General features: G+C 67.3%; 49 protein-coding genes and 1 pseudogene. 30 read left to right on the top strand and 20 right to left on the bottom strand.

Annotation, left to right across the window (positions count from 1 at the left end; all coding sequences use genetic code 11):
- The 4 genes and pseudogenes from FV217_RS08990 to FV217_RS08975 form a co-directional block, all read left to right on the top strand.
- Positions 1 to 452, top strand: a pseudogene (locus tag FV217_RS08990) (DNA polymerase III subunit gamma/tau); the annotation flags it as partial.
- A 39-nt stretch (positions 453 to 491) separates the two neighbouring features.
- Entirely contained in the window at positions 492 to 719 is a 228-nt protein-coding gene (locus FV217_RS08985; protein WP_147816853.1) for a hypothetical protein, read from the top strand.
- Positions 716 to 994 (top strand): type II toxin-antitoxin system RelE/ParE family toxin, encoded by a 279-nt coding sequence (locus FV217_RS08980; RefSeq protein WP_147816852.1) that lies wholly within the window; start codon positions 716 to 718, stop codon positions 992 to 994. The genes FV217_RS08985 and FV217_RS08980 overlap by 4 nt, the downstream gene beginning before the upstream one ends.
- Positions 995 to 1,103: 109 nt before the next feature.
- Positions 1,104 to 1,427, top strand: a complete 324-nt coding sequence (locus FV217_RS08975; RefSeq protein ID WP_147816851.1) for a YbaB/EbfC family nucleoid-associated protein — start codon at positions 1,104 to 1,106, stop codon at positions 1,425 to 1,427.
- Positions 1,428 to 1,439: 12 nt separating this feature from the next.
- On the opposite strand, the gene FV217_RS08970 is transcribed toward FV217_RS08975, so the two are convergent.
- Positions 1,440 to 3,611, bottom strand: coding sequence for a peptidase domain-containing ABC transporter (locus FV217_RS08970; RefSeq protein WP_147816850.1), 2,172 nt, complete (start codon positions 3,609 to 3,611; stop codon positions 1,440 to 1,442).
- A 211-nt stretch (positions 3,612 to 3,822) separates the two neighbouring features.
- Complete coding sequence (locus FV217_RS08965; protein WP_147816849.1) at positions 3,823 to 5,127, bottom strand: HlyD family efflux transporter periplasmic adaptor subunit; 1,305 nt, start codon at positions 5,125 to 5,127, stop codon at positions 3,823 to 3,825.
- 560 nt (positions 5,128 to 5,687) lie between these two features.
- On the opposite strand from FV217_RS08965, the gene FV217_RS08960 reads away from it, so the two are divergent.
- Together FV217_RS08960 and FV217_RS08955 are read left to right on the top strand one after the other, a co-directional pair.
- Positions 5,688 to 6,002: a hypothetical protein gene (locus FV217_RS08960; RefSeq protein ID WP_348641956.1), complete on the top strand. Its 315-nt coding sequence runs from the start codon at positions 5,688 to 5,690 to the stop codon at positions 6,000 to 6,002.
- Positions 6,003 to 6,642: 640 nt separating this feature from the next.
- Complete coding sequence (locus FV217_RS08955) at positions 6,643 to 6,876, top strand: hypothetical protein (protein ID WP_147816848.1); 234 nt, start codon at positions 6,643 to 6,645, stop codon at positions 6,874 to 6,876.
- A 131-nt stretch (positions 6,877 to 7,007) separates the two neighbouring features.
- On the opposite strand, the gene FV217_RS08950 is transcribed toward FV217_RS08955, so the two are convergent.
- The gene (locus tag FV217_RS08950) at positions 7,008 to 8,624 is read right to left on the bottom strand and encodes a phosphoenolpyruvate carboxykinase (protein ID WP_147816847.1); all 1,617 of its coding nucleotides are present in this window, start codon (positions 8,622 to 8,624) and stop codon (positions 7,008 to 7,010) included.
- 359 nt (positions 8,625 to 8,983) lie between these two features.
- On the opposite strand from FV217_RS08950, the gene recR reads away from it, so the two are divergent.
- Positions 8,984 to 9,589 (top strand): recombination mediator RecR, encoded by a 606-nt coding sequence (gene recR / locus FV217_RS08945; protein ID WP_147816846.1) that lies wholly within the window; start codon positions 8,984 to 8,986, stop codon positions 9,587 to 9,589.
- 273 nt (positions 9,590 to 9,862) lie between these two features.
- Complete coding sequence (locus FV217_RS23655; protein WP_187272491.1) at positions 9,863 to 13,114, top strand: autotransporter domain-containing protein; 3,252 nt, start codon at positions 9,863 to 9,865, stop codon at positions 13,112 to 13,114.
- A 67-nt stretch (positions 13,115 to 13,181) separates the two neighbouring features.
- Here the strand turns inward: FV217_RS23655 and FV217_RS08935 are convergent, their stop codons facing one another.
- Together FV217_RS08935 and FV217_RS08930 are read right to left on the bottom strand one after the other, a co-directional pair.
- Positions 13,182 to 13,451, bottom strand: a complete 270-nt coding sequence (locus FV217_RS08935) for a hypothetical protein (protein ID WP_147816844.1) — start codon at positions 13,449 to 13,451, stop codon at positions 13,182 to 13,184.
- A 107-nt stretch (positions 13,452 to 13,558) separates the two neighbouring features.
- Complete coding sequence (locus FV217_RS08930; RefSeq protein WP_147816843.1) at positions 13,559 to 14,716, bottom strand: alpha/beta hydrolase; 1,158 nt, start codon at positions 14,714 to 14,716, stop codon at positions 13,559 to 13,561.
- Between the two features lie 194 nt (positions 14,717 to 14,910).
- Between FV217_RS08930 and FV217_RS08925 the strand changes: the two genes are divergently transcribed.
- Together FV217_RS08925 and FV217_RS08920 are read left to right on the top strand one after the other, a co-directional pair.
- A complete protein-coding gene (locus FV217_RS08925) occupies positions 14,911 to 15,225 on the top strand; it encodes a type II toxin-antitoxin system RelE/ParE family toxin (RefSeq protein WP_238230566.1) in 315 nt (104 codons plus the stop codon).
- Positions 15,222 to 15,548 carry a transcriptional regulator gene (locus tag FV217_RS08920; protein ID WP_147816841.1) on the top strand — a complete coding sequence of 109 codons (327 nt, stop codon included), beginning with the start codon at positions 15,222 to 15,224 and terminating at the stop codon, positions 15,546 to 15,548. The genes FV217_RS08925 and FV217_RS08920 overlap by 4 nt, the downstream gene beginning before the upstream one ends.
- A gap of 15 nt (positions 15,549 to 15,563) precedes the next feature.
- On the opposite strand, the gene FV217_RS08915 is transcribed toward FV217_RS08920, so the two are convergent.
- A complete protein-coding gene (locus FV217_RS08915; RefSeq protein WP_147816854.1) occupies positions 15,564 to 15,884 on the bottom strand; it encodes a putative addiction module antidote protein in 321 nt (106 codons plus the stop codon).
- 260 nt (positions 15,885 to 16,144) lie between these two features.
- Here FV217_RS08915 and FV217_RS08910 point away from each other — a divergent pair, with 260 nt between their 5' ends.
- From FV217_RS08910 to truA, 4 genes are all read left to right on the top strand, one after another.
- Entirely contained in the window at positions 16,145 to 16,393 is a 249-nt protein-coding gene (locus tag FV217_RS08910; RefSeq protein ID WP_147816840.1) for a hypothetical protein, read from the top strand.
- 149 nt (positions 16,394 to 16,542) lie between these two features.
- On the top strand, positions 16,543 to 17,058 hold the full coding sequence (locus tag FV217_RS08905; protein ID WP_147816839.1) for a peptide deformylase: 516 nt from the start codon (positions 16,543 to 16,545) through the stop codon (positions 17,056 to 17,058).
- A 17-nt stretch (positions 17,059 to 17,075) separates the two neighbouring features.
- Entirely contained in the window at positions 17,076 to 18,005 is a 930-nt protein-coding gene (gene fmt / locus FV217_RS08900) for a methionyl-tRNA formyltransferase (RefSeq protein ID WP_147816838.1), read from the top strand.
- On the top strand, positions 18,005 to 18,772 hold the full coding sequence (truA, locus tag FV217_RS08895) for a tRNA pseudouridine(38-40) synthase TruA (RefSeq protein ID WP_147816837.1): 768 nt from the start codon (positions 18,005 to 18,007) through the stop codon (positions 18,770 to 18,772). The genes fmt and truA overlap by 1 nt, the downstream gene beginning before the upstream one ends.
- On the opposite strand, the gene dapE is transcribed toward truA, so the two are convergent.
- Positions 18,748 to 19,923 carry a succinyl-diaminopimelate desuccinylase gene (gene dapE, locus FV217_RS08890; protein ID WP_147816836.1) on the bottom strand — a complete coding sequence of 392 codons (1,176 nt, stop codon included), beginning with the start codon at positions 19,921 to 19,923 and terminating at the stop codon, positions 18,748 to 18,750. The genes truA and dapE overlap by 25 nt on opposite strands.
- 183 nt (positions 19,924 to 20,106) lie before the next feature.
- On the opposite strand from dapE, the gene FV217_RS08885 reads away from it, so the two are divergent.
- Positions 20,107 to 20,397 carry a PilZ domain-containing protein gene (locus tag FV217_RS08885; RefSeq protein ID WP_187272490.1) on the top strand — a complete coding sequence of 97 codons (291 nt, stop codon included), beginning with the start codon at positions 20,107 to 20,109 and terminating at the stop codon, positions 20,395 to 20,397.
- 49 nt (positions 20,398 to 20,446) lie between these two features.
- The gene (moeB, locus tag FV217_RS08880; RefSeq protein ID WP_187272489.1) at positions 20,447 to 21,241 is read left to right on the top strand and encodes a molybdopterin-synthase adenylyltransferase MoeB; all 795 of its coding nucleotides are present in this window, start codon (positions 20,447 to 20,449) and stop codon (positions 21,239 to 21,241) included.
- Here the strand turns inward: moeB and FV217_RS08875 are convergent.
- From FV217_RS08875 to rpmI, 5 genes are all read right to left on the bottom strand, one after another.
- Positions 21,204 to 22,079 carry a DUF1186 domain-containing protein gene (locus FV217_RS08875; RefSeq protein WP_147816833.1) on the bottom strand — a complete coding sequence of 292 codons (876 nt, stop codon included), beginning with the start codon at positions 22,077 to 22,079 and terminating at the stop codon, positions 21,204 to 21,206. The two genes, moeB and FV217_RS08875, sit on opposite strands and share 38 nt — an antisense overlap.
- An 11-nt stretch (positions 22,080 to 22,090) precedes the next feature.
- Positions 22,091 to 24,511, bottom strand: a complete 2,421-nt coding sequence (gene pheT / locus FV217_RS08870) for a phenylalanine--tRNA ligase subunit beta (protein WP_147816832.1) — start codon at positions 24,509 to 24,511, stop codon at positions 22,091 to 22,093.
- Between the two features lie 70 nt (positions 24,512 to 24,581).
- The gene (pheS, locus tag FV217_RS08865) at positions 24,582 to 25,664 is read right to left on the bottom strand and encodes a phenylalanine--tRNA ligase subunit alpha (protein WP_147816831.1); all 1,083 of its coding nucleotides are present in this window, start codon (positions 25,662 to 25,664) and stop codon (positions 24,582 to 24,584) included.
- A gap of 130 nt (positions 25,665 to 25,794) precedes the next feature.
- Positions 25,795 to 26,172: a 50S ribosomal protein L20 gene (rplT, locus tag FV217_RS08860; protein WP_147816830.1), complete on the bottom strand. Its 378-nt coding sequence runs from the start codon at positions 26,170 to 26,172 to the stop codon at positions 25,795 to 25,797.
- A 51-nt stretch (positions 26,173 to 26,223) separates the two neighbouring features.
- Entirely contained in the window at positions 26,224 to 26,427 is a 204-nt protein-coding gene (rpmI, locus tag FV217_RS08855; RefSeq protein WP_018044555.1) for a 50S ribosomal protein L35, read from the bottom strand.
- Positions 26,428 to 26,869: 442 nt separating this feature from the next.
- Between rpmI and FV217_RS08850 the strand changes: the two genes are divergently transcribed.
- Together FV217_RS08850 and FV217_RS08845 are read left to right on the top strand one after the other, a co-directional pair.
- Entirely contained in the window at positions 26,870 to 28,003 is a 1,134-nt protein-coding gene (locus FV217_RS08850) for a glycosyltransferase family 4 protein (RefSeq protein ID WP_147816829.1), read from the top strand.
- A 157-nt stretch (positions 28,004 to 28,160) separates the two neighbouring features.
- The gene (locus FV217_RS08845; protein WP_147816828.1) at positions 28,161 to 30,500 is read left to right on the top strand and encodes an amylo-alpha-1,6-glucosidase; all 2,340 of its coding nucleotides are present in this window, start codon (positions 28,161 to 28,163) and stop codon (positions 30,498 to 30,500) included.
- 188 nt (positions 30,501 to 30,688) lie between these two features.
- Here the strand turns inward: FV217_RS08845 and infC are convergent, their stop codons facing one another.
- Together infC and FV217_RS08835 are read right to left on the bottom strand one after the other, a co-directional pair.
- A complete protein-coding gene (gene infC, locus FV217_RS08840) occupies positions 30,689 to 31,210 on the bottom strand; it encodes a translation initiation factor IF-3 (RefSeq protein WP_238180310.1) in 522 nt (173 codons plus the stop codon).
- A gap of 203 nt (positions 31,211 to 31,413) precedes the next feature.
- Positions 31,414 to 32,634: a glycosyltransferase family 4 protein gene (locus FV217_RS08835; RefSeq protein WP_147816827.1), complete on the bottom strand. Its 1,221-nt coding sequence runs from the start codon at positions 32,632 to 32,634 to the stop codon at positions 31,414 to 31,416.
- 200 nt (positions 32,635 to 32,834) lie between these two features.
- Between FV217_RS08835 and FV217_RS08830 the strand changes: the two genes are divergently transcribed.
- Positions 32,835 to 33,632 (top strand): alpha/beta hydrolase, encoded by a 798-nt coding sequence (locus FV217_RS08830; protein ID WP_147816826.1) that lies wholly within the window; start codon positions 32,835 to 32,837, stop codon positions 33,630 to 33,632.
- A gap of 39 nt (positions 33,633 to 33,671) precedes the next feature.
- Here FV217_RS08830 and FV217_RS08825 read toward each other — a convergent pair whose 3' ends face one another.
- On the bottom strand, positions 33,672 to 33,941 hold the full coding sequence (locus FV217_RS08825) for a DUF1150 domain-containing protein (protein ID WP_147816825.1): 270 nt from the start codon (positions 33,939 to 33,941) through the stop codon (positions 33,672 to 33,674).
- 118 nt (positions 33,942 to 34,059) lie between these two features.
- The gene (locus tag FV217_RS08820; protein ID WP_147816824.1) at positions 34,060 to 34,491 is read right to left on the bottom strand and encodes an Hsp20 family protein; all 432 of its coding nucleotides are present in this window, start codon (positions 34,489 to 34,491) and stop codon (positions 34,060 to 34,062) included.
- Positions 34,492 to 34,556: 65 nt separating this feature from the next.
- Here FV217_RS08820 and FV217_RS08815 point away from each other — a divergent pair, with 65 nt between their 5' ends.
- From FV217_RS08815 to FV217_RS08770, 10 genes are all read left to right on the top strand, one after another.
- Positions 34,557 to 34,748 (top strand): hypothetical protein, encoded by a 192-nt coding sequence (locus tag FV217_RS08815; RefSeq protein WP_147816823.1) that lies wholly within the window; start codon positions 34,557 to 34,559, stop codon positions 34,746 to 34,748.
- A 159-nt stretch (positions 34,749 to 34,907) separates the two neighbouring features.
- Complete coding sequence (locus tag FV217_RS08810; RefSeq protein WP_147816822.1) at positions 34,908 to 35,081, top strand: Flp family type IVb pilin; 174 nt, start codon at positions 34,908 to 34,910, stop codon at positions 35,079 to 35,081.
- A 129-nt stretch (positions 35,082 to 35,210) separates the two neighbouring features.
- Positions 35,211 to 35,717 (top strand): prepilin peptidase, encoded by a 507-nt coding sequence (locus FV217_RS08805; protein WP_147816821.1) that lies wholly within the window; start codon positions 35,211 to 35,213, stop codon positions 35,715 to 35,717.
- A 283-nt stretch (positions 35,718 to 36,000) separates the two neighbouring features.
- On the top strand, positions 36,001 to 36,798 hold the full coding sequence (gene cpaB, locus FV217_RS08800; RefSeq protein ID WP_147816820.1) for a Flp pilus assembly protein CpaB: 798 nt from the start codon (positions 36,001 to 36,003) through the stop codon (positions 36,796 to 36,798).
- Positions 36,799 to 36,806: 8 nt separating this feature from the next.
- Positions 36,807 to 38,276: a type II and III secretion system protein family protein gene (locus tag FV217_RS08795; protein WP_147816819.1), complete on the top strand. Its 1,470-nt coding sequence runs from the start codon at positions 36,807 to 36,809 to the stop codon at positions 38,274 to 38,276.
- A gap of 66 nt (positions 38,277 to 38,342) precedes the next feature.
- The gene (locus FV217_RS08790; protein WP_147816818.1) at positions 38,343 to 39,089 is read left to right on the top strand and encodes a CpaD family pilus assembly protein; all 747 of its coding nucleotides are present in this window, start codon (positions 38,343 to 38,345) and stop codon (positions 39,087 to 39,089) included.
- 81 nt (positions 39,090 to 39,170) lie between these two features.
- On the top strand, positions 39,171 to 40,424 hold the full coding sequence (locus FV217_RS08785) for an AAA family ATPase (protein WP_147816817.1): 1,254 nt from the start codon (positions 39,171 to 39,173) through the stop codon (positions 40,422 to 40,424).
- 131 nt (positions 40,425 to 40,555) lie between these two features.
- Entirely contained in the window at positions 40,556 to 42,010 is a 1,455-nt protein-coding gene (locus tag FV217_RS08780; RefSeq protein ID WP_147816816.1) for a CpaF family protein, read from the top strand.
- Positions 42,007 to 42,975: a type II secretion system F family protein gene (locus FV217_RS08775; protein WP_147816815.1), complete on the top strand. Its 969-nt coding sequence runs from the start codon at positions 42,007 to 42,009 to the stop codon at positions 42,973 to 42,975. The genes FV217_RS08780 and FV217_RS08775 overlap by 4 nt, the downstream gene beginning before the upstream one ends.
- Positions 42,976 to 43,012: 37 nt before the next feature.
- On the top strand, positions 43,013 to 43,981 hold the full coding sequence (locus FV217_RS08770; protein WP_147816814.1) for a type II secretion system F family protein: 969 nt from the start codon (positions 43,013 to 43,015) through the stop codon (positions 43,979 to 43,981).
- A gap of 50 nt (positions 43,982 to 44,031) precedes the next feature.
- Here the strand turns inward: FV217_RS08770 and FV217_RS08765 are convergent, their stop codons facing one another.
- Positions 44,032 to 44,829, bottom strand: coding sequence for a hypothetical protein (locus tag FV217_RS08765; protein ID WP_147816813.1), 798 nt, complete (start codon positions 44,827 to 44,829; stop codon positions 44,032 to 44,034).
- 117 nt (positions 44,830 to 44,946) lie between these two features.
- Here FV217_RS08765 and FV217_RS08760 point away from each other — a divergent pair, with 117 nt between their 5' ends.
- Entirely contained in the window at positions 44,947 to 46,341 is a 1,395-nt protein-coding gene (locus FV217_RS08760; protein WP_147816812.1) for a leucyl aminopeptidase family protein, read from the top strand.
- A gap of 6 nt (positions 46,342 to 46,347) precedes the next feature.
- Here FV217_RS08760 and FV217_RS08755 read toward each other — a convergent pair whose 3' ends face one another.
- From FV217_RS08755 to mutS, 3 genes are all read right to left on the bottom strand, one after another.
- A complete protein-coding gene (locus FV217_RS08755; protein ID WP_147816811.1) occupies positions 46,348 to 47,268 on the bottom strand; it encodes an EcsC family protein in 921 nt (306 codons plus the stop codon).
- A complete protein-coding gene (locus FV217_RS08750) occupies positions 47,265 to 48,683 on the bottom strand; it encodes an MFS transporter (protein ID WP_147816810.1) in 1,419 nt (472 codons plus the stop codon). Before FV217_RS08750 ends, FV217_RS08755 begins: the two co-directional genes overlap by 4 nt.
- 88 nt (positions 48,684 to 48,771) lie before the next feature.
- Positions 48,772 to 50,324, bottom strand: a 1,553-nt coding sequence (gene mutS, locus FV217_RS08745; RefSeq protein ID WP_147816809.1) for a DNA mismatch repair protein MutS, incomplete at its 5' end; no start/stop codon positions are given.

Below are 50,324 nucleotides of genomic sequence, written 5' to 3'. Positions count from 1 at the left end.
GGCCCCGGCTCGGCCGCCTCGAAGACCTTGTCGCCCTTGCCGACGAGCGCCGCGACATCACCCTCAAGATGGCGCTCGAACGCGACGTGCATCTCGTCCGTTTCGAAGAGGGCCGCCTCGAATTCCGCCTCGCCGAGGGCGGACGCACGACCCTCGCCACCGACCTCTCCCGCGCGCTCGAAGCCTGGACCGGCCGCCGCTGGCTCGTCGCACTCTCGAAGGATCCCGGCGCGCCGACGCTCGCCGCCGCGGCGATCGAGACCAAGGAAAACCGCCACCGGGACGCCGCAAGCCATCCGCTCGTGCGCGAGGTGCTGGCGCGATTTCCGGGTGCGCAGATCATAGGCGTGCGGGACAAGACGGCGGAGGTCGGCGCTGACGTCGCGGCTGTTGAAAGCCTGACGCCCCCGGACGCGGCGGGTGTCGGGGAGGATGAGGATGCGGAGGGGTAGACCTCTTCCGTTCGTCCGTACCCTGTGCAGAATGCTCCCATGACCGACCTGCTCGAAAAAGCGATGACGACTGCGCGGAGTTTGTCCCCGGAGATGCAGGACGAGATCGCCCGGATGGTCCTCGCCTTCATGGGCGACGACACGTCCGTCTATCAATTCACGTCCGAGGAAGAGGCTGAGCAGGACGAGGCCGATGCTGCCGAAGCGCGTAGCGATTACGCGACGGACGAGGAGGTGCGTGCCATCTGGGCGAAATATGGCCTGTGAGGCTGCGTCTCACACGTCCGGCCACGCGCCAGCTCGATCGGGCGCTGTCCTATGTGGAGCAGTATAATCCTCAGGGCGCGCGAAAAGTGCAGCAGTGCCTGCAAGACGTGATGCGCATGTTGCTGCAGCACCCGTTCGCCGGGCGAGCGACCGATCGGCCTGGCATCAGGCGCATCGTGGCCTCTCCGTATCCATACGTTCTGACGTATCGCGTCAGCGACGCCGAGATCATCATCCGTAGCGTGCGTCACACCTCGCGACGATCCATTTCCTAAGCGTCCTGTCGGCAGCGTCACGCCTTGGTGCTCCTCATGTCCCTTGGACTGACACCCGGCATAGGACATAGACCACAGCCGCCGCTCCAAACGTCAGGAAATTCCCCGCATGCGCGACCTCATGGGCATCATGAAGCAGGCTCAGGCCATGCAGGAGAAGATGAGTTCGCTGCAGGGCGAGCTCGACCATGTCGAGGTGACGGGCGCTTCCGGCGGCGGCTCGGTGAGCGTGGTGATGACGGCCAAGGGCCAGCTCAAGGGTGTGACCCTCGATCCCTCGCTGATGGTGCCGGACGAGCGCGAGATTCTCGAAGACCTGATCGTCGCCGCCGTCAACGACGCGCGGGGCAAGGCCGAAGCCCTGGCGCAGGAGAAGATGGCCGAGCTGACCAAGGGCCTGCCCCTGCCGCCCGGCATGAAGCTGCCGTTCTAGCAGGAGGAGAAGTCAGACGACGGGCTCGGCCGCCTGCGTCGATCGCACCGGGCCCGCCATCTCCGACAGCCGCTCGAATTCCAGCACGTGGTCCGCATGCGCGATCGTCGCCGGGCGGTGGGCGACGATGACGCGGGTCATCTTGAACTCGCGGAGGGCCTGGGCGATCGCGGCCTCGGTGGGCTCGTCGAGCGCGCTCGTCGCCTCGTCGAGAAAGAGGATCTCCGGGCGCTGATAGAGGGCGCGGGCGAGGATCACCCGCTGCTTCTGGCCGCCCGAGAGCGTCGAACCCATGTCGCCGACAAGCGTTTCGAAGCCCATCGGCGTCTTGCGGATGTCGTTGAGGATCGCGGCGTGGGCAGCGCATTCCTCGATCCAGGCCGGGTCGGGGTGCTCGTCGAAGCAGGCGATATTCTCGGCGATGGAACCCGCGAACAGTCCATCGCTCTGCATCACGCCGGCGATGCGCTTGCGGTAGGCGGCCGCGCCCACCGTCTTGATGTCGCGCCCGTCGATGAGGACGTTGCCCTCGGAGGCCGAGAGCAGCCCCATCAGGATCTTCATCACCGAGCTCTTGCCGCAGCCCGAGGGGCCGGTGATGGCGAAACACGTGCCCGGCGCGACCTGGAAGCCGAGGTTGCGGAACACCCAGGGCTCGTCGGCGCCGTAGCGCAGCGACAGGCCGCTGGCGACGATGGAGCCGCGTGGCGCGCCGTCGGTGATGACGGCCGGCGCTGCGACGGGCACCGCCCCGGCCGGCTCCTCCGGGTCGGTCATGACGATGTCGGAGAGCCGGTCGGTCTGCACGTTGAGCATGCGCAGTTGGAAGCCCGAATTGATCAGGTTGCCGATCCGGGTCGAGAACTGGTCGCGGTAGGTCAGGAAGGCGACGAGCATCCCGAGCGACATCGACTGGTCGATCACCGCACGCGCCCCGAGCACCAGCAGGATCAGCCGGTCGGCCCCGAACAGCAGGTCGTTGGCGCGGCCGAAGACGAGGTCGAGGCGCTGCAGGCGCAGCCGCGCGTTCAGCGCCGTGACGAACTGGTTCATCCAGGTACCGCGGCGGCGCTCGCGCAGGCCCAGCAGCTTGACGCTCGCCATGCCGCGCACGGTCTCGATGAAGTGGGTCTGCTGCCGCGCCTCGGCGACGATCGCCTCCTCGGTGCCCTCCTTGTAGGCGTTGTAGGCGGCGATGCGCAGGGCGGCGGCGATGGCGGTGGAGAGCAGCGCCACCAGTGCCAGCCAGCCGCCGTAGAGGAACAGCATGATCAGCATGCCGACCGACATCACGCCGTCGAGCACGGCCTGGACGAGATCCGTGGTCAGGCCCTTCTGGATCGTACCGAGCGACCCGAAGCGCGAGATCACGTCGCCCACATGCCGCTTCTCGAAGTAATCGAGGGGCAGGCGCGAGAGGTGGTCGAACAGGCTTCCCGACCACTGGTAGTTCAGCTTGGTCCCGGTCAGCATGATCGCCCAGGTCCGGGCGACGCCGAGCGCCAGCTGAATCAGCAGCAGCAGCGCCAGCCCGATGGCGACGACGAGCAGCAGGTCGAGGTCGGCGTTGACGATGACCTCGTCGATGACGATCTGCGAGGCGATCGGCATCAGGATGTTGACGAGCTCGATGCCGACCGAGAGCGCCAGGATCGACATCATCGCCGGCCGGATACCGCGCAGGTTGCGGAACAGGTCGCCGAGCCTGAGGCCCTTGACGGTCTTCTCGCGCACGAAGCCCTGGTTCGGCGTCACCTCCATCGCGACGCCGGTGAACTCGCGTGACGCCTCCTCCAGCGTCAGTGTGCGCCGGCCGCGGGCGGGATCGTGGATGACGATGCCCTTGCGGCCGATGGAGGCCAGCACGACGAAGTGGTTCAGGCCCCAGTGCAGGACGCAGGGCAGCTTCAGCCGGGCGAGGTCCTTCAGCTCGATCCGCAGCGCGCGGGTCGAGAGGCCCATCGAGCCCGACAGGTCGATGAGGTTCCGCAGCGTCATGCCCTTGAGCGACAGGGCGTGGTGGCGGCGCATGGCGCCGAGATCGGTCTCGCGGCCGTGGAAGCCCAACACCATGGCGAGGCAGGCCATGCCGCATTCCGCGGCCTCCGCCTGCAGGATCACGGGCAGGCGCCGGCCGAAGCCGAACTGCAGCCCGCCCTGGCTGATGCCGTCGAGGATTTTCATAGCCAGGAGCCTTGATGCTGACGCCTCAAGGGCCGGTTGGTGGTGGTCGCGACATGCGGGTCTCTCCTCCCCCTTGTGGGGAGGAGTTGGAGGTGGGGGTGGTTCTGTCGGGCTCCGACACAGGCAAGCGGAACCACCCCCATCCCTGACCCCTCCCCACAGGGGAGAGGGGAAAAGGGCTCGGCGCAGATGTCGATGGTGACGAGAGACGTCACTTCGCCAGTCCCCGCGAGACGGGCACCGGCGCCCCATCCGTCACGAGGTCGACGCTGCGCTTCACGTGGTAGAGCGGGTCGAGCAGCCAGCGGTAGAGGGCGCGCTGTTCGAGCGCGATGTCGGCCTCGACGCGCATGCCGGCTTCGAGACGCCGCTTCTCGCCATAGGCCATCACGCCGTCCTCGTCGGGCTTGACCACGATGCGGTAGATGCCGCCGCCGGCCGTCTTACGCTTCATCTCATCGGGGGCGTCCTCGCCCTCCAGCGGCGCGCGGGTCACCTCGGTGACGACGCCGCGATAGAGGCCGAAGCGCTGGAACGGAAAGGCGGCGTAGCGCAGCATCACGCTGGCGCCGGTCTCGACGAAGCCGATCGCCGAGGAATCCACGAACAGGTTCGCCTGCAGACGGCCCTCGCTCGGCAGCAGGGTCAGCAGCGTGGCGCCGGCCGCCACGCTCTGGCCGGCCTGGGCACGGATCGAGGTCAGGATGCCGCTCTCGGGCGCGCGGATCTCGAGAGCGCGCTTGGCCTCGCTCTCGGCCTTCTGCTGCTCGAGCTGCGCGGCGGTACGGTCCATCTCGGCGAGATCCTTGGCGAGCTTCTCGTCGAACGAGGCCAATTGCGCCTTCAGGTCTCCGAGCCTGCCATCGATCTGCAGGGCGGTCTGCCGGAACTGCGAGAGTTGCGAACTCGACTGCATGTAGAGGTAGTTCTGGCTCTGCAGGTCTGCGGAGCGGGCGTAACCGCGCGAGACGGCGTTCGCCAGTTCGTCCGCCCGCGCCTTGAGCGGCGGCACAAGCTGCTCCTGCAGCGAGATCTGCTGCCGGATCTGTTCGGACTGGGAGTCGAGATTGGCGATCTGATCCTGGAGCGCCTGCTTCTCCGTGCCGGCCATGGAGGCGCGCAACGTCCGCTGCGTCTCCATGCTCTCCTTCTGGCGGCCGAGCTGCGCGATGACGCGCTCCTGCGTCGGCCCGCTGGCGGAGACCGCGTCGACATCCACCGTGTAGAGGAGCCGGCCCTGCTCGACCCGGTCGCCTTCCTTCACCCCCGAGGCGCTGACCCGGCCAGCCACCGGGCTTGCCACGGTGATCAACCCGACATCCGGCGCCAGCAGCCCCTGGGCATGGACGCGGCGGGTGTAGCTGCCGAACACGGCATAACAGAGGGTCGCGACGACCAGGGCGATGCAGACCCAGGCGACGAGGCGGATCGGCAACGGCTGCACGATCTGCGCTTCGCCGAGCCACGCGTTGCGGCGCGCCTCTGCGACCTCCTTGCGGAACAACGGCGTAGACATGGACACCCGTGATGCCGCGTCGGACGGAGCCGGCGCTTCCTTGCCCGCTTGTCACAGGCGCCCATGCCACGCAATCCGAGTGGCATGGTGTCTTGCGGAATGCTCGGATCGCTGCGGGAATCGGAGCCGGCTGGGCGAGACGACGGCCCGCGCCTGGAGGCCCGACAACGGAACGGTCTTTCCGCCGTCCGAAGCTCGGCAGAGCGTTGTTTCCACGGCCGTCGTCGAGTCCCGATTATCTGAAAAAGCCTTCTCCCGTACTGGCACATTTTGCTCCATGCGCCCGATCGAAGGATGCGGCGTCCTGCCGCATATGTTCGAGAGAGCGTTTTGATTTCAAGGCTTTGGCTGATGACGCCGCTGGTCCTGTCTCGAATTAGGTCGGCCTCGCCGTTGCCCGCTCCCGACGCCCCCGATGCCGCTGGACGCCCGCGCCCGGCACAAGGTGACGGCTGCCGGAAGAGACGGTTTTTCTCTAAAATTCACGGGTTCGTGAGCTGAGAAAGCTAAGTTCCGAATAAATATCGGCGTCGTTGCAGATAAAGTCGGATCGTGTTCGAATGATTTTAGAAGAAGACAGGGCAGCGCTTCTTCCGCAGCTGAGAGTGATCTTCGCTGCATTTGGATCGAACCGGAGAATATTTATGTCGCAGAACTTCGACACCATTCGCGAGCTCAGCCTGACCGAGCTCGATCAGGTGGGTGGAGGCCAGTCCGAACTGTCGGTGAGCGTCGGCGGCCTGAACGAACTGATCGACACGGTCCATTCGATCCCGGCCGGCGCCGTCAGCAACGTGCGGGGGCTCGTCGAAAATCTGGCGGGCGGCCTGCTCGGCTCGGTCGGCGGGCTGCTCGGCGGCTTTGGCGGCAAGTAGGCGACAGCGGACTGCGGGCGATCCGGCCGGCAGCCGAGACCCCGGCTGCCGGCCGGTCGCGGTGACTATCCGCCCTGCGCGCCTTGTTTTCGCCATGTTTGAGTCGGGGCCCGAAAGGTAGTCCGCAATTCGATTGCCCCGGCGGCAACCTGATCGGCTGCGTCCGCCGAACAAAAATCATCAAATGATAAGACGGAGTTGCGGCCGCATGCCTTCGCGAGTGCCCCGTTTAAGGCGCTCAGACTGCGCGAATCTCAGGTTGAATACAATCAAAGTATGCGGCATTTTGGCACAGTATTTCTGAAAAACATTGTTCCATCAGAGGCTTGCCGGGGCAGCCTGAAAGCATTCCACGCCGTGCCTCCGAATGCGGTTCGCGGCACGATGCTGCAACGCGGCGATCCAGAAAAGCTCAACGGCTTCGGGTGGATGCCGGGTCGATCGCTGCGGCCGCGAGACGCATCTGAAAGCTCAGATTGACCGCGGCTGCCATAAACGGGGCGGCAGACCGGGTTGATCTGGTGGCCGATGAATGGTCACGTTGATGAGCGATGCGTAACCAACGCTTCGTGATGAGGTTTGAGGCCGGTTCTTCTTACAGAAGATCTTGCCTGTAGCCTGTCATTTCAGGAGAAGATTTATGTCGCAGAACATCGAGACCATCCGTGAGCTCAACGCTTCGGAGCTGGATGCCGTCGGTGGCGGCCTCGGCATCGGCGTCGGTGCCACCGTCGACCTCAGCCAGGAGCTCGGTGCCGTATCCGGCACGATCGGCCAGGTCGGCGGCCTCGTGAGCGGCCTGCTCGGCACCGTGCTCGGTGCGGTTGGCGGCGTTCTCGGCGGCGTGACCGGCGCGGTCGGCCTCGGCAAGTAAGCCGGCCCGACAATGCCGGCGGCGGCAGCGAGGCCCCCCTCCTCGCTGCCGCCGCTCGGCTTTCGCGTGAGCGGACATCCGCGCATCATCCCGGCCCGCGAACCGGAAGCCACGTGGCTGGACGATGCGGATCAGGCCGCGATGGACGCCACCGGCTCCGCCGCCCGCACGTCGGCGTCGACATGATCCTCGAAGCGCTTGAAGTTCTCCCGGAACATCGCGACGAGCCGGGTCGCCGTCTCGGCAAAAGCCGCCTTGTTCTGCCAGGTCTTCACCGGAGCCAGGACGTGCGGCTCGACGCCCGGCACGAAGTCCGGCACCGCGAAGCCGAAATACGGATCGCGCCGGAATTCCACTTTCGAGAGCGAGCCGTCGAGCGCCGCGGCCAGCAGTCGCCGTGTCACCCGGATCGGCATCCGCCGCCCGGTGCCGACGCCGCCGCCGGTCCAGCCGGTATTCACCAGCCAGCAATCGACGTGATGCTTGGCGATCAGCTCGCGCAGCAGATTGCCGTAGACGCTCGGGTGGCGCGGCATGAATGGCGCCCCGAAGCAGGTGGAGAACGTCGCCTCCGGGCCGGTCAGCCCGCGCTCGGTGCCGGCGACCTTGGCCGTGTAGCCCGACAGGAAGTGGTACATCGCCTCCGCGCCGGTGAGCTTGGCGATCGGCGGCATCACGCCGAAGGCGTCGCAGGTGAGCATCACGATGTTCTTCGGATGCGCCGCCCGGCCGGTGGCGCTGGCGTTGGCGATGAAGTCGAGCGGGTAGGCGCAGCGGGTGTTCTCGGTGCGCGAGGCGTCGTCGAAATCCGGTACGCGGGAGAGCGGGTCGATCACGACGTTCTCCATCACCGTGCCGAAGCGCTCGGTGGTGGCCCAGATCTCGGGCTCGGCGTTGCGCGAGAGCCGGATGGTCTTGGCGTAGCAGCCGCCCTCGAAGTTGAAGATGCCGTTGCTCGACCAGCCGTGTTCGTCGTCGCCGATGAGTTTTCGCGAGGAATCGTTCGAGAGCGTGGTCTTGCCGGTGCCCGACAGGCCGAAGAACAGGGCCGAATCGCCGGTTTCGTCCAGCGCCGCATTGGCCGAGCAGTGCATCGGCATCACGCCGGCGTCGGGCAGCATATAGTTCAGGAAGGTGAAGACCGACTTCTTCATCTCGCCCGCATAGGCGGTGCCACCGATCAGCACGAGCTTCTGCGCGAAATCGATGGCGATGACGGTCTTGGAGCGGCAGCCGTGCCGGGCTGGATCGGCCTTGAAGCTCGGCAGGTCGATGATCGTTATCTCCGGCACGTAGGCGCCCAGCGATTCCCGCTCCGGCCGGATCAACAGGTTGCGGATGAACAGTGAGTGCCAGGCGAACTCGGTGAAGACCCGCGCCTTGATGCGGTGGGCCGGATCGGCCCCGCCGAACAGGTCCTGCGCGAACAGCTCGCCGCCCTCGGCATGGGCTATGAAGTCCCGATGGAGTGTCGCGAACTGCTCGGGCGTGATCGAGCCGTTGTTCTCCCACCAGACCTGCGTCTCGGTGGAGGCGTCGCGCACGACGTACTTGTCCTTGGGCGAGCGGCCGGTGTGGTTGCCGGTCTGCGCCACCAGGGCGCCGCCGCGGGCGAGTTCGGCCTCGCCGCGCTTGAGGGATTCCTCGTAGAGGCGCGGGGCCTCGAGGTTCCAGTGGACCGCCTTCAGGCCGCGGAGGCCGATCGCCTCCGCGCCGTGGCCCGCATTGAAGTCGCCGATATCGCTCACGTCGTTCTCTCCTCGGGCCCCTGATCGCAGCCGCCTTCCGGCCTGGGTCTCGTCGTGTCCCGGAGCGTCCGCGCGGTCGGTCAGGTCCGCCGCGCGCAGGTTCACCGCTCCGTGATCCCTCCGGATTGGGTCCGCGTTGGTTTGCCGTCAATAAAACTTTAGACCGATCGACAATTTTTTTGAACGCAACCGCCAGCGACATCACGCTCGTGGAGCCGGTCGGTTGCCGGGGGGGGCTAATGTCTGTCGGTGCGGGGCGCATGCCTATCTAAGGACCGGAGGCTTTGCGCCGGTGCCGGCCCGACGGTATGGCGCGGGGCCGTGCCGTCTCCCGTTCAGCCGCGAAGTCCCCCTCCCCCATGCCCCAATCCGTCGCCGGCCCGGAGATCGAGCGCCTGATCCAGCTGCTCGCGCGCATGCCGGGCCTGGGTCCGCGCTCCGCGCGCCGGGCGGCCCTGCAGCTCATCAAGAAGCGCGACACCCTGCTCGGGCCGCTCGCCGAGGCGATGCGGGTGGCGGCCGAGCGCATCGTGGTCTGCTCGTCCTGCGGCAACGTCGACACCAGCGAACCCTGCACGATCTGCCGCGACGCCACCCGCGACCCCTCGACCATCGTGCTCGTGGAGGACGTCTCCGACCTCTGGGCGCTGGAGCGCTCCGGCGCGGTCAACGCGCGCTACCACGTCCTCGGCGGCGTGCTCTCGGCCCTCGACGGCGTCCGGCCGGAGCATCTCAACATCGAGCGGCTCGTGGAGCGCGCCAGCGACCCGGCGGTGAAGGAGATCATCCTGGCCCTCAACGCCACCGTCGACGGCCAGACAACCGCCCACTACGTCACCGACGCATTGCGCCACCTCGGCCTCACCATCACCCGCCTCGCCCACGGCGTGCCGGTGGGCGGCGAGCTCGACTATCTGGACGAGGGCACGCTCTCGGCGGCGATCCGGAGCCGGACGGCGTTTTGAGGGGCGAGAACGCGTTCCGATCGGCAGCCGGTTTCAATTCGATCGTCCCGAACGACCCATTGTTTCCGAGTGTTGCCGGCGCGGCACATCGGGGCGGATCGATTATGCCTAGTCGTGATCCGTACTGGCCTCCATGAAGATTGCGTATGCTCGACATACAACTTTAAATGGCGGAGGCAGGAAAGATAAAGTCAAGTAATGTTCGGGGACAAAATGAGACGATCGGGCAGTGCGCGGCCGCTTCGTGGCAATAACGCGCGGTCGTTTCGCACGGTGGGTCTGGTCGTCGTCGCGACGGTGCTGGTCTCCGCATCCCGCCCTGCCCTGTCTCAGACGCTCGATCTTTCCACTTTCAGTTATTTCCCGCAGCGCACGACGCCGGCGACTGCTGCAGACCCCTACGGTTACGCCCTCGACCGGCCGAGCCTCCCGGCCGGCACGCCCCAGACCACCGTGTTCGAGTTCAACGCCAACTGGGGCAACCTCGCAGTCGGACAGGCGGCCGCCCTGAACACCACCGCAACGCGGGCCGGCCTGCCCGTCAACGGCCTGACCGGCCTCGGCGTTACGGTCGCGGTGATCGACAGCGGCATCGACGCCCAGTTCCGGACGGCCAACCCCGCCGACGGCTTCTCCAGTATCCACCCCGAATTCGTGGGCCGGCTCGACACCCGCAGCCGCGCCTTCCTAGCCGAAGGCGGTGCAACTCTCGACATCCTCGACCGCGACGGCCACGGCACGCACGTCGCCGGGACCATCGGCGCGAACCGCAACGGCGTCGGCATGATGGGCATTGCCCCCGATGCCAACATCGTCGCCCTGAAGGGCATCGGCGCAAAGGGCGAGCCCGTCTTCGATTCGGAAGCGGCCCTGGCCTACGCCGCCTCCCTTCCCGACGTGCGCGTCGTCAACGGCAGCTACGGCCCGACCATCGTAGCGAACACCACGATCTGGCAGACCGGCGATCTGACGAGCGAACTCGCTGCGGTCCGCGCGGCGCTGACCGCCGGCAAGGTTCTCGTCTTCGCCAACGGCAACGACTTCGCCTCGGCCCCGGTGGTCTCGCGCAACCCGACCGGCATCGCGCTGTTTCCGTTCATTCGGCCCGCCAATGCGGGGCTCGGCGTCTACAACGACGGCGGCCGCAACTTCGACTTCTCGTCGTTGGCCACCCTGCCCGGCAGCATCATCGCAGTCGCCAACGTCGATGCGAGCCTCAAAATCTCTCCCGATTCCAACCGCTGCGGCGTGACCGCGAACTGGTGCGTCTCCGCGCCCGGCGGCGGCACCGACGACGGCGCTGCGGCGATCCTCTCGGCCTATCCGCGCGCCGTGGCCGGCACCAATGTCGGCCCTTCGGCGCAGGAGACCTACCGGGCGATCACCGGCACCTCGATGGCGACGCCGCACGTCTCCGGCGTGCTCGCTGTGCTGTTCCAGGCCTTCCCGGCCTATTCGCCGCTCGATATCGTGCGCCTGCTCTTCGCCACCACGCAGGATCTCGGCACTCCAGGCATCGACGATATCTACGGCCGCGGCCTCGTCCGCCTGGACCGTGCCTTGAGCGCCCCCGCCATCGATCCCGCGGCGGCCGCGAACACCGCGACGCTGACGGCCGGCGAGACGCGCTACTGGTCGGCCCCCGTCACCGCGAACGGCACCCTGACCGTCACCGGGGCCGGCCGCGAGCAGGGCGCCGGCAGCGAACTCGTCGTCGCGGGCCGCACCACCCTGCGTGGCGCGGTGCGGGCCGAAGCCGTCGACGTCGAGGTCGACGGCACCTTGACGACGCCACTGCTGACGATCGCGCAGAACGCCTCGCTGAGCGGCGAAGGCGACATCTTCGGCAACGTCGACGTGAAGGGCCTGTTCAGCCCCGGCTCGGGCAACGGTGGCGACCTCGTGATCCACGGGAACGCCACGCTCGGCGACAGCTCGCTGTTCCACGCCCTGATCGACGCCTCCGATGCAGAGGACGGCGTCGTCGACTACAGCGTCGCCGTCGTCGCCGGGCAGGGCCATGGCTTCCGCGTGGCGGGCGCCTTGGTATTCGACGTGTTCGGAATCACCGGCACCAATCGGATCGGCGGTATCGGCTCGAAATTCCCGCTGGTCCTCGCCGCGGACGGCGCCAGCATCCTCGGCCGTTTCGCCAGCGTGAGCGTCACAGCGGAGAACGGACTGACCGGCCTGCCCGCAGCCTCGCGCATCGACCTCCTGTACCGCCCCGATGCGATCGTCGGCGCCATCACGCCTGCCGCCTATGCGCGCCTGGAGGCCAACGGCGTCGCCCTGAGCGACCGTCAGCGTGCCGTCGCCTCGGCCCTCGACCGCGCCCGCGGCCAGCCCGGCGACGCGATGAGCGACCAGGCTCTCGCGGTGTTCGACCCGCTGTTCGGCCAGTCGGCGGCTGACCTGCCGCGCGTGTTCGAGCAGCTCTCCGGCGCGGGCAGCAGCGCCAACGCCCAGGCCTCCGTCGAGGATTCGCGCCGGTTCACGAGCCTGATCGGCGGCCGCCTCGACGCCCTGCGCTCGGGCACGGCCGGAATCCAGGGCGATTTCGCGCCGAACCTCGCCACCGCCTCGACGGGTACCGGCGGCCTGTTCGTCTCGCCGACGGCCTTCGTGCCGACGACCTTCACGGCCTTGGCCGGTACGCCGACGGGCGTGGCGGGGCCGGGAGAGGCGCGGTCCGGAACCGGCCTTTGGGGCCTCGGCTTCGGCAACGGATACCGGGTCGGCGCCGACACGTCCGGGCCGGGCCTGCGCGCGCAGGGCGGCGGCCTGATGCTCGGCGCCGACCGGGCGATCGACCCCTCGCTCCTCGTCGGCGCGGCCTTCGGCTACGCCCGATCGAGCACCACGTCCTCGGGGACGCGGGGCACCTCCGACACCTATCTCGGCGCAGCCTATCTCGGTTACCAGCGCGACGGCGTCGAGGTCGATGCCATTGCCGGCCTCGCCTACGCCACCCTCGATTCGCTGCGGTCCTTCGCGCCGTTCGGCGGCGTCATGACCGCCCGTGGCCGTGCCGACGGACTTGGTGCCGTCGCCTCCGTCGAGGCCGGATACCGGTTCCTGGTGCCGACGGAGGCCGGCCTCCTCGGCATCAAGCCGCTCGTCGGCCTCGCCTACAACGACCTGCACCGCTCGGGCTTCGCCGAGACGGGAGCCTCCGGCTTCGGGCTGAGCTTCGCGGGCCAGACCTTCGGGCGTGCCACGACCTTCGCGGGCGTCTCCACCGGGCTCGATCTCGTGACGGCCGGCGGCCTCGCGATCCGGCCCGACCTGCGCCTCGGCTGGACCCACGACCTGCTCGATGCGAGCCCCTTCACCACCACCGCGCTGCTCGGCCTACCCTTCCGGACGCGCGATGCCTGGCCCGGCCGCGACGGGGTTCTGGTCGATGCGCGGGTGACGCTGTGGTCCTACGAGTCGGTCAGCCTGTTCGCCGGCTATCGCGGCGAGTTCCGCTCCAGCGCCGCCAGCCATCAGGGCCATGCCGGCCTGCGCGTGAGCTGGTGAGGATGCGGGGAGCACCGGCGGCGTTCCAGGACGGTTCGGCGGAACCGCGGGCCTGCCGGACGCCCGCTCACACCTTCCGGCATCGCGCCGGCCCGTCCCCCGAGACCGAGCGATGGACCAGGCGGCCCCCGGCGGCTTCGCATCCGGCCCGGATCACTGCCTCGGGGCGATGGAACCCCCAGACCGCGATCATCGGTGCCACCATCGTGAACACGGTGGCCAGCATCAGGAAGCCTGCGACCCAGCCGTGATCGGGTGTCGCCTTCGGCGGCTCCGGACGCGGCGCCGGCATCGGACCGAGGAAGGCCAGCAGGGGGAGCCACTGGAGAGTGCTCATCAGGCGCGCCCGCACGGTCGAAGGGTCGGCGGAGGCTGAGCCCGAACCGGTTCGGCGGCAACGGGTTTTACCTGTGACGCATCGGCGCCCCGGTGCGGCGGCGTCAGTCAGGCGCGACCGGGCACAGCGCCGACCGGAGTCGACATCCGCGGTGCCTTGGGAGCCTTGCCGGCCGGCGCCATCAGGTCGTCGACGGCGCGTTCCACCGGGCCGATCCCCGCATAATGAATCATGTGGCCGAGGCCGGGCAGGACCTTCAGCGTGCTGCCGGCGATCTCGCCGTGCAGCCGGCGCGACTGCTCGTCCACGTCCACCACCGCGTCGGCATCACCGGTGAGGATCGCCACCGGCAGTTGCAGCCGCGGATAGGTCTGCTGCAGGCCGCTCGCTGCCGTATTCATGGTGGAGGCATCTTCGGTGGAGGCGCGGAGCTGCGTAGCGCCCATGGCGATCTCCACCGGAAACTCGGCCTCGAAGCGCGGCGGCACCGCCTGCGGCCGGAAGACGTGCCGGAAGGCCTGCGCGGCGACGAGGCGGCCCATGGCCGGGTTCATCATGGCGCGGGCAGCCTCGCCGATACCCGGCATCGCCAGCGTCTTCGAGAGCGTCACGTCGGCGCGGCGGCTCGGGTAGTAATAGCCGGAGAGCAGAACGAGGCCGCGCAGCTCGCGCAGGCCGCCGGCCGCGAGCGCCAGCGCCACCAGCGTCCCCCAGGAATGCCCGACCACCAGGGGCCGCTCGACCTTCAGTGCCTCCAGGACGCGGTGGACGAGCGCCGCCTGCTCGACGGCGGTCCAGATCCGGGCGCGCGGCCGGGCCGTATGGCCGAAGCCGGGCCTGTCGATGGCGATGACCCGGTAGCGGGTCGCCAGCCGCTCGATCAGGCCGCAGATCGCAAAATCCTCGGCCATGGTGCCGTTGCCGTGCAGCAGCACGACCGGCCGGCCCCTGCCCCGGACGATGGTGTGCACGCGCAACTGGTCGATCGCGACGAAGCGGCCGGGCGCTTTTCGCGATGCGTCCGCTTTGCGGGCACGAACCGTCGCGCCTGTCTTGGGTGTGCCTGTCTTGGGTGTGCCTGTCTTGGGTGTGCCTGTCTTGGGGGCGCCGGCCTTCTTGATGCCGGCAACTTTGGCGGCGGCCTTGGGTTTCGTCCGGACCGCCGATCGGGGCGGCTTGGCCGCCGCCGTCAGGAGCTTGGTGAGCTGCGCGGCGCCCCTGCGGACGGCCCGCTTGGCGCTGCGGCGAGTGCCGAATGGGAACACGGAGAAACCTGGGGCTGCGGTCGCGGATCGCCGGTGCGGGTCGACGGGCCGAGTATCCGCATCATGCGTGCCGGTTTCGTGGCGGGGGTGTGCGGCGATGTAGCGTGCGCTTGGCCTGCCAGCGAATGCCTCACGATCTACCACTGCAAAGTCGTAGCAAATTGTCGTAGTATCCACGGATGAAGGTCGTTCGCTTGAAACCCTACATGCGTGCGATGAAAAGCCTGGGCCTTGGAGAACAGGCCCAGGTCCAGATCGAATCCGTGATCGCCAAGGCGCCCGATGCGCATCCGATGATCCGCGGCCTGCGTGGGGTCCGCAAGGCGCGCTTTCCTCTGCCGGGACGAGGGAAAAGCGGCGGCGGCCGAGCCATCTACTATGTCGCGATCGCGCCGGGCTTGCTCTTCATGATGACGGCTTACCCGAAGAATGAGCGGGACGATCTTTCGCCGGAGCAACGGAAAGCGATCCTCGAGGCAATTGCCGGGATCAAGGGAGTAGAGCCATGACGCGCACCAACCAGTCTGTTGTCGGCTCCCGTGTCGGCGATGATCTCGTCGAGGCTTTCGAGGAGATGGCAGCCTATCTGCGCAGTGAGATCGCCGTCGAGAGCTACGAGTTGCCCGATGACCTTTTGACGCCTGAGCGTGTTCAGACGATCCGACGCAAGGTCGCGACCTCGACGAAGGAGTTCGAGCGCCAGTTCCGCATCTCCGCGCGGACGATGGAGGCCTACGAACAGGGACGTCGGCGCCCCGACACCGCCATGCAGGCTCTCCTGCGGATCATCGAGAAGGAGCCGGAGGCCGTGCGCCGGGCTTTGGCGTCATAGGGGTCGAGGCGGTTCTTATTTCGACGCGACGGTCTCGGCTGACCGGGCCTTGAGGATGTCGAGAAGCCGTTTCGCCAAATCGAAACTCGCGTTTCCCTTGTCTGGCGGTCCCCTGCCGTAGTGCTCCGGGGGCATACCGGCCTCGTCGGCAACCTGCGCGCTGACGCGGGCACGTTCTACGACACCGAGGGCGAAGCGCAGGAAGGCCGGGCCGTTCTCTTCAATGGCGGCGGCGAGGGACTCGGCTACGGCCTCGTTCGTATCGAGGTACTCGGCGGAATCGTGCGGCTCGGTACCGGCCGAGATGCAATCCGCCGCTTCGGTGAGCAACGCCATTCTGAATGCGGGATCCCGTTCGGCCCGCGCATTTACGATGTCCCAGAAACTTCGGGTCGCGACCATCGCGCGCCCTCCTTCGTCCACCTTGTGTCGTCGTGCCGGAGCGCCCGTATCTCGACAATCGAGCTCAGCGAGCAGCGACGGACGACTCCGCATTCCACCGACGTGCGTCACCGCACCTCGATTCCGCGAACCCCAGCGAACTCACTGGCAACGGTCGCCCCCTGCAGACCGCGTTCACCGGAAAGGATCACGTCATGACCCTTCGCTTCGCTTCTCTCGCCGCCGCCCTCGTCCTCGGCCTCGCCGCCCCGGCCTCCCCCGCTTTCGCGCGGAGCTACACCCTTCCGGCCGGCATCGGCTGGACGGTTCCGGCCTCCGATGCGGGCTCCGCACGTGCGGCCCGTCGCGACCATGCCGACGACTCGGCCAAGATGGGCAATGCCGAGCAGAACGCCCGGTCCGTGCCGAATTACGGCGCGACCTCGGGTGGCCCGGCCTACTGACGGCATCGCGTCCCGCGCGGCGGCGGATCGGGCGCGATCCGGCCGCCGTGACGCGGCGAAGTTCGGGATTTGACCGTCCGCAGGCCGCCCCCTATGCGAAAGGCTTGTCCGGCGCGCCCCATGGCGCTGCAATCGAGCCCGCCCTGCCCATGACGATCCGTCCCCTGGTGATCCTGCCCGATCCCGTTCTGCGCCAGACCTCCGAGCCCGTGAGTGCAATCACGCCCGAGATCGAGGCGCTGGCCAAGGACATGCTCGATACGATGTACGACGCCCCCGGCGTCGGCCTCGCCGCGATCCAGATCGGGGTGGCGAAGCGCGTCGTGACGATCGACACCAACAAGGAAGAGGACGCGCGCGACCCGACGGTGTTCATCAATCCCGAGATCGTCTGGTCTTCGGAAGAGCTGCGGATCTACGACGAGGGCTGCCTCTCGATCCCCGAATACTATGGCGAGGTCGAGCGTCCGGACCGGGTCCGGGTGCGCTACATGGACTTGAAGGGCGACACGGTGGAGAAGGAGGCCGACGGCCTGCTCGCCACCTGCCTGCAGCACGAGATCGACCACCTCAACGGCGTGCTGTTCATCGACCACCTGTCCAAGCTCAAGCGCGACCGGGTGATCAAGAAATTCGCCAAGGCCGCCAAGCGCGACGCCGCCTGAAGCTGGGCCATTCGAGCATGCGCGTCGTTTTCATGGGCACGCCGGATTTTTCGGTGCCGACGCTCGCGCGGATCGTCGCCGACGGGCACGAGGTCGTCGCCGTGTACACCCGGGCGCCGGCCAGGGCCGGCCGCGGCATGGGCCTCAAGCCGTCCCCGGTGCATATCCTGGCCGACAGCCTGGCGATCGACGTGTCTATCCCCGCCAGCTTGAAGACCGACGCGGCGGCGGCTGTGTTTTCCGGGCATCGGGCGGACGTCGCCGTGGTGGTCGCCTACGGTCTGATCCTCCCCCAAGGCATCCTCGACGCTCCGCGCCACGGCTGCCTCAACCTGCATGGATCGCTCCTGCCGCGTTGGCGCGGGGCCGCGCCGATCCAGCGCGCCGTGATGGCCGGCGACACCGAGAGCGGTGTCGGAATCATGAGGATGGAGAAGGGGTTGGACACCGGACCGGTTGCGCTGGAGGCGCGCGTCCCGATCCCCGAGGGCATGACCGCGGGCGCGCTCCACGACACGCTGATGCCGCTCGGCGCCGACCTGATGAGCCGAGCCCTCGTCTCTCTGGAAGCGGGCAACCTGTCTTTTACCCCTCAGGCGGAGAACGGAATCGTCTACGCCCACAAGATCACCAACGAGGAAGGCCGCGTCGACTGGACGCATCCATCTTCTGAAATCGCTCGTCACATCAATGGCTTGTCGCCGTTTCCGGGAGCCTTCTTCGAAGCCGACCTCGGCAAGGGGCCGGAGCGGGTGAAGGTTCTGCGCGCGGAGCGGTCCGAAGGATCGGGCGCACCGGGCACCCTGCTCGATTCATCCTGCACGATCGCCTGCGGCGAGGGCGCGGTCCGGCTCCTCGAACTGCGCCGGGCCGGCAAGGGCGGCTCCGCCTCGGGCGAGGAATTTTTGCGCGGGGCGCGCTTGAGCGCCGGGGCGCACCTCGCCTGATGCCCCGCTACAAGCTCGTCATCGAGTATGACGGCGCCCCGTTCTTCGGCTGGCAGCGGCAGGCGGAAGGCCTGACGGTTCAAGGCGTTATCGAGGCTGCCGTCCGGAAGTTCTCGGGCGAAACCGTGCGCCTCACTTGCGCCGGCCGCACCGATGCGGGCGTCCACGCCACGCATCAGGTCGCCCATCTCGACCTCGCCAAGGACTGGCGCACGGACACCGTCCGCGATGCCACCAACGCGCATCTGCGCCCGCATCCGGTCTCGATCGTCGGTGCCGAGATCGTCCCCGACGGTTTCGATGCGCGGCGCACGGCGATCCGCCGACACTACCGCTACCGCATCCTCAACCGCCGCTCTCCGCCCGCGATCACCCGCGGCCATGTCTGGCACGTGCCCTGGGCGCTCGACCACGAACTGATGCAGGCGGCCGGGCGCAAGCTCCTGGGCCGTCACGATTTTTCCGCCTTTCGCGCGGCCGAGTGCCAGGCGGCGAGCCCCGTGCGGACCCTCGAGCAGCTCGACGTCGAGGTTCGACCCATGGGCTTCCACGACGAGATCGTGGTCGCGACCTCGGCGCGCTCGTTCCTGCACCATCAGGTCCGCTTCATCGTCGGCACGCTGATGATGGCCGGCTGCCGGCGCCTCGGCGCGGACGACGTCGCCGACATCCTCGCCTCGCGCGACCGCAGCCGCTGTGGGCCGATGGCGCCGGCCCACGGGCTGACCTTCGTGGGGGTGGATTACGCCGAAGCGGACGGGAAATAGCCGTCCAGTACCCGCCGGTAGATCGCCGTCAGCCGCTCCAGATCCGCGACTGCCACGCACTCGTCGACCTGGTGCATGGTCTCACCCACGAGGCCGAACTCGACCACCGGGCAGGCATCCTTGATGAAACGCGCATCCGAGGTGCCGCCGGTGGTCGAGAGTGCTGGCTTGAGGCCCGTCTCCGCCTCGATCGCGCCCGCGACCAGATCGACGAAGGCGTCCGGCTGCGTGAGGAAGGCCGGTGAATTGGAAGGCTGGAGGTCGAGGCTGTAACGGACGACGTTGCCGGCCGCCCCGTCGAGCCGGCGCCGGATCTCGGCGCCCAGGCTCTCGGCGCTCCAGCCCTCGTTGAAGCGGATGTTGAACACCGCCTTGGCGCTCGCCGGGATCACGTTGGTGGCCGGGTTGCCGACGTCGATCGTCGTGAATTCCAGGTTCGAGGCATCGAAATGCGCCGTGCCGCCATCGAGCGGCTCGGCGATCAGGCCGGAGCAGAGCCGCAGCAGGCCGGGGATCGGGTTCTCCGCCCGGTGCGGATAGGCGACGTGGCCCTGGCGGCCATGCACCGTGACCGTGCCCGTCAGCGAGCCGCGCCGGCCGATCTTGATCATCTCGCCGAGGCGGTTCGGGTTGGTCGGCTCGCCGAGCAGGCAATGGTCGAAATGCTCGCCCTGGGCCCGCGCCCAGTCGAGAAGCTTGACGGTGCCGTTGATCGCCGGGCCTTCCTCGTCGCCGGTGATCAGGAAGGCGATCGAGCCGTCGAAATCCGGGCGCTCGCGCAGGAACGCCAGCGTCGCGGCGAGCTTGCAGGCGATGCCGCCCTTCATGTCGACGGCGCCCCGGCCATAAAGCAGACCGTCGGCGATCTCCCCCGAGAACGGGTCATGAGCCCAGGCGGCGGCTTCGCCCGTCGGCACCACGTCGGTATGGCCGGCGAAGAGCAGGCAGCGGCCGCCACGACCGATGCGGGCGTAGAGGTTTTCGATGTCCGGGGTGCCCGGCTCGGAAAACACCGGGCGCTCCACCGAGAAGCCGGCCCGCCCGAGCACGCTGTCGAGCAATGCCAGAGCGCCGCCCTCTTCCGGCGTCACCGAAGGACAGCGGATCAGCGATTGCGTCAGCGCGACCGGAGATGTCGGATCGAAGGTCATTCAGCCTGGCTCGTTCCGATCTTGCCCGCGGCGCCGTCGCCGAGGGCGCGGATACGCCCTGTTCACGACGCTTCGCAAGCGTTCTTGCGGCCGTTCGGACGCGATGACATTGCAGCATAACCGCGGCTCTTGATTGACAGTGCCAGTACCGTGCAAACGATTCCGACCGGAAACCACCACCTCGTGCCTGACGAGACCGGACGATCGTCCGAACGCCGCGGGCCGGAGCGTACCCCGGTGCTGATCCCGGCCATCGCCTCCTGCGACGGCGGCATGGAGTATCGCTGCGTCCTTCGCGACATGTCCGAGAACGGCGCCAAGATCGGCATTCCGCGAGCTTTCCGCTTGCCCCGCCGGTTCCGGCTAGTGACCGGTAGCAGGCCCGACGGCTTTCCGGTCAAGCTCGCCTGGCAACGGGGTGATTTCGCGGGCCTCGTGCTCGATCTGGAGGCCGACGAGGCGGAGAAGTCCTGAGCCGTCGTCCGGTCTTCCGCGAGATCGTCCGACCGCCTATCTGCCGGTGATGGCCCTCACCTCCGATGAAGTCGAACGCTACGCCCGCCACCTCGTCCTGCGCGAGATCGGCGGGCCGGGTCAGAACCGGCTCAAGGCGGCGCGGGTACTCGTGGTCGGCGCCGGCGGGCTTGGCGCACCGCTGATCCAGTATCTCGCCGCGGCCGGTATCGGCACCATCGGCATCGCCGACGACGACGTGGTTTCACTCTCGAACCTGCAGCGGCAGGTCATCCACGAGACACCCGATATCGGCCGGCCGAAGGTGGAGAGTGCGGCCGAGGCCGTGGCCCGTCTCAATCCGCATGTCCGGATCGCGACACATCCCGTCCGGCTCGACGGCGAGAGCGCCGCCACCCTGGCTACCAGGTACGACGTCGTCGCCGACGGCTCCGACAACTTCGCCACGCGCTACGCCGTGTCGGATGCTTGCTTCCACGCCCAGCGCCCACTGGTGACGGCGGCGCTCGGGCAGTTCGACGGCTCGCTCACCACGCTGCGCCCGCACGAAACCGGCGCCGACGGGCGGCCGAACCCGACCTATCGATGCCTGTTTCCGAACCCGCCTCCGGCCGGCGCCGTGCCGACCTGCGCCGAGGCCGGAGTTCTCGGAGCACTCGCCGGGGTAATGGGCTCGCTGATGGCGTTGGAGGTCATCCGGGCCATCGTGCCGTTCGGTGAATCCCTGGTCGGCCGCCTGCTGATGGTCGATGCCCGCTCGATGCGGTTCGAGACACTGGGCTATGCCTGGGACCCCGCCAACCCTCTCAGTGGAGACCGGGTAGGAGCGGTGGCGGCTCCTTGAGCGCCGAGCCGTCGAGGCAGCACTTCTTATACTTCTTGCCGCTGCCGCAGGGGCATGGATCGTTGCGGCCGACCTCCTTGAACGGGTTCTTGATCGGCTGGCCGGCGCTCTCGGCCGTCCAGGCCAGGGCGGCGGCCGGGTCGTCGAGGTAGCCGAACTTTTCGCCGGCGAACGTCTCGTAGTCCGGCGGCTGCTTCGTCGCCTGCCGGAACGCCTTGCGGAACCAGGCCAGGTCGCTGAATTCGTCGGTGATCCGGCCGTCCTTGCGGGCGGCCTCGACGCGGGGCACCAGCTCGGTTAGCCCGAGATAGGCGATCGTCTGCTCCCAGCCGAACCAGCCGGGGCTCTCCTCCACCGCCACCTGCGCGTCGTCGAAGCGCTCCAGCAGCGCGCGGGTGCCCTCCCGGTCGAGACGGCCTTCGCGGGTCAGGAAGGCCAGCGCGTTGAAGGCAGCGTTGCGCGCGAAATCGTCGATCGTGCTGTCCAGGAGAAAGCGGTGAAGCGCCGCGACATCGCCGTCGAAGGCGCTCGCCAGCGCGAGCGGCATCGTTTCCGACACGGCGTCGCCGAGGAGGCTGTCGAGGGTTTCGTCGTCATGCCGCAGCAGCCGCAGCAGCGGCGCGAACACGCGGGTGTCCCGCGCCGCCGCGAGCGCGTGCAGGCCCCAGAACAGCAGGTTCGCCTCCTCGTCGCTCGGGGCCTCGGGGTCCTCGGCCGCGAGGTCGAGCAGGCGCAGGACCTCGTCGTCCACCGTGTCCGGCGCTGCGACCGCGCGCCGAAGCGCGTCCGCAGGAAGGAAATTCGCCTTCGAGAGAAGCGAAACGAGCGCGTCGTCCATCACCATGTTCCTCAGGCGCGCAGGCTGGCGCCGGTCTTCTTGGCGACCTCGGCGACGATTTTGGCGCTCACGGCCTCGATCTCGGCATCGGTCAGCGTGCGCTCGACCGGCTGGAGCCGGACCGCGACGGCGATCGACTTCGAGCCCTCCGGGATGCCGACACCCTCGTAGACGTCGAACACCTCGATTCCCGCGATGAGCTTGCGCTCGGCCCCCTGGGCCGCGCGGATCACGTCGCCCGCCGCCACGTCGCGGCCGACCACGAAGGCGAAGTCGCGCGAGACCGGCTGCAGACCGGAGAGCGCCAGCACCGGCTTCACCTTCGTCGGCTTGAATTTCGGCAGCGGCAGTGCATCGAGCCTGACCTCGAAGGCGACGAGGGTGCCCTTGAGGTCGAGGGCCTTCATCGCCGCCGGGTGGATCTCGCCGAACCAGCCGACCGGGTTCTTGGGGCCGAACTGCAGCGTGCCGGAGCGGCCGGGGTGCAGCCAGGCCGGGCCGCCGGCGACGATCTGCAGGCTGCCGGTCTGGATGCCGAGCGCCGTCAGCAGCGCGAGCGCGTCGGCCTTGGCTTCGAAGGCGTCGACGACGGCCGCGGTGCCGCTCCAGTGGCGCCCGTCGCCCCCGTGGCGGGCGCTGCCGCGCCGGATCGCGGCGGCGCGAATGCTCTGGCCCTCGGGCTGATCGGTCTCGAAGCACTGTCCGACTTCGAACAGGGCGACGTCGCCGTAGCCGCGGTCGGCATTCGTCTGGGCGGCGCGCAGCAGCCCCGGCACGAGGCTCGGGCGCATGTCGGAGAGGTCGGCAGCGATCGGATTGGCCAAGGCCAGATCTGCGCCGCCGCCGCCGAACAGGCAGGCATCCTCGTGGCGGACGAAGGACCAAGTCACGGCCTCCAGCAGGCCACGGCTCGCCAGCGCCCGCTTGGCGCTGCGGGTCCGCCGCTGAAGCACGGTAAGCTTCGGACCGACCGCGTTCACGTCCGCGCGCAGCAGCGGTTTTGGTTCGATGCGGTCGAGGCCGGCGATGCGGATGACTTCCTCGACGAGATCGGCCTTGCCCTCGACGTCGGGCCGCCATGACGGGGTCAGCACCTTCACCCTGTCGCCGGTGCCGGCGACATGGAAGCCGAGCGTCTCCAACGTCACCTTCATCTCGGCTCGCGACAGCTCGATGCCGGCAAGACGCCGCACCTCCGTCCAGGGGAAGTCGATGACGCGGTCGGTGTCGGGCATCTCGCCGGCGATCGTCGCCTGGGTCGGCGTGCCGCCGCAGGTGTCGACGACGAGTTTCGTCGCCAGATCGAGCCCCGGAAGCACGAAGGCCGGATCGACGCCGCGCTCGAAACGGTAGCGCGCATCAGTGATCACCCCGAGGCGGCGACCGGTGCGAGCGATATTCTTCGGATCCCAGAGCGCCGCCTCGATCAGAACGTCGGTGGTGCTCGCGTCGCAGCCCGAGGCCTCGCCGCCGATGATGCCGCCGATCGACTCGACGCCGTTCTCGTCCGCGATCACCACGGTGTCGCCGTCCAGCTGGTAGGTGCGGCCGTCGAGCGCCTTGAGTTCCTCGCCTTCGCCTGCCCGCCGGATGGTCAGGCCGCCTGCGACCTTCTTCGCGTCGAAGACATGGAGCGGCCGGCCGCGGTCGAAGGTCATGTAGTTGGTGATGTCGACGAGCGCATTGATCGGGCGCAGGCCGATGGCGCGCAGCCGTGCCTGCATCCAGGCCGGCGACGGGCCATTGGTAACGCCGCGCACGAGCCGCAGGGCGAAGACGGGGCAGAGGGCCGGGTCGTCGCCGAGCTCGATCGTCACCGGCACCGTGCAGGCGCCCTCCCCGCGCACGGGCGGGAAGGCGTCGCGCTTGAGAGTGCCGATGCCGGTCGCCGCGAGGTCGCGGGCGATGCCGTGGATCGAGGCGCAGTCCGCGCGGTTCGGCGTCAGGTTGATCTCGATGACCGAATCGTCGAGCCCGGCATAGAGCGGATACGGCTGACCCGTGGGCGCATCGGCCGGCAGGTCGAGAATGCCGTCGTGATCGTCGCCGAGACCAAGCTCCGCGCCGGAGCAGAGCATGCCGCGGCTCTCGACGCCGCGGATGGTGCCCACCGACAGGGTGATGTTCTTGCCGGGCACGTAGGTGCCGGCCGGCGCGAAGACCGATTTCATGCCCGCCCGCGCGTTCGGCGCGCCGCAGACGACCTGGATCGGCGCGCCGTCGCCCGCATCCACCATGCAGACGCGCAGGCGGTCGGCGTTGGGGTGTGGCTCGGCGCTGATGACGTTCGCGACGACATACGGCTTCAGCGCCGCCGCCTTGTCCTCGATCGCCTCGACCTCGAGCCCGATGCGGGTGAGCGTATCGGCGATGGTTTCAAGGGACGCCTCGGTGTCGAGGTGGTCCTTGAGCCAGGAAAGGGTGAATTTCATCGTTCAGATCCCTCGCGGCCGCTATCGCGCTTCGCTGGGTCGAACCCGGTCGAAGGCGGGGCGCCGCGGTTCAAGCAGTGAGGCCGCCGACAAGGCTCGGCACGTCCAGCGGCCGGAAGCCGTAATGCTCGATCCACCGCACGTCCGCCTCGAAGAACGGACGCAGGTCCGGCATGCCGTATTTCAGCATGGCGAGGCGGTCGATGCCCATGCCGAAGGCGAAGCCTTGGAACTGGTCGGGGTCGAGGCCGCAATTCTTCAGCACGTTCGGGTGGACCATGCCGCAGCCGAGCACCTCCAGCCAGTCCGTGCCCTCGCCAAAGCGGATCTCACCCCCTTTACGCGAGCACTGGATGTCGACCTCGGCCGACGGCTCGGTGAACGGGAAGAACGAGGGCCGGAAGCGCATGCCGACGCTCTCGACCTCGAAGAAGGCGCGGGCGAAGGTTTCCAGCACCCATTTCAGGTTGGCGATGTTGGCCTGACGGTCGATCACCAGCCCCTCGACCTGATGGAACATCGGGGTGTGGGTCTGGTCGGAATCGTGCCGGTAGGTGCGGCCCGGGATAATCACGCGGATCGGCGGCTCGACGGCGCGCATCGTCCGGATCTGGACCGGCGAGGTGTGCGTGCGCAGCACCTTGCGCCGGCCGAGATGGTCGGGCGCGAGGAAGAAGGTGTCGTGCATCTCCCGCGCGGGGTGTCCCTCGGGGAAGTTGAGCGCCGTGAAGTTCAGCTCGTCCGTCTCGACGTCGGGACCTTCCGCGACGGAAAAACCCATATCGGCGAAGATCGCCGTGATCTCGTCGATGACCTGGCTGATCGGATGGATGCGCCCGCGCATCTCCGGTGCTTCGCGAAGGGGCAGCGTGACGTCGATCCGTTCGGAGGCGAGCCTTGCGTCGAGGGCGGCGGCCTGCAGCGCATCACGGCGTGTGCCGAGGGCGCCGGCGACGCGGTCGCGCAGGCCGTTGATGAGGGGCCCGCGCTCCTTGCGCTCCTCCGGAGTCATCGCGCCGAGCGTCTTCAGCAGTTCGGAGACGGCGCCCTTCTTGCCGAGCGCCGAGACGCGCACCGCGTCGAGCGCAGCTTCGTCGGAGGCCCCGCCGACCTGCTCCAGCAGGCTGTGTTCGAGGGTATCGAGATCGGTCATCGCTGGTCCCGGGAGCGGCGGTGAACGCGCTGCTTTCGCGCTTCGCGCGGGGTCACGCAAGCGCGGCGAAAAAAGAAGGCGCGGCGCCTGGAGCGCCGCGCCTTGTCAGCTCGAAAGCTAGGCTTGGGGCTCAGGCCGCCTTGGCGGTCTCGGCCGGGAGTGCGGCCTTGGCCTTCTCGACGATCGCGGCAAAGCTCGCCGGCTCGTGGATGGCGATCTCGGACAGGGCCTTGCGGTCGACCTGGATGCCGGCCAAGGCGAGCGCGTTGATGAAGCGCGAATAGGTCAGGCCATGCTCACGGACGGCCGCGTTGAGACGCTGGATCCAGAGGGCGCGGAAGGTGCGCTTCTTGTTCTTACGATCGCGGTAGGCATACTGCATGCCCTTCTCGACCGCCTGCTTGGCGATCCGGATCGTATTCTTGCGCCGGCCGTAATAGCCCTTGGCGGCCTTCAGAACTTTTTTGTGCTTTGCGTGACTGGTCACGCCGCGTTTGACGCGGGCCATGGGAGATCTCCTGGATTACGAAATGAGCAAAATCGGCGTGTGAGAGAAGGCTTACCGGCTGTTGGGCAGGAAGTACTTCTTCACATTGGCGGCGTCGCCCTCGAACAGGGTCGTGGTGCCGCGCAGGTTGCGGATCTGCTTCGTGGTCCGCTTGATCATCCCGTGGCGCTTGCCGGCCTGGGCGTACATCACCTTGCCGGTGCCGGTGATCTTGAAGCGCTTTTTGGCGCCCGATTTGGTCTTCAGCTTGGGCATTTCGCTCTCCTGGCGCAAAACCCCGCCGGCCGGTGGACCGGGGATGTCAGCGCGAATGATGCTTTTTGAAAGCAACGGAAACCGCCACGGCAGCCCTATCGGCCGGGCGGTTCGACGCGGGCGGCTTATGGCAGAAAGCTTGCCCGCTATCAACGTGCTCGCGAGACGGCCTTCCGACGGGTCATCCCCTTCGCCGTCGGCGCCTCGAACACAGTGAGGAAGTGCCTCGCCGTGGCTGCCGTCTGCGTTTGGCTGAGCTCTTGCAAGGCAACCGCCCGCACCTGTGTCTAGCGGGAATAGCGGGGGCTCAGGGAAATCGCGGTGGCGTGAGACCCCAAGCGGAACCATAAACCTTGGCCGTCGGTTTCGTTCATGTGGCGCTCAGGCCGACTCAGTACAAAGTCCCGGCAACAAAGCATTCTCGTTCATAGGAGACGTGTTCGTGCGCATTGCCATGGTTGCCCCGCTTGCAGAGGCCGTTCCGCCGAAGTTCTACGGTGGTACCGAGCGCGTCGTTTCGTGGATCACGGAAGAGTTGGTTCGTCAGGGTCATGACGTGACTCTATTCGCAAGTGGTGATTCGGAGACGTCTGCAAAGCTTGCAGCCTGCCACCCTGAAGGTCTGCGCCTGCTCGGTTATCGCGACCACACCGCCGGCCACCTTGCCATGCTGCATCACGTGCATCGCCGGGCCCACGAGTTCGACATCATCCACTTCCACATCGATCTCTTGCAGTATCCTATGTTCGAGGATCTGTACCATAAGACCCTGACGACCATGCATGGCCGTCTGGATGTTCCGGACTTCATGCCGGTCTACAAGACCTTCACCGGCATGCCGCTCGTGTCGATTTCCGATAACCAGCGCGAACCGATGCCGGAGGATTCCAACTGGCTGGCCACGATCCATCACGGCCTGCCGAAGGAGAACTGCCCGTACTATCCCGAGTCGAAGGGTGGGTACCTCGCCTTCCTCGGCCGCATCTCGCCGGAGAAGCGTCCCGACCGCGCCATCGAGATGGCGAAGCGCTCCGGCATTCCGCTGAAGATCGCCGCCAAGGTCGACAAGGCCGACCAGGATTACTGGGACGACGTCATCGAGCCGATGATCCATCACCCGCTGATCGAGTATATCGGCGAGATCAACGAGGAACAGAAGAAGGACTTCCTCGGCAACGCACTGGCCCTCGCCTTCCCGATCGATTGGCCGGAGCCCTTCGGCCTCGTGATGATCGAGGCGATGTCGGCCGGTACACCGGTGATCGCCTTCCGCAACGGCTCTGTTCCCGAGGTCATCAAGGACGGCGTCGGCGGCTTCGTGGTCGACACGATGGACGAGGCGGTCGAGGCCTGCATCAAGGCCAAGGATCTGTCCCGGGCCGGCGTGCGCCAGCATTTCGAGAGCCAGTTCACCGCCGAGGTGATGGTGAACAAGTACGTCGCCGCCTACGAGCAGCTGCTCGCCAGCCGCGGCAACGTCGTCGACCTGCCGACCGCCGGCAGCTTCAGCCCGCAATATGGCGAGGTGAATGGCTCACCCCGTCCCTCGATCAACGTCGCGGCCCTTCCGGCCTGACGCAAGCGATCGGCGCCGGCCCCCTCGCCGGCGCTACGATCGCCCCTAACTGACGCTTCGACGCTGGCCGCCGCTTCGCTCACCGCGCATCGGCGGCCTTTATGATTCGCGCTGCAGCGCGGACACTCCGGCATCATCCCAGCAGAGGGCATTCGGTATGGCAGTTGACGAGGCATCGGCGAAGGCCAAGGTCATCTCTTCCGACGACACGAACCCTCAGCCGATCCTTGGCTTCCAGGACGCCGACGAGGCGCTTCCGCAATACCATATCGAGGCCCAGACCTCGCTCGTTGAGCGTCCGCTTCGCGCCCTGAAATACGGCGAAGCGTTCGCGGTCCTCGACACCTACGGCGACATCGGCGTCTTCCCCGGTCCCGAGGGCATCTATTTCCAGGACACGCGCTATCTCTCGCGCCTCGCCTTCACCGTCGAGGACCAGCGTCCGCTGATCCTGTCCTCCGTGATGCAGGACGACAACGGCGCACTCAGCGTCGACATGACGACGCCTGACATCCGGATCGATGCGCAGGACGAGACCTCGCTGCCGCGCGAGTTGATCGCGATCGAACGCACCAAGTTTCTGTTCCGCGCTACCTGCTACGATCGCATCGGGCTCCGAAACTACGACACCCGTCGCCGTACGCTGCGGATCGCCGTGACCTTCGATGCGGATTACCGCGACCTGTTCGAGGTCCGCGGTACGGCCCGTACCCGCTTCGGCAAGCGCACCGTGCAGGTGTCGAGCCCGAGCGAGGTGCAGTTTCGCTATGTCGGCCTCGACGAGATCGTGCGGACCACTTCCGTGCATTTTGGCCCCAAGCCAGTACGGATCGAGCCGGGCCGTGCCGAGTTCGAGGTGTCGATGGCGCCGGGCGAGCACACTTCGCTGTTCATCCGCGTCGTCTGCGATTCTCACCGCGCCTTCACCAGCGCGCCGAGCGCGGAGCGGACCGGCGAGGATTCGGCGGCGGCCCTCTCGCGCGCCTCCGGCAGTGGTGGCGACCAGCCGACCCGGGGCCTGCCCGAGGGCCGCGTCTTCGCGCGCGCCTATCGCGACAGCCGCCGCGACCAACGCCAACTCACGGCGGGCATCACCACGATCATCTCGTCGAACGACCAATTCAACGAGGCGCTCTGCCGGGCGACCGCCGACCTCTACATGCTGGCGAGCCGGACGCAGGAGGGCATCTACCCCTTCGCCGGCATCCCCTGGTATTCCACCGTGTTCGGCCGCGACGGCATCATCACCGCGATGATGGCGCTCTGGATCGACCCGAATTTCGGCAAGGGCGTGCTGCGTTTCCTCGCGGCGACACAGGCCAAGACCGTCGATCCGGCCGCCGACGCCCAGCCCGGCAAGGTGTTGCACGAGACCCGTCGTGGCGAGATGGCGATGCTCGGCGAGGTGCCGTTCCGGCACTATTACGGCACTATCGACGGCACGCCGCTCTTCGTGATGCTGGCTTGGGAATACTACGCCGTCACCGGCGACCTGGAGACGATCAAGGCGATCTGGCCGTCGATCGAGCTCGCCCTGGACTGGATCGACCAGTACGGCGACCGGGACGGCGACGGCTTCGTCGAATACGCCCGTGAGACCGAGCAGGGGCTGGCGAACCAGGGCTGGAAGGACAGCCACGATTCGATCTTTCACGCCGACGGCACCATGGCCAAGGCGCCGATCGCGCTCTGCGAGGTGCAGGGCTACGTCTTCGCGGCCAAGAAGGGTGCCGCCAAGCTCGCAAGCCTGCTCGGCCAGGAAGGCCGCGCCGAGACGCTGAAGGCCCAGGCGCGCGACCTGCGGGAGGCCTTCGACAAGGCTTTCTGGTGCGAGGAGATCGGCACCTATGCCATCGCCCTCGATGGCGAGAAGCGGCAATGCGCCGTGCGCTCGTCGAATGCCGGCCACGCCCTGTTCACCGGCATCGCCCTGCCGGAGCGGGCGGAGGCGGTGGCGGGCCAGCTGCTCTCGACGGACGGTTACAACGGCTGGGGTATCCGCACGCTCGCCAAAGGACAGGCGCGCTACAACCCGATGTCCTACCACAACGGCTCGATCTGGCCGCACGACAACGCGATGATCGCGTTGGGCTTTGCCCGCTACGGCCTCAAGGCCGAGGCGGCGCGGGTGTTCGAGGGGCTGTTCGACACCGCCCTCTACCAGGATCAGAAGCGCCTGCCGGAACTGTTCTGCGGTTTCATGCGGCGGCGTCAGCGCGGGCCGGTGAATTACCCGGTCGCCTGCTCGCCGCAGGCCTGGGCGGCGGCGACGCCCTTCGCGCTGCTCGCCTCCTGCCTCGGCCTGGAGATCGAACACGACAAGAACCGGATCCGGCTGCGCAATCCGATCCTGCCGCGCTTCCTCGACGGCATCACGCTGTACAACCTGAAGCTCGGCGCATCGCGGGTGGATTTGCGTGTCCACCGCCACGGCGACGACGTCACCGTCGCGGTGGAGCGTCGGATCGGCGACGTGCAGATCTCGCTGCTGAAGTAGAAGGACGCTGGGGTGTCGGCCGACTGGGTCGGCACTCCCTTCTCCATCATTCCGGGAATCGTTAAGGGCGAAAATCTCGAATGATGGAGGTGCCGTCGCTGCTCAACAGGTCGCCGATACGAAAACGCCGCCTCTCCGGGAGGCGGCGAAAACGGCGATCGGCTGAAAACTACGCGACCAAACTGCGGTCAACGCGGTGCCAGGATCATGATCATCTGGCGGCCTTCGAGCATCGGCTCGCTCTCGACCTTGGCAATCTCGGCTGTCTCGGTCTTCACACGCTCCAGAAGACGCAGTCCGATGTCCTGGTGGGCCATCTCGCGACCGCGGAAGCGCAGGGTGACCTTCACCTTGTCGCCCTCTTCGAAGAACCGGTGCACCGACTTCATCTTGGTGTCGTAGTCGTGCTTGTCGATCCCGGGACGGAGCTTGATCTCCTTCACCTCGACCGTCTTCTGGCGCTTGCGCGCCTCGTTCTGCTTCTTCTGCTCGAGGAAGCGGAAACGCCCGTAATCGAGGAACTTGCAGACGGGAGGTACGGAGTTCGGCGCGATCTCGACGAGGTCGAGCCCGACTTCCTCGGCCATGGCCAAGGCGTCGAAGAAGGATACGACGCCCTTGTTCTGCCCGTCTTGGTCGATGAGCTGAACGTCACGGACGCCCCGGATGTCGCGGTTCGCGCGCGGCCCGTCCTTCTGCGGGGCCGGCATCGCTCTCATGGGTCTACGAATGGCTTTATTCTCCTAAAACAGCGAAGGGCAGCGCGGATCCGCCCCTTGGCAGGTCCCGGCCACCATGTGAACCGGCTTGGCCGGTTTGCAGCACCTTGGCAAAACCTCTCGGCAAGTCAACTCGTCGATCACGGATCGGTTCATCCCAAGATCCGCTCCGCCTACGTGGCCGGCGCCAAGCCTTACGCCCTGCGCGGCCTGAGGAGGCCATCATAGACGTCCAGGGTGTCGGCGACCATCGTCTCCAGGGAGAAGTGGCTTTCGACATGCGCCCTCGCCCGAAGGGCCAGGGCATCGCGCGCGCTGGCACCGAGGGAGAGCAGTTCGCCGAGCGCATCGGCGAGAGCGACCGCATCGTTCGGCGGCACGCGCCAGCCCGTACGTCGGGACGGCTCGACCTCAGGGGGAGCGAGCACCGTTTCCGGCACGGCTCCGATGTCGGTGACGACCACGGGAGTTCCGAGCGCCTGCGCTTCGACCGCCGATCGTCCGAACGCCTCTGGCTCGACCGACGGTACGGCGACGACAGAGGCTGCCCGGAAGGCAGCCGGCATGTCGTTGCAATGGCCGACGCGACGCACGATCCCGCCGAGGCCGCGCGCCGCGACGAGGGAATCGAGTTCGCGCTCGTAGCTCGTGCGTCCCTGCGCATCACCGGCAAGGACCACCGCGATGTCCTTGAGTCCGCGGTCCCGCAACAAGGCCGCCGCCTCGATCAGCACGCGCTGCCCTTTCCAGGCAGTCAGACGGGCCGCCAGCAGGATGATCCGCTCGTGCGAGGCCACGCCCCAGGATCGGCGCAAGGCTTCGACCCGCCCGGCCGTGGCGGCGCCGGGACTGAAGGTAGAAAGATCCGTCCCACGGTGAATGACCCGGATCCGGTCCTTCGCCTGGTCGGGGTGCCGGTTGCGGATGAGATCTGCCGTGTAGTGCGAGTTGGCGATGACGACATCGCCGCGCGCCATCACCGAATTGTAGAGCACCTTGACGCCACTGAGGCCGGAATAGCTGCCGTGATAGGTCGTCACGAAGGGGAGCTTGAGCCGTCGCGCTGCGCCTAGGGCGACCCAGGCCGGGGCGCGCGAGCGCGCATGGATCAGGCTGACGCCCTCCCGTCGGCACAGGCTGGTCAACTTCAGGACGTTGAGCGCCATCGCCGCCGGATTCTTGGAATCGGCGGGGAACGGCAGCCAGACGCCACCCTTGGCCTGCAACTCGCCGACGAGCCGGCCGCCCTCGGTGGCCACGAGCGCCCGGCCGCCTGCCGCCGCGATGGCCTCCGCGATATCCACCGTCGTGCGCTCTGCGCCGCCGGCATTGAGAGCCGGAATGATCTGCAGGATATTTTGACCGGCGAGCGGCGCGGCCTCGCCGGGAAATGCCGAGCGGATCGCCTCGCTCATCGCAAAAACCCCGGCCGACCGGCTTCGGCAATGGCCGGTCCGGTCGTCGGCCGTGCGGCCGTGCATCGCGCTGCCTCAAGGCAGTCGGCCGTTTCGATCTCCATCATTGCTTCAAGATCGCGCGCGCGCTTTAGGTTTCCGTAAACGAAGCCCGGAAGCTCTGTGGACGGACCCGGCTTGCGTGAGAGGAACGGCAAGGCATGGCATCTCAAACCGACGCACTTCGGGACGATCTGCCGATCGTCAAGATCTCTGTCGGAGCCGGTGGCGATCGTCGCGACATCGCCGTACGTGTCCGCTCCGGCGAAGGCCGTCCGATCGTCTGGCTCGGCGGATTTCGGTCGGACATGCGCGCCACCAAGGCGTTGGCGCTCGATGCCTGGGCGGCGAGCCACGGGCGTCCGCTCGTGCGGTTCGACTACACGGGGCACGGCATATCGGGGGGGCGCTTTGCCGATGCCGTGACCTCGACCTGGGTCGAAGATGCGCTCGCGGTCCTGGAACGTTTTGCGGATGATCGCCCGGTCCTCGTCGGCTCGTCGATGGGTGGCTGGGTAACCTGTCTCGCCGTTCGCGAGCGGCTCGCGCACGGGTGCCCGGCCCCGGCAGGAATCGTACTGATCGCGCCAGCGCTCGACTTCACGCATGACCTGATGTGGGAGGCTTTTCCCGCCGAGGTCCGGGCCGAGATCGAGCAGAACGGCGTCTGGTATCGGAAAACGGACTACGCCCCCGAGCCCGATCCGATCACTTTGGCTCTGATCGAAGACGGCCGGCGCAACCGGCTCCTGACGGGACCATTGGACTTGCGCTGCCCGGTCCACATTCTCCAGGGGATGAACGATCCAGACGTACCCTATGCGCACGCCCTGAAGACCGTCGCACAGCTTCCGGCAGCTGGCACCCTGCTGACCCTGATCAAGGATGGCGACCACCGTTTGTCGCGGCCACAGGACATCGGTCTGATCCTGCGCACCGTTGCGGCGATCGCCGACTAGGATCAGGGACCGGCTCTCGCCGCTCCCTGATGGCTCCCGTCAGTGCAGGCTTACTGTGTGGAGATCGTGCGCCATCGCGTTCGCCACGGCGACGTCATGCGAGTCGGCCAGCAGGATCGGCGCACCGCTCGCCGACAGCAGCGCGAAGAGGTCCAACCCAGGGGTCAAGTCGGGCGCCTGCGGAAACAACCGACGGACCTCGTCCGAGCGGATCGCGCGGACATAGGCGATCTGACCCTCGCCGAGAGAGGCAAACTCGGCCGGGTTGAACTGTGGTGCAACCGTGGAAGTCGTGTCGAGGTCTGTCATGCGTTGCCCTCCAAGTGGCAGAGCGTTCTCCGGCATGTGGTCCCGCCTCAGTGCGGCGACAACTCCGGATCGGTGAAACGATCATCCCGTCAGGTGTGAGACCTCACCCATCCTTGTCTCAAGTGTCCCTGGCGACGATCGCGATCTTGCGGACGACCCGTTCCGGCTCTGGCCGTGCCAAGTCGATGGACAGAAGTCCGTTCGACAGGTCGGCACCGAGCACCTCCATCCCGTCCGCGAGCAGGAAAGTGCGCTGGAACTGCCGGGCAGCGATGCCGCGATGCAGGAACTGACGCGTCTTGTCGTCGATCTGCCGGCCACGGACGACCAGCTGGTTCTCTTCCAGCATCACGTCGAGCTGGTCGCGGGTGAAGCCGGCGACAGCGAGGGTGATGCGCAGACGCTCCGGTTCGCACGCGGTGCGCGGCACACGCTCGATATTGTAGGGCGGATAGCCGTCGTTCGCGGCCTTCGACACGCGGTCGAGAGCCTGTTCGATCTCGTCGAAGCCCAACAGGAACGGGTGCCCGAACGGAGAAGGCCGTGTCATCGTCTCGCGCGAACCTTTCGAAGCCTCAGGATGGCACCGGAAAGGCGCGTCCAGATAAGCACTTCGTGGATCAGGAAGCCCGCTCGCTGCAGCGCTTCCGGCGGCGATGGCTCGCCGTTACCATCGATATGGAGGGCGCACCGGGTGCGATCAAGCCACGCCGTGGCTCGGCAACGGGCGATCCGAACGGGCCCATTCCGACGAAGCCCGCCGACGACGACGGCCCGATACCCGAAGCACCGTCATCCTTCGGGTAACCAATCCTCAACCATCGCGTGGGAACGCAACCGGGCCTGGTGGTTTCGGGCATCCATTTAACCCTATCGCAACGTCCCTCAAGCAGTTTGCAGGAGCCGAAGGTCGACCAACAGATCTCCGACAGACATCGCGCAAGCTGCCAGACCAGGATTTGCACCATGAAGACCATCATGAAGCGCTTCGCCGCCGACGAGTCCGGCGCGACCGCCATCGAGTACGGCCTCATCGCCTCGCTCGTCGCCGTTGCCATCATCGCTGGAGCGACGACCCTCGGCACGAAGCTCAACACCACCTTCAACGGCATCGCCGGCAAGCTGAACGCTCCGACCTGAGCTGTCGGCCGACGATCTCGTCGTCCTACATCGACTGTTACTGTTGAAAGGGCCGCTCCTAGGATCGGCCCTTTCAAGTCATCAGACGCACGATCGCGGCCGCCCGGACCGCATCAGGAGTTTCACGGTATGGGCGCCTCGGGTCTTCTCGTCGTTTTTCCGTTCCTGATGGCTTATGCCGCCTCGAGCGATCTCTTGACGATGACCATCCCGAACTGGATTTCGCTTGCGCTGATCTCCGGCTTCGCCATCGTCGCCACCTTCTCCGGGCTCGGATGGGCGGAGATCGGTTGGCATGTCGGGGCTGCGGCGTTGACGTTGTGCGTGACCTTCGCACTCTTCGCCCGCGGGTTGATCGGTGGTGGAGATGCCAAGCTCGCCGCCGCGACGACACTGTGGCTCGGTGCCGGCAACATGCTGGATTACCTGCTCGTCGCTTCGGTTCTCGGCGGTGGCTTGACCCTTGGATTGCTGACCGCCCGGTCACATCCTCTGCCGTCGCTGCTGGTTCGCCTCCCCTTCGCCGTCCATCTGCACGATCGCACGACCGGCGTGCCATACGGCATCGCGCTCGCTGTGGCCGGTCTCGTCGTCGTACCGCAGACGGTGCTCTGGTCGGACCTGCTCGGCCTTTGAGCCAGCGTCGATGAGACGGCCACTCCCCTCTGTGTAGAGAAGCCGATTCTCAGTCGAGCCTGTGGCAAATCGAGATGCCAGCTGGATTACTTTCCATCTCGGATTGAGACTTCGCGAGATCCATCGACCTATGCGGGAACCGACACATCGATATGGCGACGCAGGACGACACCGCGCGCGTTGCGGGGTGACTTGATCACGATCGGTTAACCCTAATTTGAGGAATCCCGCTCAAACCTGACGAACGAACGGCGCTTGAGCCGTCGTCAGGACATTGGCTCCGATGAAACCAGCCCGCCTCGCCGTCCTCGCCATCGCGCTCGTCGCGGGCGGTGGCGCGGCGTATCTGATGAGCGGCGAGGAAGCCCCTCCGCCCGCTCCGGCGTCTGCGCCCGCTGTGGCGATGACGGATGTGCTGGTCGCGGCGGCAGACCTGCCCGTCGGCCAAACTCTCAAGGCTCAGGATCTGCGCTGGCAACCCTGGCCGGACCAAGCGTTGACTGCGGGCTACATCACCCGCTCCGCAGTTCCCAAAGGGCTCGAAGACGCGTCCGGATCGATCATCCGCACGAGCTTCCTCGCCAACGAGCCGATCCGTACCGAAAAGCTTGTGAAGGCTGGCAGCGGTTTCATGTCGGCGATCCTGCCTTCGGGCATGCGCGCCGTCGCGATCGAGATCGCCAAAGGCGGGTCGAGTTCGGCCGGCGGCTTCGTGCTTCCCAACGACCACGTCGACGTCATCAGCATCAGCGTCGCCAAGGCCGGACCGGGCGGGAGCAGCGAGCAGCCCGTCCAGACGGCCCAGACCCTGCTCACCGACATCCGCGTGCTGGCGGTCGGCCAGGTCGTCCAGGAGCGCAACGGCGAGACCGTGGTCACCGGGGAAACGGCGACGCTCGCGTTGACTCCGGCCCAGGCCGAGACGGTGACGCTCGCCCAGAAGGTCGGCTCGATCTCCCTCGTGCTGCGCAGCATCCTCGATACCGGCAAAGCCAACGACACGGCGTCCGCAGAGCCCGCGCCAGAGACGGCGCTCACGGTCGTCCGCTTCGGCGTCGCCCAGAAGCAGCTGCGTAAGTGAGGAGCGCCATGATGACGATGAACCGCAAGCGTCTGCTCCTTCCCGCCCTCTGCACGCTCGCAATGGCCTGTGTGGCCTTCGGCCGTGCGGAGGCGCAGCCCGACCCGCGCCTCGGTCAAGCTCCCGTGCTTTCGGTGGGGGCGAACGAATCCTCGGCCTCGCGCAGGGTCGACCTCAGCATCGGCCGTTCCCTGATCGTCGACCTTCCGCGCGATGCGAAGGAGGTGTTCGTCGCCAATCCGGCGGTCGCCAACGCGGTGGTGCGCTCGACACGCAAGGTCTTCATCATCGGCATCACCAACGGTGCGACCTCGATCTTCGTGATGGATGGCGACGGTCGTCAGATCGCGGCCCTCGATGTCACCGTTGCGCGCGATATCAGCGTCCTGCGCCAAACACTGAACCAGAGCATTCCGGGCGGCCGCTTCGACGTCCGCGCGGCGGGCGACTCTTTCATCCTGACCGGGAGTGTCGCGTCGGCCTCGGAGGCGCAGCAGGCCGTCGATATCGCCAACGGCTTCGTCGGAGCGAGCGGTGGCGGTGCCGGGGGCACCCGCGGCGCCATCATCAACAACCTGACGATCCGCGAGAAGGATCAGGTGATGCTGCGCGTCACCGTGGTCGAGGTGGCGCGCGTCGTGCTCAAGCAGTTCGGGGTGAACCTGAGCGGAGGCTGGTCGAACCTCAATCTCGTCAACGCGACCCCGCTTTCGCTGTCTGGCGGCCAGTTCCCGTCTGGCAACCTCCTTTCCGGTACGGTCAACACCGGCGGTGGCGGAAGTCTGACCGCCACCCTGCGAGCCTTCGAGCAGGCTGGCGTCTCGCGCATCCTGGCCGAGCCCACGCTGACCGCCGTTTCCGGCGAATCGGCGAATTTTACCGCTGGCGGGGAAATTCCGGTGCCGGCCAGCCAGGCCTGCGCCGTCGGCGGTCTGAACTGCGTGGTCGGCATCCAATACAAGCCCTACGGCGTCTCGCTGGTCTTTACCCCGATCGTTCTGTCGGAGAACCGGATTTCGATCCGCGTCGGCACCAACGTGACCGAGATCGACCCGCAGAACTCGTTCACTTTCGTCAGCGGAAGCACCAGCACCTCCGTGCCGGGCGTCACGGTCCGCAAGTCGGAGACGACGGTGGAGCTCGCCTCCGGCGCGACGATGATGACGGCCGGCCTGATCCAGCAGAAGTCGAAGGCCGCAATCAACGGCCTGCCGGGGCTCATCAACCTGCCGATCCTCGGCGCCCTGTTCCGCTCGCGCGACTACCAGCGCCAGGAGACGGAACTGATGATCATGGTCACTCCGTACATCGCCAAGGCGATGCAGCCGCAGCAGGTCGCGCGCCCCGACGACGGATTCGTCGATGCCACCGATCTGCAGGGTGTGCTGCTCGGCCGGCTGAACCGGATCTACGGCTCCGCCGGCGGCAGCTCGCTGGGACGCGGCTATCGTGGCCGCGTCGGCTTCATCGCCGACTGAGCCGGCTCTCCCCGACCCCTCACCGACATCCATGGCCGGCCCGAGGCCGCAGCAGGATCGCGAACGATGGCCCTCTACGCTCCCCTGACGCCGACGTCCCGATCGCCCCTGGCGTTGGCGGCGTTGGTGCTGCTCGCCGCTTCGCTCGGTGCCTGCAAAAGCGACCGTGTCACCGCGACGGGGTCCATCTACCCCGACGACGTGCGCGCGCGGCATCCCATCGTCCTCGCCGACGGCATCCGCACTCTGGATGTCTTTCCCACCGGCCCCGGTCATCTCGACCCGCGCCAGGCGGCGGATGTCGATGCCTTCCTGCTCGAATTCCGCCGCTACGGCCGCGGGCGGCTCGCCATCGACATTCCGCGCGGCGTGTCTCCCGGCGTCAGTGCGGCTGTCGAGCGCACCGGTGCTGCAATCCGCAGGCGTAGCACGGAGGGCGGCGTTCCGTCTGGTGCCGTCGTCGTAGCGAGCTACGCCGTCGCCGACCCGTCCCTCGCCTCGCCGCTGAGACTCAGCTTCGAACGTATGGAGGCTAAGGTCGCGAGCGCTTGTGGGATGTGGCCGCAGGATCTCGGCGTCAGCAACCCGGCCTTCAACCTGCGCAACGAGCCGTCCTGGAATCTCGGCTGTGCCACGCGCTCCAATATCGCTGCGCAGGTTGCCGATCCCGTGGACCTCGTCCGCGGCCGCCCGGAAGGCCGGATCGACACCGTTCGCCGGTCCCAGGTCATCGACAAGCTGCGCCAAGGCAACGATCCGTCAACCACATGGAGGCAGGATGGGACGGCCAACGTGAAGGGTGCGCTCCAGTAGCTGGGCGCACCAGCAGGCGGCCGGTTCGTCCCGCGTCGCTTGCCACCGAAGGCGCGCAAGCACTCGAATCGGAAACGAGACATGCCGGACCCGAACGAGGCCATCGACCGCATCATTGCCCCGGTGCCTCGGATCACCATCCAGGCCTTTTGCGAGACGCCGGAGACATCCGCGCTGATCGAGGCGGCGGTCGGCGACCGGCGCATGCAGAAGGCCCATGTGCGCATCCAGATGGGTGGCGGTGCGGCCGCGGTGGAAGCGTTCCGGCAGGCGCCGACGCCGAACGTAATCGTCATCGAGATCCAGGGGCCGAAATCGCGCCCCCTCGAATGCCTCGATTCCCTCGCCGAGGTTTGCGACCCCGGCACCAAGGTCATCATCATCGGCCACGTCAACGACGTGATGCTCTATCGCCAGTTCCTCCAGCGCGGCGTCAGCGAATACCTGATGGCGCCGGTCGAACCGCTCGGCCTGATCACCGCGATCTCGGACCTGTTCTCAGCGCCGGGGGCCAAGCCCGTCGGCCGGACCATCGCCGTCTTCGGCGCCAGAGGGGGCGCCGGAGCCTCGACGATCGCTCACAACCTCGCCTGGACCGTAGCGCGCGAGCACGGAACCGCGACGGTGATCGCGGACCTGTCCATTGCCTTCGGCACGGCCAGCCTCAACTTCAACCAGGATCCGCCGCAGGGCATCGCCGAGGCGGTCTTCGCGCCCGAACGCCTCGATTCGAATCTGCTCGACCGCCTGCTGTCGAAGTGCAGCGATAATCTCAGCCTGCTCTCGGCGCCCGCATCCCTGGACCGGACGGTCGACCTCTCTGAGGCATCATTCGATGCCCTGATCGACCTGTTGCGGGCTGCCGTGCCCTGTGTCGTGCTCGATGTACCGCAGGGCTGGTCCGCCTGGACGAAGCGCATCCTCGTCGGAGCCGACGAGATCCTGATCGTCGCGCAGCCCGATCTCGCCTCGCTGCGCAACACCAAGAACCTGCTCGCGGTACTGGCACAGAGCCGGCCCAACGACGCCCGCGCCCGCGTCGTTCTCAACGGCGTCGGCATGACCAAGCGTCCCGAGATCGCCGCGGCGGAATTCGCCAAGGCGCTCGACGTGCCGCCCTGTGCCGTTCTGCCCTTCGATCCGGCTCTGTTCGGCACGGCGGCGAATAACGGCCAGATGATCGCAGAGGTGCAGGCCAATTCGAAACCGGCCGAAATCTTCGCGTCCCTGGCGGCGGCCGTGACCGGCCGCGTGGAGATCCGCCGAGGCCGCGCGAACATGCTCGATCCGCTCCAGCCCCTGTTCGCCAAGCTCTCGCGCCGCAAGGCGTCCTAGAGCAGGCTGCGAAAAAGCGGCAACGGTTTTTCGCGCGAAGCCTGCTCTCAACTTTTGAATCGATCACGCTGCGTTTCGATCGATCCGAGCGAAACGCAGCGTGATCTAGACATCGGAAGGCGCTCGGCGCGATGTTCGGTAGACGATCAGGTTCGGCGGCGGCACCTGCCAGCGTGCCCGGCCCGGCCGCGCAGGTTGCGCCGCCGGTGCTGTATCAGGAAGAGCCCGCCCGGCCGCGCGTCGATGCGCCGGCCCCGAAGCAGGCCGTGGCGGTACCGGCAACACCTCAGAAATCCGAGGACTACTACCGCACGAAGAGCATGATCTTCGGTGCGCTGATCGAAGCGATCGACCTCACCCAGCTCGCCCGCCTCGACGGAGAAAGCGCCCGCGAGGAAATCCGCGACATCGTTTCGGAGATCATCGGCCTCAAGAACATCGTCCTGTCGATCGCAGAGCAGGAGGAGCTGCTCGACGACATCTGCAACGATGTCCTGGGCTACGGTCCCCTCGAGCCGCTGCTCGCGCGCGACGACATCGCCGACGTGATGGTGAACGGCGCGAGCCGGACCTTCATCGAGGTGAACGGCAAGATCCAGCTCACGTCCGTCCGCTTCCGCGACAACGCGCAGCTGATGAACATCTGCCAGCGCATCGTCAGCCAGGTCGGCCGGCGCGTCGACGAAGCCTCGCCGATCTGCGATGCGCGTCTTCCCGACGGTTCGCGCGTCAACGTGATCGCGCCGCCGCTCGCCATCGACGGCCCCTGCCTCACGATCCGTAAGTTCAAGAAGGACAAGCTCACTCTCGAACAGCTGGTCAAATTCGGCGCGATCTCGCCGGAGGGCGCAAAGATCTTGCAGATCATCGGCAAGGTCCGCTGCAACGTGGTGATCTCGGGCGGCACCGGCTCGGGCAAGACGACCCTGTTGAATTGCCTGACCGCCTTCATCGAGCATGACGAGCGCATCATTACCTGTGAGGACGCTGCCGAACTCCAGCTCCAGCAGCCCCATGTCGTGCGTCTCGAAACCAGGCCTCCGAATCTCGAGGGCCAGGGCACTATCAGCATGCGCGATCTCGTCAAGAACTGCCTGCGCATGCGGCCCGAACGCATCATCGTCGGCGAGGTGCGCGGACCCGAGGCGTTCGATCTGCTTCAGGCCATGAATACGGGCCACGACGGCTCGATGGGGACCCTGCACGCCAACTCCCCGCGCGAATGCCTCTCGCGTATCGAATCGATGATCACGATGGGCGGGTTCTCGCTGCCCTCGCGCACCCTGCGCGAGATGATCACCGGATCGATCGACGTGATCGTGCAGGCAATGCGCATGCGCGACGGCTCGCGCCGCATCACCCACATCACCGAGGTGATGGGGATGGAGGGCGACATCATCATTACCCAGGACTTGTTCGTCTATGACATCCTCGGCGAGGACGCGAACGGACGCCTGATCGGCCGCCACCGCTCGACCGGGATCGGTCGTCCGCGTTTTTGGGAACGGGCCCGCTATTACGGCGAGGAGCAGGCGCTGGCCGCGGCTCTGGATGCGGCCAGCGCACAGGGAGAAGTGGCCGCATGAACGTGTCGGGCGCCTCTCTCGCCGCTGGCCTCGTGGCCGTGGCCGCCGGCGGTGTCGCCTACGTTTTCCTGATGCCGCTGCTGTCCAGCGAGCGGCGGGCGGAACAACGCCGGAAATCCCTCGGTGCCGTCAAGGTTTCCGTCGACCGGGCCTCCGCGCTCAACCGCCGCGATCAGGTCGCCAAGAGTCTCAAGGAGATCGAGGCCAAGAAGAACACCGGGAAGGTAACCCTGGACGTTCGGTTGGCCCGAGCCGGTCTCGACTGGTCGCGGGAACGCTTCTTCGTGGTCGCAGCGGTGATGGCCGTCGTCTTCGCGCTGCTCGCCCTGTTCCTGACCGGGGAGCCCCTGGCGGCGGTCGGCGCACTCTTCGCCGGTGGCTTCGGGTTGCCGATCTGGATGTTGTCCCTTCTTCAGGCGCGACGCACGAAGAAATTCGTGGCCGAGCTGCCTAACGCCATCGACGTCGTGGTCCGCGGTATCCGTTCGGGCATTCCCGTCGGCGATTGCCTGCGCATCATCGCGCGCGAGGCGGAGGAACCGCTACGCAGCGAATTCCGGATCGCTGTCGAAGCGCAGACGGTCGGCATTCCGATGTCGGATGCGATCCTGCGGATGTACGAGCGCGTGCCGGTCACCGACGTCAATTTCTTTGCCGTCGTCATCGCCATCCAGGCCAAATCGGGCGGAAACCTCTCGGAAGCCTTGGGCAACCTTTCCCGCGTCCTGCGCGAGCGCAAGAAAATGGTCGGCAAGGTGCAGGCGATGAGCATGGAGGCCAAGGCCTCGGGCGTCATCATCGCCGCCCTGCCGTTCATCGTGGCGCTGCTGACTTACCTATCGAGCCCGGACTACGTCTCGCTGCTCTGGACGACGACAGTCGGCAAGGCGGCACTGGTGGTATCCGCCTTCTGGATGTCGCTCGGGATCTTCTCGATGAAGAAGATGATCACCTTCGATATTTGACGTCGACCCGGCGCAGACCGGCCTGGGAAGCACAACCATGAGCGCGACATTTATAGAGCTCCTGACCAATCCGAAAGTCGGAGCGATGGTGCTGACGGGCCTCGCGGCCGCGGCCACCGTGTTCACCCTGGTGCAGCCGCTGGTCGAGACCGACAAGCTCGGTAAGCGCATGAAGCTCGTCAGCGACGAACGCGAGCAGTTGCGGCAGCGCGAGCGCGAAAAGCTGACGAACAAGTCGTCGCTCCGCTCCGAGCCCAAGGCCTACATGAAGCGGATCGTCGATCGCTTCCAGCTGAGCGCATGGCTCGGCACCGACACGGCCAAAGCGAAGCTCGTCATGGCCGGCTTCCGAGGCCAGGGCGCAGAGACCGCGTTCCTGTTCTTCCGGCTCGTCTCACCGGCTGTGGCGGCGGTGGTCGCGATTTTCTACCTGTTCGTGCTCGGTGTGCTCGATCAACCCTTCATCGTCCGGTTCGGGTTGGTGATCCTCGCGCTCTTCATCGGCATCAAGGTGCCGGAACTCTATCTGTCGAACCGCACGAGCAAGCGGCAGGCGGAGATCAAGCGCGCATGGCCGGATGCTCTCGATCTGACCCTGATCTGCGTCGAATCGGGAATGGCGGTCGAGAATTCCTTCCGGCGGGTTGGCATCGAGATCGCAACGCAATCGGTGGTGCTGGCCGAAGAGTTCGCCCTAACTGTCGCGGAACTTTCGTATCTGCCCGACAGGCGCGCGGCCTACGAGAATCTGGCGAACCGCGTCGGCTTGGACGCGGTCAAATCGATCACGACGGCACTGATCCAGGCGGAGCGTTACGGGACGCCGGTGGGACAGGCACTCCGGGTTCTGGCGCAGGAAAGCCGCGATCAGAGGCTCAACGACGCAGAAAAGAAAGCTGCAGCGCTTCCGCCCAAACTCACCGTGCCGATGATCCTGTTCTTCCTGCCGGTCCTGTTCGTCGTCATCCTGACGCCGGCGATCATCCAGATCTTCCACTACCAGTGATCGCGCCCGATCGGGGTGCTCGATCGCTTCCGAGGGGAAATCCGCACCGTTCAGCCGCGCGGCGGGACCGCCGCCGTCTTCGGGAGGCGGCGGTTCGCAGCCTGCCGGGCCGCCATCGAGCGGAGCGAAGCGACGTTGGCGGAAGCCTCCTCGGGCGAGAGATCCTGACGTAAGACGCCCTCCGCCTCGTCGAACCGGCCCTTCAGCCCGAGGGCCAGAGCAAGATTCTGCCGCACGCGCGCATCCGCCCGCGGCTGTGCCACCGCAAGGCGAAGGGTGTTCTCGCCCTCGTCGAGTTGATGCGCCAGGACGTAGGAGAGACCGAGATTCGAGAGGATCGACGGCTCGTTCGGCGCGATCTTGAGCGCTGCGTCGTAGAAGCCCTGTGCCCGGGCATGATCGCCGAGCTGATCGGCCACCGTCCCTTGTGCCGAGAGGACGCGCCAGTCGGGCTGGGCTGGCGTATGGGCGTTCTGAAGCACTTCCGAGGCCTCGGAGAACCGGCCGGCGTCGGCGAGGCTCTTGCCGTAGGCGGCGAGAACATAGCGATCCTTGGGATTGCGGAGAGCGGCCTGCTGCAGCACGGCGACGGCCTGGGTCCGCTGGTTCGTCGCGCGCAGCGCCGATGCGTAGCGCAGAGCGCCCCGGATGTCCGAAGGGTCCGAGGTGTAGCTGGTGCCGAGCGCCTCGACCTCGCCGCGCGTCACGCTGCGAGGTCCTGCCGAGCCGCCGATCGATCCGGTCGTCTCCGGAGACCGCGACTGACACCCCGCGGCGAGGAAGGCGACGAGCGCCACGGTGCCGAGGAACCGGCCGACCCGGCCGGACGAGGAGACCTCCGCACGCATGTTACGCTCCGCATCACCGTCGCCGACGGCATCGCCGTCCCGGTCTTTCGGTGATAGGCGGTTAACCCTAACGGCCCGTAAACCGATCCCTCCCCGACCATATCCAAACGAGCGCCGATGCCGACAGACCGCCTCGACCTGCTGCCAGCCGGAACCGCTGCGATCCCGATCCGCTGCCTGGAGCCCGCGGAATGGCCGGCCTTCCAGGCCGGACTGTCGCCGATTCAGCGCGCCTATGCCGGGGCGACGGGGTTCTCACCGAAAGCCGGGCGGGTCTGCCTGTTGCCGGCTCCCGACGGCACGCTCGATCGCGTGCTGTTCGGCCTCGGCGACACGGCCGCTGCGGCTCACGATCGTCTCGTCGCCGGGAGGCTCGTCGGATCGCTGCCGGAAGGCCGCTATCGATTCGAGCCTGAGGGCGGCGTCGATCTCGGCGAGGCTACCCTGGCCTGGCTGCTGTCGAGCTACCGCTTCGGCCGCTACAAGGCCGCGTCGGCACAGCTCCCGAGCCTGGTCGCGTCGGACTGCATCAATGCCGATGCCATCCTGCGTGTCGCCCGCGCCGTCGCCGCCGGACGAGACCTCGTCAACACCCCGTCGAACGATCTCGGTCCGGCGGAGATCGAGGACGCGGCGCGCATCCTCGCCGAGCGCTTCGGCGCCGCAATCGCGGTGACGGGCGGCGACGAACTCGCTCGGGAGTTTCCCCTCGTCCACGCGGTCGGCGCCGCCTCGCCGCGGGCCCCGCGCCTGATCGACCTGACCTGGGGTGCGCCCGACTCACCGCGCGTGACGCTCGTCGGCAAGGGCGTCGTGTTCGATACCGGTGGGCTCGACATCAAGCCGTCCAGCGGCATGCTGCTGATGAAGAAGGACATGGGCGGTGCCGCCGCGGCGCTCGCCGCCGCCGAAATGGTGATGGGATCGGGCCTGAAGCTGCGCCTGCGCCTGATTGTCCCCACCGTCGAAAATGCAATCGCCGGCAATGCCTTCCGTCCGGGAGACGTGATCCGGGCCCGCTCTGGCCTCACCATCGAGATCGGCAATACGGACGCGGAAGGCCGTCTGATCCTGGCCGACGCGTTGGCCCTCGCGGACACCGAACAACCGGACCTGCTGGTCGATTTTGCAACCCTGACCGGGGCGGCGCGTACGGCGCTGGGGCCCGACCTTCCCGCCTTCTTCACAGAGGACGATGCGCTGTCACTGGCGATCGAGCAGGCCGGCATGTCTGCGATCGACCCGGTCTGGCGGCTACCTCTGCACGCGCCCTATGCAAGCTTGCTCGATTCAAAGATCGCCGACCTGAACAACGTGTCCGGCGGGCCATTCGCCGGAGCGATCACGGCCGCACTGTTTCTGCGCCGCTTCGCTCCGAAGACGAAGCGACACGTGCATTTCGATCTCTACGGCTGGAACCCCTCGACGAAGCCCGGTCGCCCCGAGGGTGGCGAGGTCCAGACCGCGCGCCTCGTCCACGCCTTGCTGAAGACGCTGTATCCGGCCGGCTGAGGTCGTTCAGCCGAGCCCGAGGGCATCCTTCTCGGAGGCGTATGCCTCGCGGACCGTCGTCTCGCCGTAGCGTCGCTCCAGGCGGCGCACCGTGAAATGCGCCCGGGCCATGGCCTGGAAATGGTTCATGAAGGCGGTGTTGATCGCGGCACCGCCAAAGGCTCCGATCAGCGGCACGGCCTGGGCCGCGACCTTCTGCGAGACCACGATGCCGAATCGCGAGGCGATCTGCGAGGCGAAGCGGATCAGCGCGGGCGCCGACGAATCCAGCACCGAGCGGTTGGCGGCGTATTTGGCGGCCTCCGCCATCGTCTTGGTGAGCGCTGCCCGGACGGCGAAGTAACCGCTCTCGGACAGGGCGGTCTCGGCCCCGTTGCGACCGCCGAGGGCGAAGACCTGGACGCAGGCGAGCGCGTTCTCCGGGTCGCTCAGATCCTCGCCCTCCTCCCGCGCGATCTCGGCGATCGAGCGCAGCATCAACGTCGTCGAGACCGGCAACTCCACAGCGAGCGTTGCGAGCCCGAAGGCGCCGCCGAGCGCGCCCGATAGCGCAGCCATGGCCTTGTGCTTCGCGTCGCTGGACTGGAACAGACGGCTCAGCCGGTTGCCCGTCTCTCCGATCCGAACCTCGACGGCCGATCCCGTGGACGCGACCGCCTTGTCGGGCAGGGTCGCCAGCGCGACGCGAAGCGCCGTGCGCATGGCGCCTTCGGCCGAGCGCGCCACCACGTCGGTCACTGGCGTCGGCAGTGCGCGCCCGATCATGTCGAGCGGTGCGCCGGCCGCTGCCGACAGCCGCGTGGCGAGGCTCGGCTTCTCGAGCACGGAGACGGCGCGGCGGAGCGCAGTCAGGTCTGCGTCGCTCAAGGAGCGAAAGGCTTCGATGGGGACCGGCAGGACCTCGCCGGCCAAGGAGATGTCGTTCACGTCTGCGCCCTCGCGGCTGCGGCCGGGATGCCGGTTGTTCCAAGCTCGCGACCCGCCGAAGGGTTCCCCGGTGCAACATCGGCGATCGCGTGCTGCGCGGCGGCTCGACGCTGGGGCACGCGTCCCACCGCAAAACACAGCGCGACCACGGGGATGCCGATTGCGGCGGTCATCGTGAAGAAGGCGGGGTAGCCGTAGGCGGCCACGAAGAAGCCCGATGTTCCCGCGACGAGCTTGCCAGGCAACGCGTAGAGCGACGAGAACAGGGCATATTGCGTGGCCGCGTAGCCGGGTGTCGTCAGGCTCGACATGTAGGTGATGAGGGCGATGCCGGCGAAGGAGCCGCACAGGCTCTCCACCGAGACCGCGATCGCGAGGCGCCAGATCTCCGGCGCACCGAGCGACAGCCACGCAAGCGAGAGATGCGAGGCCGCGGCGATGAAGGCGCCGGCGACGAGTGCGGGGAACATGCCGAAGCGGGCGATCGCCCAGCCGCCGGCGAAGCCGCCCGCGATCCCGACCCAGATGCTGAAGAGTTTCGCAATCGTCGCGATCTCCTTCAGGTCGTAGCCGAGCCTGATGTAGAGCGGGTTCGCCATCACGCCGGAGATGAAGTCCGGCATCCGGTAGAGCGCGACGAGCAGGAGCACTGCGTAGAGCGCGTTGCCCATGCGGCCGTGGAGTTCGGTCAAGGGCTCGAAGATCGCGCGGCGCATCCGGTCCGCGCGGCTGGCAGGCTTGAGCGGAAGCGTCGGATCCGCGTCCTGCTTCCGGTCGTATCGGCCCGCGAACAGGGCCGCCACGAAACCCACGCCCATCGCGGCGGCCATGATCAGGTAGGCCATGGTCCAGCCGCCATAGGCCGCGACGTAGAGCGCGCCGGCACCGGCCAGGATCAGGCCGAAGCGGTAGCCGAGGTTGGAGGTCGCCGCGAGGATGCCCTGCATGTCGGTGCCGGCCGCCTCGATGCGCCAGCCGTCGATCACCACGTCCTGCGTCGCCGCGCAGAAGGCGACGAGGAACGCGCCGAGACCGAGCAGTGCGAGGTGTTCCTTCGGATCGGAGAAGGCCATCAGCACGAGGCAGAGCGCGGTCGCGACCTGCGTGAGGACCATCCAGGCCCGTCGCCGTCCGAGCCGGGCGGCCAGGAACGGCAGGTCGATCCGGTCGATCGTCGGAGCCCAGAGGAATTTCAGCGAGTACGGCAGCGCGACGTAGCTGAACAAGCCGATCGTCTTGATGTCGATCTCGGATGCGGCCATCCGCAATGTGAAGGTGCCGAGCACCAGAAGCAGCGGCAGGCCCGAGGAGAAGCCGAGCGCCAGCATCTGGATGATGCGCGGGTCGTCGAGGATGTCGCGCAGGCGGAACTTCCGGGCCACGGGCTCGGTCGCGCCTGCAGTGATCGCGGCCATGGGTCGAACTCCTCGCGCAATGCCGCCTTATCCGCAAACATCGTGGCAGTCTTGGGCCGTGCGGGGCAATGCGGGCTTCGAACGAGCCTTACGCCTTGCGGGCGCGTTCCCGCTTCAGGCGGTAGAGCGCATCCAGGGCCTCACGCGGCGTCATCGCATCCGGATCGAGTTCGTCGACGAGGGCTCCGATTGCGTCGTCGACCACGATGGCCTGTGCCGCCTCGGGCGGCGGTGCGTCGGCGAGGCTTGCGAACAGCGGTAGGTCGTCGATCTTGCGGCGCGTCGGCCGATCGCGCTCCGACGCCTCCAGCCCCTTCAGGATCGCGCCGGCCCGCGCAACCACGCCTTTCGGCAGGCCGGCGAGGCGCGCGACCTGCAGCCCGTAGGATCGTTCGGCGACGCCCGGCACCACCTCATGCAGGAAGACGACATCGCCGCGATGCTCGGTGACCCGCAGCGTCGCGTTGTCGAGCCGTGAGAGCCGCTGCGACAGCGCGGTGAGTTCGTGGAAATGCGTGGCGAACAGGGAACGGCAGCCGTTGCTCTCGTGCAGGTGCTCGAGACAGGCCCAGGCGATCGACAGGCCGTCGAAGGTCGCCGTCCCGCGCCCGATCTCGTCGAGCACCACGAGGGAGCGGCGGGTGGCCTGGTTCAGGATCGCCGCCGTCTCGACCATCTCGACCATGAAGGTCGAGTGTCCGCGTGCCAGATCGTCCGCCGCGCCGACGCGGGAGAACAGCCGGTCGACGAGCCCGAGATGCGCGGAACGCGCCGGCACGAACGCGCCCATCTGGGCGAGCACGACGATTAGCGCATTCTGGCGCAGGAAGGTCGACTTGCCGCCCATGTTCGGGCCGGTGACGAGGCGGATGCGTCCGCTCTCTTTCCCCGACAGGTCGCAGTCGTTGGCGATGAACGGATCGCCCGAGCGGCGCAGAGCCGCCTCGACCACTGGATGGCGGCCGCCTTCGATAGCGAAGGCCACACCCTCGTCGAGCCGCGGCCGGGCCCAGTCGAGTTCCACCGCGAGTTCCGCATGGCTCGCCGCCACGTCGAGGGCTGCCAAGGCTTCGGCGACGTCGGCGATCACTGTCGCCTGCGCCATGACGAGGGCGGCCAGCGCCTCGAATACCTGGCCTTCCATGGCGAGCACGCGGTCGGAGGCGCCGGAGATTTTCGACTCGAGTTCACCGAGTTCGACACTGGTGAAGCGCATGGCGTCGATCATGGTCTGGCGATGCACGAAATCGCGCATCAGGCCCTTGAGACAGGCCTCGCCCACCGCCTGCGGCACCTCTATGTAGAAGCCGAGCATGTTGTTGTGCTTGATCCGCAGGGTCCGGCAGCCGGATTCCTCGGCGTAGCGGGCCTGGAGCGCCGCGATCACTTTGCGGGAATCCCGGCCGAGTTCGCGCGACTCGTCGATGTCGGAACGGTAGCCGGCCCGCACGAAGCCGCCGTCGCGGCGGTTGAGCGGCAGGTCGTCGGCGAGCGCGGCAGCAAGCTCTGCGACGAGTTCGGTATCGATGCCTGCGAGGCGCTCGCCGATCACGGATAGCGCTCGCGGCGCACCCTGCAGCGAGGCCAGCCGGTCGGCGATCCGCGCCGCGGCGTCGAGCCCGTCGCGAAGCGCGGCGAGGT

It is taken from the genome of Methylobacterium sp. WL9 (assembly GCF_008040035.1).
GTDB lineage: Bacteria > Pseudomonadota > Alphaproteobacteria > Rhizobiales > Beijerinckiaceae > Methylobacterium > Methylobacterium thuringiense.
This window is presented reverse-complemented; position numbering and strand designations above follow the sequence as displayed.

Excerpts from the sequence above, each read along its gene's own strand:
- FV217_RS08985 (WP_147816853.1), top strand. The coding sequence starts at position 492 with ATGACCGACCTGCTCGAAAAAGCGATGACGACTGCGCGGAGTTTGTCC.
- FV217_RS08975 (WP_147816851.1), top strand. The coding sequence starts at position 1,104 with ATGCGCGACCTCATGGGCATCATGAAGCAGGCTCAGGCCATGCAGGAG.
- FV217_RS08970 (WP_147816850.1), bottom strand. The coding sequence starts at position 3,611 with ATGAAAATCCTCGACGGCATCAGCCAGGGCGGGCTGCAGTTCGGCTTC.
- FV217_RS08965 (WP_147816849.1), bottom strand. The coding sequence starts at position 5,127 with ATGTCTACGCCGTTGTTCCGCAAGGAGGTCGCAGAGGCGCGCCGCAAC.
- FV217_RS08960 (WP_348641956.1), top strand. The coding sequence starts at position 5,688 with ATGATTTTAGAAGAAGACAGGGCAGCGCTTCTTCCGCAGCTGAGAGTG.
- FV217_RS08955 (WP_147816848.1), top strand. The coding sequence starts at position 6,643 with ATGTCGCAGAACATCGAGACCATCCGTGAGCTCAACGCTTCGGAGCTG.
- recR (WP_147816846.1), top strand. The coding sequence starts at position 8,984 with ATGCCCCAATCCGTCGCCGGCCCGGAGATCGAGCGCCTGATCCAGCTG.
- FV217_RS08935 (WP_147816844.1), bottom strand. The coding sequence starts at position 13,451 with ATGAGCACTCTCCAGTGGCTCCCCCTGCTGGCCTTCCTCGGTCCGATG.
- FV217_RS08920 (WP_147816841.1), top strand. The coding sequence starts at position 15,222 with ATGACGCGCACCAACCAGTCTGTTGTCGGCTCCCGTGTCGGCGATGAT.
- FV217_RS08915 (WP_147816854.1), bottom strand. The coding sequence starts at position 15,884 with ATGGCGTTGCTCACCGAAGCGGCGGATTGCATCTCGGCCGGTACCGAG.
- FV217_RS08910 (WP_147816840.1), top strand. The coding sequence starts at position 16,145 with ATGACCCTTCGCTTCGCTTCTCTCGCCGCCGCCCTCGTCCTCGGCCTC.
- FV217_RS08905 (WP_147816839.1), top strand. The coding sequence starts at position 16,543 with ATGACGATCCGTCCCCTGGTGATCCTGCCCGATCCCGTTCTGCGCCAG.
- fmt (WP_147816838.1), top strand. The coding sequence starts at position 17,076 with ATGCGCGTCGTTTTCATGGGCACGCCGGATTTTTCGGTGCCGACGCTC.
- truA (WP_147816837.1), top strand. The coding sequence starts at position 18,005 with ATGCCCCGCTACAAGCTCGTCATCGAGTATGACGGCGCCCCGTTCTTC.
- dapE (WP_147816836.1), bottom strand. The coding sequence starts at position 19,923 with ATGACCTTCGATCCGACATCTCCGGTCGCGCTGACGCAATCGCTGATC.
- moeB (WP_187272489.1), top strand. The coding sequence starts at position 20,447 with ATGGCCCTCACCTCCGATGAAGTCGAACGCTACGCCCGCCACCTCGTC.
- FV217_RS08875 (WP_147816833.1), bottom strand. The coding sequence starts at position 22,079 with ATGGACGACGCGCTCGTTTCGCTTCTCTCGAAGGCGAATTTCCTTCCT.
- pheT (WP_147816832.1), bottom strand. The coding sequence starts at position 24,511 with ATGAAATTCACCCTTTCCTGGCTCAAGGACCACCTCGACACCGAGGCG.
- pheS (WP_147816831.1), bottom strand. The coding sequence starts at position 25,664 with ATGACCGATCTCGATACCCTCGAACACAGCCTGCTGGAGCAGGTCGGC.
- rplT (WP_147816830.1), bottom strand. The coding sequence starts at position 26,172 with ATGGCCCGCGTCAAACGCGGCGTGACCAGTCACGCAAAGCACAAAAAA.
- rpmI (WP_018044555.1), bottom strand. The coding sequence starts at position 26,427 with ATGCCCAAGCTGAAGACCAAATCGGGCGCCAAAAAGCGCTTCAAGATC.
- FV217_RS08845 (WP_147816828.1), top strand. The coding sequence starts at position 28,161 with ATGGCAGTTGACGAGGCATCGGCGAAGGCCAAGGTCATCTCTTCCGAC.
- infC (WP_238180310.1), bottom strand. The coding sequence starts at position 31,210 with ATGCCGGCCCCGCAGAAGGACGGGCCGCGCGCGAACCGCGACATCCGG.
- FV217_RS08835 (WP_147816827.1), bottom strand. The coding sequence starts at position 32,634 with ATGAGCGAGGCGATCCGCTCGGCATTTCCCGGCGAGGCCGCGCCGCTC.
- FV217_RS08830 (WP_147816826.1), top strand. The coding sequence starts at position 32,835 with ATGGCATCTCAAACCGACGCACTTCGGGACGATCTGCCGATCGTCAAG.
- FV217_RS08825 (WP_147816825.1), bottom strand. The coding sequence starts at position 33,941 with ATGACAGACCTCGACACGACTTCCACGGTTGCACCACAGTTCAACCCG.
- FV217_RS08820 (WP_147816824.1), bottom strand. The coding sequence starts at position 34,491 with ATGACACGGCCTTCTCCGTTCGGGCACCCGTTCCTGTTGGGCTTCGAC.
- FV217_RS08810 (WP_147816822.1), top strand. The coding sequence starts at position 34,908 with ATGAAGACCATCATGAAGCGCTTCGCCGCCGACGAGTCCGGCGCGACC.
- FV217_RS08805 (WP_147816821.1), top strand. The coding sequence starts at position 35,211 with ATGGGCGCCTCGGGTCTTCTCGTCGTTTTTCCGTTCCTGATGGCTTAT.
- cpaB (WP_147816820.1), top strand. The coding sequence starts at position 36,001 with ATGAAACCAGCCCGCCTCGCCGTCCTCGCCATCGCGCTCGTCGCGGGC.
- FV217_RS08795 (WP_147816819.1), top strand. The coding sequence starts at position 36,807 with ATGATGACGATGAACCGCAAGCGTCTGCTCCTTCCCGCCCTCTGCACG.
- FV217_RS08790 (WP_147816818.1), top strand. The coding sequence starts at position 38,343 with ATGGCCCTCTACGCTCCCCTGACGCCGACGTCCCGATCGCCCCTGGCG.
- FV217_RS08785 (WP_147816817.1), top strand. The coding sequence starts at position 39,171 with ATGCCGGACCCGAACGAGGCCATCGACCGCATCATTGCCCCGGTGCCT.
- FV217_RS08780 (WP_147816816.1), top strand. The coding sequence starts at position 40,556 with ATGTTCGGTAGACGATCAGGTTCGGCGGCGGCACCTGCCAGCGTGCCC.
- FV217_RS08775 (WP_147816815.1), top strand. The coding sequence starts at position 42,007 with ATGAACGTGTCGGGCGCCTCTCTCGCCGCTGGCCTCGTGGCCGTGGCC.
- FV217_RS08770 (WP_147816814.1), top strand. The coding sequence starts at position 43,013 with ATGAGCGCGACATTTATAGAGCTCCTGACCAATCCGAAAGTCGGAGCG.
- FV217_RS08765 (WP_147816813.1), bottom strand. The coding sequence starts at position 44,829 with ATGCGTGCGGAGGTCTCCTCGTCCGGCCGGGTCGGCCGGTTCCTCGGC.
- FV217_RS08760 (WP_147816812.1), top strand. The coding sequence starts at position 44,947 with ATGCCGACAGACCGCCTCGACCTGCTGCCAGCCGGAACCGCTGCGATC.
- FV217_RS08750 (WP_147816810.1), bottom strand. The coding sequence starts at position 48,683 with ATGGCCGCGATCACTGCAGGCGCGACCGAGCCCGTGGCCCGGAAGTTC.